At 63.8% G+C, this 54,436-nt stretch carries 59 protein-coding genes (1 of these 59 cut by a window edge); 22 read left to right on the top strand and 37 right to left on the bottom strand.

Translation table 11 applies throughout. The annotated features are described in order from the left end of the window. Positions 1–132 precede the first annotated feature (132 nt). A complete protein-coding gene (locus tag AC1D09_RS05855; protein ID WP_477660851.1) occupies positions 133–744 on the top strand; it encodes a DUF6198 family protein in 612 nt (203 codons plus the stop codon). Between the two features lie 5 nt (positions 745–749). Here AC1D09_RS05855 and arfB read toward each other — a convergent pair whose 3' ends face one another. From arfB to AC1D09_RS05785, 14 genes are all read right to left on the bottom strand, one after another. Beyond that, complete coding sequence (arfB, locus tag AC1D09_RS05850; protein WP_477660850.1) at positions 750–1,166, bottom strand: alternative ribosome rescue aminoacyl-tRNA hydrolase ArfB; 417 nt, start codon at positions 1,164–1,166, stop codon at positions 750–752. A 22-nt stretch (positions 1,167–1,188) separates the two neighbouring features. After that, a complete protein-coding gene (aroQ, locus tag AC1D09_RS05845; RefSeq protein ID WP_413329618.1) occupies positions 1,189–1,638 on the bottom strand; it encodes a type II 3-dehydroquinate dehydratase in 450 nt (149 codons plus the stop codon). A gap of 21 nt (positions 1,639–1,659) precedes the next feature. After that, positions 1,660–2,763: a Gfo/Idh/MocA family protein gene (locus tag AC1D09_RS05840; RefSeq protein ID WP_477660849.1), complete on the bottom strand. Its 1,104-nt coding sequence runs from the start codon at positions 2,761–2,763 to the stop codon at positions 1,660–1,662. Position 2,764: 1 nt separating this feature from the next. After that, a complete protein-coding gene (locus tag AC1D09_RS05835; protein ID WP_477660848.1) occupies positions 2,765–3,547 on the bottom strand; it encodes an alpha/beta fold hydrolase in 783 nt (260 codons plus the stop codon). Next, positions 3,544–3,957, bottom strand: coding sequence for a carboxymuconolactone decarboxylase family protein (locus AC1D09_RS05830; protein WP_477660847.1), 414 nt, complete (start codon positions 3,955–3,957; stop codon positions 3,544–3,546). Before AC1D09_RS05830 ends, AC1D09_RS05835 begins: the two co-directional genes overlap by 4 nt. Continuing rightward, positions 3,954–5,186, bottom strand: coding sequence for a 3-carboxy-cis,cis-muconate cycloisomerase (gene pcaB / locus AC1D09_RS05825; RefSeq protein ID WP_477660846.1), 1,233 nt, complete (start codon positions 5,184–5,186; stop codon positions 3,954–3,956). The genes AC1D09_RS05830 and pcaB overlap by 4 nt, the downstream gene beginning before the upstream one ends. A 54-nt stretch (positions 5,187–5,240) precedes the next feature. Then, complete coding sequence (locus AC1D09_RS05820; RefSeq protein WP_477660845.1) at positions 5,241–6,134, bottom strand: sugar phosphate isomerase/epimerase family protein; 894 nt, start codon at positions 6,132–6,134, stop codon at positions 5,241–5,243. Between the two features lie 16 nt (positions 6,135–6,150). Beyond that, complete coding sequence (locus AC1D09_RS05815) at positions 6,151–7,050, bottom strand: 4-hydroxyphenylpyruvate dioxygenase (protein ID WP_477660844.1); 900 nt, start codon at positions 7,048–7,050, stop codon at positions 6,151–6,153. A 31-nt stretch (positions 7,051–7,081) separates the two neighbouring features. Then, positions 7,082–7,831, bottom strand: coding sequence for an ABC transporter ATP-binding protein (locus AC1D09_RS05810; RefSeq protein ID WP_477660843.1), 750 nt, complete (start codon positions 7,829–7,831; stop codon positions 7,082–7,084). 131 nt (positions 7,832–7,962) lie between these two features. Then, positions 7,963–8,721 carry an ABC transporter ATP-binding protein gene (locus AC1D09_RS05805; protein WP_477660842.1) on the bottom strand — a complete coding sequence of 253 codons (759 nt, stop codon included), beginning with the start codon at positions 8,719–8,721 and terminating at the stop codon, positions 7,963–7,965. Continuing rightward, a complete protein-coding gene (locus tag AC1D09_RS05800) occupies positions 8,718–9,725 on the bottom strand; it encodes a branched-chain amino acid ABC transporter permease (RefSeq protein WP_007870925.1) in 1,008 nt (335 codons plus the stop codon). The genes AC1D09_RS05805 and AC1D09_RS05800 overlap by 4 nt, the downstream gene beginning before the upstream one ends. Next, the gene (locus AC1D09_RS05795) at positions 9,722–10,597 is read right to left on the bottom strand and encodes a branched-chain amino acid ABC transporter permease (RefSeq protein WP_074575524.1); all 876 of its coding nucleotides are present in this window, start codon (positions 10,595–10,597) and stop codon (positions 9,722–9,724) included. Before AC1D09_RS05795 ends, AC1D09_RS05800 begins: the two co-directional genes overlap by 4 nt. A 113-nt stretch (positions 10,598–10,710) precedes the next feature. Beyond that, positions 10,711–11,943 (bottom strand): ABC transporter substrate-binding protein, encoded by a 1,233-nt coding sequence (locus AC1D09_RS05790; RefSeq protein WP_477660840.1) that lies wholly within the window; start codon positions 11,941–11,943, stop codon positions 10,711–10,713. Positions 11,944–11,988: 45 nt separating this feature from the next. Next, a complete protein-coding gene (locus AC1D09_RS05785) occupies positions 11,989–12,951 on the bottom strand; it encodes a shikimate dehydrogenase family protein (protein ID WP_477660839.1) in 963 nt (320 codons plus the stop codon). Between the two features lie 167 nt (positions 12,952–13,118). Here AC1D09_RS05785 and AC1D09_RS05780 point away from each other — a divergent pair, with 167 nt between their 5' ends. Continuing rightward, complete coding sequence (locus AC1D09_RS05780) at positions 13,119–13,931, top strand: IclR family transcriptional regulator domain-containing protein (RefSeq protein ID WP_477660838.1); 813 nt, start codon at positions 13,119–13,121, stop codon at positions 13,929–13,931. A gap of 43 nt (positions 13,932–13,974) precedes the next feature. Here AC1D09_RS05780 and AC1D09_RS05775 read toward each other — a convergent pair whose 3' ends face one another. Then, a complete protein-coding gene (locus AC1D09_RS05775; RefSeq protein ID WP_477660837.1) occupies positions 13,975–15,195 on the bottom strand; it encodes a polyhydroxyalkanoate depolymerase in 1,221 nt (406 codons plus the stop codon). 160 nt (positions 15,196–15,355) lie between these two features. On the opposite strand from AC1D09_RS05775, the gene AC1D09_RS05770 reads away from it, so the two are divergent. Beyond that, a complete protein-coding gene (locus AC1D09_RS05770; protein ID WP_477660836.1) occupies positions 15,356–16,012 on the top strand; it encodes a glutathione S-transferase in 657 nt (218 codons plus the stop codon). A 261-nt stretch (positions 16,013–16,273) separates the two neighbouring features. Here the strand turns inward: AC1D09_RS05770 and AC1D09_RS05765 are convergent, their stop codons facing one another. Further along, complete coding sequence (locus tag AC1D09_RS05765; protein ID WP_477660835.1) at positions 16,274–16,696, bottom strand: cupin domain-containing protein; 423 nt, start codon at positions 16,694–16,696, stop codon at positions 16,274–16,276. A gap of 217 nt (positions 16,697–16,913) precedes the next feature. Here AC1D09_RS05765 and AC1D09_RS05760 point away from each other — a divergent pair, with 217 nt between their 5' ends. From AC1D09_RS05760 to aroC, 5 genes are all read left to right on the top strand, one after another. Further along, the gene (locus AC1D09_RS05760; protein ID WP_477700971.1) at positions 16,914–17,525 is read left to right on the top strand and encodes a hypothetical protein; all 612 of its coding nucleotides are present in this window, start codon (positions 16,914–16,916) and stop codon (positions 17,523–17,525) included. A gap of 72 nt (positions 17,526–17,597) precedes the next feature. After that, positions 17,598–18,710 (top strand): restriction endonuclease, encoded by a 1,113-nt coding sequence (locus tag AC1D09_RS05755; RefSeq protein ID WP_477660833.1) that lies wholly within the window; start codon positions 17,598–17,600, stop codon positions 18,708–18,710. A 90-nt stretch (positions 18,711–18,800) separates the two neighbouring features. Further along, entirely contained in the window at positions 18,801–19,232 is a 432-nt protein-coding gene (locus AC1D09_RS05750) for a DUF1810 domain-containing protein (protein WP_477660832.1), read from the top strand. After that, positions 19,229–19,711: a DUF4760 domain-containing protein gene (locus AC1D09_RS05745; protein ID WP_477660831.1), complete on the top strand. Its 483-nt coding sequence runs from the start codon at positions 19,229–19,231 to the stop codon at positions 19,709–19,711. Before AC1D09_RS05750 ends, AC1D09_RS05745 begins: the two co-directional genes overlap by 4 nt. A 169-nt stretch (positions 19,712–19,880) precedes the next feature. Continuing rightward, positions 19,881–20,981: a chorismate synthase gene (gene aroC / locus AC1D09_RS05740; RefSeq protein WP_477660830.1), complete on the top strand. Its 1,101-nt coding sequence runs from the start codon at positions 19,881–19,883 to the stop codon at positions 20,979–20,981. A 5-nt stretch (positions 20,982–20,986) separates the two neighbouring features. On the opposite strand, the gene AC1D09_RS05735 is transcribed toward aroC, so the two are convergent. The 3 genes from AC1D09_RS05735 to AC1D09_RS05725 form a co-directional block, all read right to left on the bottom strand. Then, the gene (locus AC1D09_RS05735; RefSeq protein WP_477660829.1) at positions 20,987–21,871 is read right to left on the bottom strand and encodes a DMT family transporter; all 885 of its coding nucleotides are present in this window, start codon (positions 21,869–21,871) and stop codon (positions 20,987–20,989) included. Positions 21,872–21,974: 103 nt separating this feature from the next. Further along, positions 21,975–23,162 carry an MFS transporter gene (locus tag AC1D09_RS05730; RefSeq protein ID WP_477660828.1) on the bottom strand — a complete coding sequence of 396 codons (1,188 nt, stop codon included), beginning with the start codon at positions 23,160–23,162 and terminating at the stop codon, positions 21,975–21,977. Between the two features lie 95 nt (positions 23,163–23,257). Beyond that, a complete protein-coding gene (locus tag AC1D09_RS05725; protein ID WP_477660827.1) occupies positions 23,258–23,713 on the bottom strand; it encodes a CBS domain-containing protein in 456 nt (151 codons plus the stop codon). 153 nt (positions 23,714–23,866) lie between these two features. Between AC1D09_RS05725 and AC1D09_RS05720 the strand changes: the two genes are divergently transcribed. From AC1D09_RS05720 to AC1D09_RS05705, 4 genes are read left to right on the top strand one after another with little or no spacing between them, the layout of a single operon-like run. Beyond that, a complete protein-coding gene (locus AC1D09_RS05720) occupies positions 23,867–25,180 on the top strand; it encodes an O-acetylhomoserine aminocarboxypropyltransferase (RefSeq protein ID WP_477660826.1) in 1,314 nt (437 codons plus the stop codon). A 2-nt stretch (positions 25,181–25,182) separates the two neighbouring features. After that, a complete protein-coding gene (locus tag AC1D09_RS05715) occupies positions 25,183–25,998 on the top strand; it encodes an alpha/beta fold hydrolase (RefSeq protein ID WP_477660825.1) in 816 nt (271 codons plus the stop codon). An 8-nt stretch (positions 25,999–26,006) separates the two neighbouring features. Next, entirely contained in the window at positions 26,007–28,157 is a 2,151-nt protein-coding gene (locus tag AC1D09_RS05710; RefSeq protein ID WP_477660824.1) for an acetyl-CoA hydrolase/transferase C-terminal domain-containing protein, read from the top strand. Between the two features lie 11 nt (positions 28,158–28,168). Further along, a complete protein-coding gene (locus AC1D09_RS05705; protein ID WP_477660823.1) occupies positions 28,169–29,464 on the top strand; it encodes a cytochrome P450 in 1,296 nt (431 codons plus the stop codon). Here AC1D09_RS05705 and AC1D09_RS05700 read toward each other — a convergent pair. Continuing rightward, positions 29,461–29,868, bottom strand: coding sequence for a thioredoxin family protein (locus AC1D09_RS05700; RefSeq protein ID WP_477660822.1), 408 nt, complete (start codon positions 29,866–29,868; stop codon positions 29,461–29,463). The genes AC1D09_RS05705 and AC1D09_RS05700 overlap by 4 nt on opposite strands. A 101-nt stretch (positions 29,869–29,969) precedes the next feature. Between AC1D09_RS05700 and AC1D09_RS05695 the strand changes: the two genes are divergently transcribed. Then, a complete protein-coding gene (locus AC1D09_RS05695; RefSeq protein WP_477660821.1) occupies positions 29,970–30,353 on the top strand; it encodes an Mpo1-like protein in 384 nt (127 codons plus the stop codon). 36 nt (positions 30,354–30,389) lie between these two features. Here the strand turns inward: AC1D09_RS05695 and AC1D09_RS05690 are convergent, their stop codons facing one another. The 4 genes from AC1D09_RS05690 to AC1D09_RS05675 all read right to left on the bottom strand — a co-directional run bounded on the left by AC1D09_RS05690 (position 30,390) and on the right by AC1D09_RS05675 (position 32,621). Beyond that, on the bottom strand, positions 30,390–30,632 hold the full coding sequence (locus AC1D09_RS05690) for a hypothetical protein (protein ID WP_477660820.1): 243 nt from the start codon (positions 30,630–30,632) through the stop codon (positions 30,390–30,392). Continuing rightward, a complete protein-coding gene (locus AC1D09_RS05685; RefSeq protein ID WP_477660819.1) occupies positions 30,629–30,817 on the bottom strand; it encodes a DUF3606 domain-containing protein in 189 nt (62 codons plus the stop codon). The genes AC1D09_RS05690 and AC1D09_RS05685 overlap by 4 nt, the downstream gene beginning before the upstream one ends. A 246-nt stretch (positions 30,818–31,063) precedes the next feature. Then, positions 31,064–31,300: a hypothetical protein gene (locus AC1D09_RS05680; protein ID WP_477660818.1), complete on the bottom strand. Its 237-nt coding sequence runs from the start codon at positions 31,298–31,300 to the stop codon at positions 31,064–31,066. Between the two features lie 106 nt (positions 31,301–31,406). Further along, complete coding sequence (locus AC1D09_RS05675; RefSeq protein ID WP_477660817.1) at positions 31,407–32,621, bottom strand: YihY family inner membrane protein; 1,215 nt, start codon at positions 32,619–32,621, stop codon at positions 31,407–31,409. 33 nt (positions 32,622–32,654) lie between these two features. Here AC1D09_RS05675 and AC1D09_RS05670 point away from each other — a divergent pair, with 33 nt between their 5' ends. The 7 genes from AC1D09_RS05670 to xth all read left to right on the top strand — a co-directional run bounded on the left by AC1D09_RS05670 (position 32,655) and on the right by xth (position 40,448). Then, positions 32,655–33,029 carry a DUF2069 domain-containing protein gene (locus AC1D09_RS05670; RefSeq protein WP_477660816.1) on the top strand — a complete coding sequence of 125 codons (375 nt, stop codon included), beginning with the start codon at positions 32,655–32,657 and terminating at the stop codon, positions 33,027–33,029. 15 nt (positions 33,030–33,044) lie between these two features. Then, positions 33,045–34,469, top strand: a complete 1,425-nt coding sequence (locus AC1D09_RS05665) for an FAD-binding oxidoreductase (protein ID WP_477660815.1) — start codon at positions 33,045–33,047, stop codon at positions 34,467–34,469. Positions 34,470–34,609: 140 nt separating this feature from the next. Next, positions 34,610–37,618, top strand: a complete 3,009-nt coding sequence (locus tag AC1D09_RS05660) for a hypothetical protein (protein WP_477660814.1) — start codon at positions 34,610–34,612, stop codon at positions 37,616–37,618. 42 nt (positions 37,619–37,660) lie between these two features. Then, entirely contained in the window at positions 37,661–38,497 is an 837-nt protein-coding gene (locus AC1D09_RS05655; protein WP_477660813.1) for a thymidylate synthase, read from the top strand. Between the two features lie 14 nt (positions 38,498–38,511). Then, the gene (locus AC1D09_RS05650; protein WP_477660812.1) at positions 38,512–38,997 is read left to right on the top strand and encodes a dihydrofolate reductase; all 486 of its coding nucleotides are present in this window, start codon (positions 38,512–38,514) and stop codon (positions 38,995–38,997) included. A gap of 38 nt (positions 38,998–39,035) precedes the next feature. Continuing rightward, positions 39,036–39,629 carry a DUF4337 domain-containing protein gene (locus AC1D09_RS05645; RefSeq protein WP_477660811.1) on the top strand — a complete coding sequence of 198 codons (594 nt, stop codon included), beginning with the start codon at positions 39,036–39,038 and terminating at the stop codon, positions 39,627–39,629. A 42-nt stretch (positions 39,630–39,671) separates the two neighbouring features. Continuing rightward, on the top strand, positions 39,672–40,448 hold the full coding sequence (gene xth / locus AC1D09_RS05640) for an exodeoxyribonuclease III (protein ID WP_477660810.1): 777 nt from the start codon (positions 39,672–39,674) through the stop codon (positions 40,446–40,448). Between the two features lie 206 nt (positions 40,449–40,654). Here the strand turns inward: xth and ntrC are convergent, their stop codons facing one another. From ntrC to AC1D09_RS05595, 9 genes are all read right to left on the bottom strand, one after another. After that, positions 40,655–42,166, bottom strand: coding sequence for a nitrogen regulation protein NR(I) (ntrC, locus tag AC1D09_RS05635; protein ID WP_477660809.1), 1,512 nt, complete (start codon positions 42,164–42,166; stop codon positions 40,655–40,657). 95 nt (positions 42,167–42,261) lie between these two features. Then, entirely contained in the window at positions 42,262–43,368 is a 1,107-nt protein-coding gene (gene glnL / locus AC1D09_RS05630) for a nitrogen regulation protein NR(II) (RefSeq protein ID WP_074575549.1), read from the bottom strand. Between the two features lie 27 nt (positions 43,369–43,395). Beyond that, the gene (locus tag AC1D09_RS05625) at positions 43,396–43,923 is read right to left on the bottom strand and encodes a hypothetical protein (protein ID WP_477660808.1); all 528 of its coding nucleotides are present in this window, start codon (positions 43,921–43,923) and stop codon (positions 43,396–43,398) included. Between the two features lie 169 nt (positions 43,924–44,092). Then, entirely contained in the window at positions 44,093–45,508 is a 1,416-nt protein-coding gene (gene glnA / locus AC1D09_RS05620) for a type I glutamate--ammonia ligase (protein WP_007869429.1), read from the bottom strand. Positions 45,509–45,735: 227 nt separating this feature from the next. Further along, positions 45,736–46,560, bottom strand: coding sequence for a competence/damage-inducible protein A (locus tag AC1D09_RS05615; protein WP_477700970.1), 825 nt, complete (start codon positions 46,558–46,560; stop codon positions 45,736–45,738). 12 nt (positions 46,561–46,572) lie between these two features. Next, positions 46,573–47,502, bottom strand: coding sequence for an EI24 domain-containing protein (locus AC1D09_RS05610; RefSeq protein ID WP_477660806.1), 930 nt, complete (start codon positions 47,500–47,502; stop codon positions 46,573–46,575). Between the two features lie 43 nt (positions 47,503–47,545). Further along, complete coding sequence (locus AC1D09_RS05605) at positions 47,546–48,508, bottom strand: sterol desaturase family protein (RefSeq protein WP_477660805.1); 963 nt, start codon at positions 48,506–48,508, stop codon at positions 47,546–47,548. A gap of 5 nt (positions 48,509–48,513) precedes the next feature. After that, positions 48,514–49,290, bottom strand: coding sequence for a polysaccharide deacetylase family protein (locus AC1D09_RS05600; RefSeq protein ID WP_477660804.1), 777 nt, complete (start codon positions 49,288–49,290; stop codon positions 48,514–48,516). A 49-nt stretch (positions 49,291–49,339) separates the two neighbouring features. Further along, entirely contained in the window at positions 49,340–50,353 is a 1,014-nt protein-coding gene (locus AC1D09_RS05595; RefSeq protein ID WP_477660803.1) for a YVTN family beta-propeller repeat protein, read from the bottom strand. Positions 50,354–50,483: 130 nt separating this feature from the next. Between AC1D09_RS05595 and AC1D09_RS05590 the strand changes: the two genes are divergently transcribed. Further along, a complete protein-coding gene (locus AC1D09_RS05590; protein ID WP_477660802.1) occupies positions 50,484–51,272 on the top strand; it encodes an alpha/beta fold hydrolase in 789 nt (262 codons plus the stop codon). A 3-nt stretch (positions 51,273–51,275) separates the two neighbouring features. On the opposite strand, the gene AC1D09_RS05585 is transcribed toward AC1D09_RS05590, so the two are convergent. Beyond that, entirely contained in the window at positions 51,276–51,866 is a 591-nt protein-coding gene (locus AC1D09_RS05585) for a putative pterin-binding protein (RefSeq protein ID WP_477660801.1), read from the bottom strand. Positions 51,867–52,171: 305 nt separating this feature from the next. On the opposite strand from AC1D09_RS05585, the gene AC1D09_RS05580 reads away from it, so the two are divergent. Continuing rightward, entirely contained in the window at positions 52,172–52,708 is a 537-nt protein-coding gene (locus AC1D09_RS05580; RefSeq protein ID WP_477660800.1) for a hypothetical protein, read from the top strand. Positions 52,709–52,736: 28 nt separating this feature from the next. Here AC1D09_RS05580 and AC1D09_RS05575 read toward each other — a convergent pair whose 3' ends face one another. From AC1D09_RS05575 to AC1D09_RS05565, 3 genes are all read right to left on the bottom strand, one after another. Beyond that, positions 52,737–53,477 carry a pseudouridine synthase gene (locus AC1D09_RS05575; protein WP_477660799.1) on the bottom strand — a complete coding sequence of 247 codons (741 nt, stop codon included), beginning with the start codon at positions 53,475–53,477 and terminating at the stop codon, positions 52,737–52,739. Positions 53,478–53,785: 308 nt separating this feature from the next. After that, positions 53,786–54,163, bottom strand: a complete 378-nt coding sequence (locus AC1D09_RS05570) for a hypothetical protein (protein ID WP_477660798.1) — start codon at positions 54,161–54,163, stop codon at positions 53,786–53,788. After that, positions 54,142–54,436, bottom strand: partial view of a LysM peptidoglycan-binding domain-containing protein gene (locus tag AC1D09_RS05565; RefSeq protein ID WP_477700969.1) — the 3' end only. Its footprint extends 12,932 nt past the window's final position; 295 of the gene's 13,227 nt are visible here — the last part of the coding sequence; the start codon falls outside the window, past its right edge — the gene reads right to left on this strand; its stop codon occupies positions 54,142–54,144. The genes AC1D09_RS05570 and AC1D09_RS05565 overlap by 22 nt, the downstream gene beginning before the upstream one ends.

Raw genomic sequence — 54,436 nt, 5'->3', positions numbered from 1 at the left:
TCATTGGGCTAGACCCCTGTAACGCCCTTGGCTACGATCCGGCGGCCGGACAGGCCTGGCGGGTGGGCGCCATTTGGCATGGATCATGCTGAGCCTGAAGTGCCGTCCGCCGGCGCTCTTCCAGTTTCCGATATGGCCCAATCCTCAGTCCCTGAACGCCACACCCTCTTTGACGATGCGCAGGGCATCTTCACGGGGACCTTGTTTGTGTCGCTGGCAATGGTGATCTTCAACCAGGCAGGGCTGTTGACGGGCGGCACGGCCGGCATGGCCTTTGTGCTGCACTACGCCACCGGCATCAGTTTCGGCAAGCTGTTCTTTCTGGTCAACCTGCCCTTTTACTGGTTCTCATGGACCCGCATGGGGCGCGAGTTCACCCTCAAGACATTCCTGTCGATTGCCTTGCTGTCGCTGCTGGCGGACTGGTCGCCCAGGGTGCTTGATATCGCGGACATCCATCCGCTGTATGCCGCGCTGGTGGGCGGCCTGCTGCTGGGAAGCGGCTGCCTCTTCCTGGCCCGGCACCGGGCCAGTCTGGGCGGCGCCACCATCGTGACGCTTTACCTGCAGGAAAAGCACGGCTGGCGCGCAGGCAAGGTGCAGATGGCCATTGACGCCATCGTGGTGCTGCTGGCCTTGCTGGTGGTGCCGCCCGAACGCGTCAGCTATTCCGTGATGGCCGCCGTGCTGATGAGCCTGTTCCTGTGGGTCAATCACAAGCCTGGCCGCTATACGGTGACTTGAGCGGCTCAATCGCCTCCGCCCACCTTGCCTCGTGACGACTTGATGTCCGAGCGCCGGCTTTTGCCCGCCAGCCGCCGCTGCTTGGACCCATAAGTCGGTTTGGTCGCCCGCCGCGCCTTGGGCGGTGTGGAAACCCCATCGACCACCTCCTGCAGCCGCGCCAGCGCGTCGGCGCGGTTCATTTCCTGCGTTCGGTGCTGCTGCGCCTTGAGCACCAGCACCCCCTCCTGCGTGATGCGGCTGTCGCTGCTGGCAAGCAGGCGTTCCTTGACGGCATCGGGCAAGGATGATGCAGCGATGTCAAAGCGCAAATGAATGGCGCTGGAAACCTTGTTGACGTTCTGCCCGCCCGCGCCTTGGGCGCGTATGGCGCTGAACTCGACCTCGCGTTCGTCAACCGGAAATTTAGGCGGCGCGGCCATGCCAGTCGGCGCCCGGGCCGCTTCAGCCGGCCAGTTCGGCCAGGCCTGCGATGGCCAGGGCGTAGCCCTTGACGCCGAAGCCGGCCATGACGGCCTTGGCGGCCGGCGAGATGTAGGAGTGGTGGCGGAAGGCCTCGCGCGCATGCACATTGCTGATGTGCAGCTCGATCAGCGTCACGCCCGCGCCCTTGATGGCGTCGTGCAGGGCCACGCTGGTATGGGTGTAAGCGCCCGCATTGAGCACCACGCCGGCCAGGGTGCCGGCGGCCTGCGCGCGGCCCGCCTCATGGATTGCGTCTATCAGCGCGCCTTCGTGGTTGCTTTGCCGGAAGTCCAGCTTGAAGCCGTGGGCCTTGCAGGCCTGGACGCACAGCGCCTCGACGTCGGCCAAAGTCTGCGAGCCGTACACGGCCGGTTCGCGCGTGCCCAGCAGGTTGAGGTTGGGGCCGTTGAGGACCAGGGCTGTTTTCATGAAGCAAGTCTTTCCAGGGGTTCAGGGTTGACGAGGGTTGGCTGCCAGGTCCCGCAGCGCGACGGTTTCGCCGGTGGCGATCGAGCGCCGCACGGCCTCCACGGCCAGCAGGCTTTGCAAGGCATCCGCGACCGTGATTATCGGCTCTGCCTTGCCGTCCATCAAATCGCAGAAATGGTCCAGCTGCGCCTGCAGCGGGTCCACTGCCTCCAGGGCCAGGGTCTGTTCGGTGAAAGGCGTCATCCAGCCGGGCTCGCCGCGGCTGTCGGGGCCATGGGTCCAGGCCTGCAGGGTGGGCACGGCCAGCGAGCCCTGTGTGCCGGCGATGAAATAGCAGTCCTGCGAGGCATAGCGTGCATACGCCGTGTTCTCGCCCGAGGTCTGCTCCCAGCTGCGCGGTGAGGCCACGGTGTCCGAGAGCGTAAACGTGCCCAGCACGCCGCTGGCGAATTTCAGTGTCATCACGGCCGTGTCTTCCACCGCGAACTGCCGCACCGCGTTGGATGCGAGGGCGTGGACGGATTCCAGCTCGCCGCACAGGTAGCGCAGGTTGTCCATCTCGTGGATCAGGTTGATCAGGATGGGGCCGCCGCCAGCCTGCGCGCGCCAGGCGCCCTGCGCAAAATAGCTAGCCGGCTTGTAGAACTGCGCGCTGCCCGCCACCGTGACCACACGGCCCAGCAGGCCAGACCGGATGGCGTGCCGCGCCGCCTGCAACGTGCCGCTGTGCCGCCTGTGGTGGCCCACCAGCATGGGTGTGGATTGCTTGGCCAGCGCCTCGGCCAATTGCAGGCCGGCCTCCAGGGAATCGGCCACGGGTTTTTCAATCAGCGCCGGCACGCCCTGGCGCGCGCAGGCCAGCGCACCGGGCACATGCAAATGGTTGGGCGTGGCCAGGATCACCCCCTGGGGGCGGGCTGCGGCCGGCCCTGCGAACAAGGCCTCCAGGCTTTCAAAATGCGGCACGCCCAGGCCCGCGGCAAAGTCCCGCGAGGCCGGCTGCGGATCCACCACAGCGCACAAGCGGGTGCGCGGGCTGGCCTGTATGAGCTCGATATGCCGCCGGCCTATGACGCCGGCGCCCGCGACCGCAATGCCCCGCACCACAGCGGCTGGCTGCGCCATCTCAGCCCTGGCTTTCGAAAAAGCGCTCCAGCAATGCGGCAAAGGCAGCCGGCTGCTCGACCGCGCTCAGGTGCGCGGCCGGCAAGGTTTCAAGCTGGGCGCCCGGAATGCTCTTGCAGATCGCCTCGGACATGGCCACGGGCGTGGCCTCATCGCGCGTGCCGGCAATCACCAGGGCCGGGCACTGGATGCCGCCATTGCTGGCGCGAAAGTCTATGCCGGACACCGCCTTGCAGCTCGCGGCATAGGCCGTCGCGTCGGTGCCCACCAGCCGTTCGCGCAAGGCGGCCACACGCTGCTTGCCGCCGCCTGTTTCATCGGCGCGGAACTCCGCCGTGAACCAGCGCTGCAGCGCGCCGTCGGCAATCGCTTCCATGCCCTGGGCCAGTACCGTCTGCACACGCGCCGCCCACATGGCGCGCGCCGCTTCGTCGTAATACATCGCGGCATTGGCGACCGTGATGCTTTTGACCAGCTGGGGATATTCCGCGGCCAGCGCCTGCGCCGTCATGCCGCCCATGCTCAGGCCCACAAAATGCACGGGGCCACCGCCCTGCGCCGCGATAAAGCCCGCCGCGTCATCGGCCAGCATCGCCATGCTGTAGGAGCCGGGCACGGCTTCCGAGCGGCCGTGGCCGCGGTGGTCGTAGCGCAGCACGGTGTAGCGCGACTTGAGCGCAGCCGCCACGCCGTCCCACATGCCGAGTTCGCAGCCCAGCGCATGGCTGAGCACCACCACCGGGCCGCTGCCCTCCCGGGCCCAGTGCAGATAAGGTTTTTTCATGCTTGGCTTTCCGGCAGCAGGCCTTTTTCGCGCAGGATCTCGCCGGCCAGCGCGAAAGCGTGGTTGGCCGCGGGCACACCGCAATAAATCGCGGCCTGCAAGATGACTTCCTTGATTTCGTCGGGCGTGAGCCGCGATTCGGGCGGGCCGTCGAGCGCGGCGCGCACATGCATCACGAACTCCTCATAGGCCTTGAGCGCGATCATGGTCGACAGCACCATGAGGCGGCGCGTCTTGTCGCCCAGCGCCGGCCGGCCCCAGATTTCGTTCCAGGCATAACGCGTGATCAGGTCCTGGAACTCGCTGTTGAAGGCATTGCTTTTGGCGATGGACTTGTCCACCCAGGCGTCGCCGAGGACGCGCCGGCGGTTGACCATGCCTTTTTCGTTGTCACTTTTCGCGTTGCTCATGAACTCACCTTGCTGCGTTTGTTGTCGTCGGGGTGCGAAACCAAGGCCTGCAGCGCATCGGCCTGGGCGTGGGCCTGGGCCGCGGCCTGCTTGGCCAGTTCGGGGTTAAACCACTCCTCGGCCGCATCGGGCGGCAGCTCAGCGCGCAATGCATCGAGGTTGGCGCGCATGCGCTGGGTGTCCACCTGCAGGCCGGGCAGCGCATGGGCCATGGCGCGCACCGAGCCGTGCGCCGACATCAGCAGACCCGGCCATTCGGCCAGCTCGGCCTGCCAGTTGCCCAGCGCGCGCTCGTGTTCCTGCGGCATGGCAGCCAGCAAGGCGGCCACGCGCTGCGGCGCGCGCACGCTGGCGGCCAGCGCCACCATGCAGGCCACCGGGTTGCGCTTGTGTGGCATGGCCGAGGAGCCGCCGCGCCCGGGCTCGGTGGGCTCGGCCAGCTCGCCGATCTCGTACTGGCCCATCAGCGAAATGTCCTTGGCGATCTTGCCCAGGCTGCCCACCAGCAGGCCCAGCTCGCAGCCCAGCGCCACCCATTCGTCGCGCTGGGTGTGCCAGGGAAAGGCGCTGGCCTTGAGCTTCAAGTCGGCGGCCATGTGGGCGATGATTTGCGGGCCCTTGCCCTGCATTTGCGCCAGCGTGCCCACCGCGCCGCCCAGCTGCACGGCCAGCGCGTTGTCGCCGGCGGCCCGCAGGCGCAGCAGGCTGCGCGCCAGCGGCGCGGCCCAGCCCGCGCATTTAAAACCAAAACTCGTGACCGACGCCGGCTGCATCAGGGTGCGGGCCATTACCGGGTCGGCCGCGTGGCGGCGCGCCAGCACCAGCAGGGCCGCCACCGCCTTGCGGATGTCGGCCTCGACCAGGTTCAGCGCATTGCGCGTCACCAGCGCCAGCGCGGTGTCTATGACGTCCTGCGAGGTGGAGCCGAAATGCACATAAGCGGCGGCCTCCTTGTTGAACAGCGCCACGGTCTCCTTGAGGCTTTTGACCAGCGGGATCGCGATGCTGCCGGCGCGCCCGCTTTCGCGCACGATCTTGGCAACGTCGAAGAGTTCGACCTTGCAGGTGCCGACGATGGACTGCGCGGCCGCCTCGGGAATCAGGCCGGCGCCGGCCTGGGCGCGCGCCAGCGAGGCCTCAAAGCGCAGCATCGCATCAATGAAGTTGCGCTCGCTGAATGCATCCAGGACTTCGGGCGTGGAGAGGAAACCTTCAAAAATACTGCTCATTCCATGGGACTCTCAAAATAATCAAATCCGGCATAGGGCCTCACCGCTTGTCGTTTACCGCTTTAAACGCATCTGGTTGGGCAAGGGGACTGAACGGCGCAGCACGTCTTCACCCAGCCACAGGGCCGAGCGCCAGGCGCGCTCCGCCACCGAGGGCAAAGGCATTTGCTGGTAGTCGTCGTTGAACACCTCAAAGCTGTAGTCGCCGCGGTAGCCCAGGCCGTGCAGCCGGGTCACCAGCGTGGCCAGCGCCTCGCTGTGCACGCCCTCGCCCGGGAACACGCGGAAATGCCGGGCGGTGGCGATGCGCTCCTCGATCGACTTGATCTCGGTCCACATGAAATCGGCCAGCTGCACCAGGAAAATCTTGTCCGGGTCCAGGATGTCGAGCTCCTCCAGCGAGGTGTTCGTGGCGAACATATGGTAGGAGTCAAAGCCCAGGCCCAGGTTGGGCATGTCGGCCTGGCAGATGATCTCCCAGGCCTGCGGAAACTCGTTGACCACGCGGCCCCATGACAGGGCCTCGTAGGCGATCTTGATGTTCATCGGGATCGCCAGCATGGCCAGCTTGCGCAGGTCCTTGACCAGCGCGTCGGTCTCGCCCGTGGCATGCACCGAGGTCGAGGAGCAGACCAGCAGCAGCCGGCAGTCCAGCGCATGGCACATGTCCAGCATGGACTTGGCGATGTCCATCTTGTAGTCGTGCAGGTGGCCCGACAGGCCCTCGAAGTCGCGCAGCACCTGAAAACCCGTGACGCGCAGGCCGCTGGCGCGCACCGCCGCGACGGCGGCCTGCATGCCCTCGGGATGGCCGACGATGTCCCTGGCCGCCAGCATGATCTGCGTGAAGCCGGCTTCGCGTACGGCCTTGAGCTTGGCCTCCAGCGGCCCCGCGAGCGAGATGGTGTCCATCCCGAAGTCGTCAATGTTTCCGCTGTAGTGGCTCATGGTGTGTGCCGCCCGTTCAGCGCTCGTTGTGGACCAGCTCGAAGCTCACGCTGCCCATCCAGGTGCGGGTCAGCGCGCCGCGGTCCTCGGTGTGCACGCCGCGCGATTCGACAAACTCCACGCCGCGCTTGGTGAGTTCGGCCACCGAAGCCAGCACGTCGGGGCTGCCCAGGCCCACGCGCTGCAGGGCTTCGTCGCCCTCCACGTCCAGCACGCTGGCTTCGGGTTCTATCAGTTGCAGGTAAAAACGCGAGGCCGCCGGGCAGGGGCTGCGCAGGATGCGGCCCTTGGGCAGTATGCCGAATCGCTGGTCGTCGGGCAGGTCGGTGAAGCCAAAAAGCTCGCGGTAGAACTCGGCCCAGTCCTCGGTGCGGTCGTTGCCGATGTACTGCACGACGCCGAAAAAATGCAGGCCGGCCACGGCCGGCGGGCGCGGGTCCACGGTCGGGATGGGCACGAAGTCCACGTCGTAGATCGAGAAAGTCTCGTAGCGATCGACAAAATAAATGCGGCTCTTGCCCACGCCGTGGATGGCCGGGATGTTGAGCTCCATCACCTCGACACGCGAAGGCACGGCCCAGGCGCCGCGCGCCAGGGCGCGGCGGTAGGCCTCGGCCGCGTCGCGCACGCGCAGCGCGACGGCGGCGATCACCGGCTTGTCGGTGGGGGCCGCGCCGTCGGGCATGGCGGGAATGTGGGCGTTGACGATGACGTTCATGCCGCCCTGCCGGTACAGCATGACCTCGCGCGAGCGGTGCCGCGCCACCGGCCTGAAGCCCATCATCTCCAGCACCTGGCCCAGGGCCTGCGGCTTGGAGGTGGTGTATTCGATGAACTCGATGCCGTCCATGCCCAGCGGGTTGGCGACTTCGGGGATGGCTTCGCGGTCGGTGGGGGCTTGTGTGGCGGTGCTCATGGTGTTCTCCCGGTCAGGTGTTCCAGACAGATCAGGCGGCCTTCACGGTCGCGCCCGGCACATGGCCGCCGCCCAGGAACAGGCGCTCGATGTTCGGGTCAGCCAGCAGTTCGGACGCTTTTTTGTGCAACACCAGTTGGCCCGACTCCAGCGCGATGGCGTCGTCCGATATTTTGAGCGCGCTCTTGACGTTCTGCTCGACCATCAGCACCGTCGTGCCCTGGGCCGCCAGCTTTTGCAGCAACTTGAACACGTCCTGCACCACCATGGGCGACAGGCCTATGGAGGGCTCGTCGATCAGCAGCACCTTGGGGCGCAGCAGCAGCGCGCGGCCGATCTCGAGCTGCTTTTGCTCGCCGCCCGACAGCGCCGAGGCCTGGGAATGCAAACGCTCCTTCACGCGCGGGAAAAATTCCAATACTTCGGGAATGCGCTCATGCGTGGTCTTGGTGCCCAGGGTGATGCCGCCCAGTTCCAGGTTCTGGAACACGGTCAGCTGCCCGAACAGGTTGCGGCCCTGCGGCACAAAGGCAATGCCCTTGGCCAGCAGCTCTTTCTGGCTGGCGCCCGAGATCTCCTCGCCGTCCAGCAGGATGTGGCCCTGGCGCGGCTTGAGCAGGCCGAACAGGGTTTTGAGCACGGTGGACTTGCCCGCGCCGTTGGGCCCCAGCAGCAGGGTGATGGAGCCGCGCCTGACCTTGAAGGACAGGTTGTTCAGGATCATGAAATCCTTGTAACCCGCCACCACGTCGTCGAATTCAATGCAAATATCGCTTGTCATATCAATCCAATCTCTACGAAGCACCTGTCTATCGCTTTTCCCAGTAACGGCGCGGAACCGGCTTTGCCGGGCCGCAGCGGTTGTCCCCCTGAGGGGGATTCCGGCTACACGAAGTGAGCCGAGACAGGGGGCTAGTTCCCAAGATACGCGTCCAGCACTTCTTTGTTCGACCGGATTTCCGCCGGTGTGCCGATGGCCATGACCTTGCCCTCCACCATCACCATGATGCGGTGGCACAGGTCCATCACAAAATCCATGTTGTGCTCGATCACGACAAAAGAGCTCTTGCGGCCGAACTTGGGGTTCTGGTTGAGCTCCTTGAGCAGCGAGGAGATGCCGCCCACCAGGCTGGGGTTCACGCCGGCGCAGGGCTCGTCGAGCAGCACCAGGTCGGGCTCGGCCATAAAGGCCATGGCGATGTCCACCAGCTTCTGCTGGCCGTAGCTCAGGGTGCCGGCCAGCTTGTCGGCCACGTGGCGTATGCGGAACTGGTCGATCAGCGCGTCGGCCTTGTCGCCCAGGCCTGAATCGCCGGGCGCGAACATGCGGCTGAACATGCTGCCCTTGTGCTCCTGCGCGGCCACGATGAGGTTGTCGCGCACCGTCATCTTGCCGAAGACCTGCAGGGTCTGGAAGGTGCGGCCCACGCCGCGCCGGCTCAGTTCCAGCGGCGACAGGCCGGTGATGTTCTGGCCGTTGAGTTCGATAGCTCCCTCATTGGGTGTGATCTGGCCCAGCACGCTGTTGAACATGGTGGTCTTGCCCGAACCATTGGGGCCGATGACGCCGAAGATCTCGCCCGGCATGACTTCGAAGGACACACCGCCCACGGCCTGGATGGCGCCGTAAGCCTTTTTGAGTCCGGTGACTTTTAACAATGCATTGCTCATGACGTCGCTCCGATCCGGCCGGCGGCCGCAGCGCGTGCCTGGGATGCCTCGCGCGCCGCGCGCTTGCTGCGTATGCGGTCGGGAATGCTGAGCAATCCGTCGGGCAGCCAGACCATCAAAATCACCACCGCGGCGCCAAACATCGGCAAATACCAGTTGGACACCAGGGGCACGTCGCGCAGCCATTCCGGCAGCACCACACCCACGGCGGCGCCGACGACAGGCCCGAGGAAGTAACCGGCGCCGCCGACCACCACCATCAGGTACAGCATGATGGACGCGGCCACGGCGAAAGGCCCGGGCTCGATGAATTGCACCAGCGAGGCGAACAGCGCGCCGGCAATGCCCGCATAGACCGCGCCTATGGCAAAGCTCAGCAGCGTGTAGTTGCGGATGTTCACGCCCAGGCTTTCGGCGCGTATCGGGTTGTCGCGCAGCGCCGTGAAGGCCTTGCCCCAGGGCGAGCGCAGCAGGCCCCACAGCAGGCCCGCCAGCAGCAAGGTGACCGCCAGCACGAAGTAGTAGTAGGCCAGGTTGCCTTCGAGCGAGTAGCCGAACAGCGAGGGCCGCGCGATGTTGTTGATGCCGAAGGTGCCCCCCGTGAGCCACTCCTCGTTGCGCATCACCAGCCAGATCGCGGTGTTAAAGCCCAGCGTGGCGAAGGCCAGGTAAATCGCCTGCACGCGCAGCGCCGGAAAGCCCAGGACCAGGCCGACGGCAAAGCAGATCAGCGCGGCGGCCGGCAGGCCCAGCCAGAAACTGACCCCCGCCTTCATCAGGATGGCCACGGTGTACGCGCCTATGCCGAAGAAGGCCGCATGGCCCAGCGACTTCTGGCCCGCATAGCCGACCGTGAGATTCAAGCCCATGGTGGCGACGATGAAGACCAGCCAGTAGGTCAGCAGGTAGATGCCGTAGTTCTTGAGGAACTGCGGCACCACCAGCACCAGCAGGGCCGCCAGGACCGTCAGCACCAGGGCGAATTTGTTGTTGGCGAGCTTCATACCTTGCGCTCCTCTTTTTTACCCAGCAGTCCTTGTGGCTTGAAGAGAATCACCACCATAAAAATCACCAGCGCCACCGCGTCCTTGTAGGCGGGCGAGATGTAGGCCGAGGCGAGGTTTTCGGCCACCCCCACGATCAGGCCGCCCAGCAGCGCGCCGCGCGAGTTGTTGAACCCGCCGATGATGGCGGCAAAAAATGCCTTGGTGCCCAGGCCCTCGCCCATGTCGAACTTGGCAAGGTAGGTGGGCGTCACCAGCAAGGCGGCCACCACCGCCAGCACGGCGTTGATGGCGAAGGTGTAAAAAATCATGCGCGGCACATTGATGCCCAGCACCGAGGCGCTCTCGGTGTTTTGCGCGACGGCCTGCATGGCGCGGCCCGTCACGGTTTTGGCCAGGAAGGCCTGCGTCGCCATCACCACCACCAGCGCCAGCGCGAAGGTGCCCACGTCCTGCAGGGTGATCGTGACCCCGGCGATGTTGAACAGCTTGTCGGCGAAGAGGCTGGGGAAAGGATGGGCTTCAGCGCTGTAGCCGGCGCGCACGCCGTTGCGCAGCGCAATCGAAAGGCCTATGGTCGCCACGACGATGGGCATCATGCCGTATTTGAAGAGCGGGTCCACCACGCCGCGCTTGAAGACCCAGCCCAGCAGCAGCACGGCCAGCAGCGTCGCCATCACAAAGCTCACCAGCATGGGTGCGCCCAGCGAGATGAAGGCCAGCATCATGAAGGCCGGCAACATGACAAATTCGCCCTGGGCGAAGTTGATCGTTCCCGAGGCCTGCCACAGCAGGGTGAAGCCCAGTGCCGCCAGCGCATATATGCTGCCGGTGGCCAGGCCCGAAAAAAAGAGTTGGAGAAAGTCCGTCATGGAGAAGTCCGATGGTGGAGAAAGCCGGTTGTCGTCAGCGGAGGTTCCGGTGGGACGGGGCTTGCGCCCTGCCCCGCCGGCGGCCGGCCCCGCGCGGCCGGCCGGGGTTTACGTCACTTCTTGGCGGCCGGCTTGGAGGCGGCCGGTTTGGGTGCGGGTGCGGCGGAAGCCAGGGGAAGGACCTTGCTCACGTCGCGGGTGGCCAGTCCCAGGGGCGGCACCATGTCGATGACTTCCTGCTTGCCGTTTTTGACTTCCACCATGAAGCTCATGCGGTCCAGGTCGCCCTTGTTGTCGAACTCGGTGTACATCAGCGCGCCGGGGTATTTGTCGGTGTTGACCTTCAAGCCCTTCATGGCTTCGGCCACGGCCTTGCGGTCCAGCTTGCCGGCTCTTTCAATCGCGGCCTTGAGCACATAGACACCAGAGTAGCCCTTCATGCCGTTGTGGTCGGAGATGTATTTGTATTCTTTCTCGAACTTGGCCTTGAAGGCACGGATGGCGGGCACCGGGGCGTCCACCGTCAGGCCCACGTGGGCGATCGCGCCGTTGGCGGCCTCGCCGGCCAGCTCGATGACCTTCTGGCCGGTCAGCGTGGTCTCGCCGATGATGGGCTTGGTCCAGCCCTGCTTGCGCAGCTCGCGCAACAGGCGCGCCGACTCTTCCTCATTGGAATAGGCGAACACGCCGTCGGCATTGCTTTGTTTGGCGCGCAGCACAGCGGCCGAGAAGTCGACCTGGCCGGGTTCGGTGGAAATTTCAGCGAGGATCTTGGTCGGCGAGTTGGCCAGGGCTTTGCGGATAGCGTCCATGCCGCCCTTGCCGAAGTCGTTGTTCACGTAGATGACGGCAATGCTCTTGAGCTTGGCCTGGTCGCTGATGTAGCGCCCCACCTTGGGCATGGCGGTGGACTGCGTGAAGCTGGTGCGGAACACGTAGGGGTTGCCCTGCTCGGTGATGCTGGCCGCCTCCCCGCCGGTGAAGTTGGGCACTTCGGCGCGCCGCGACTCGGCCATGCTGACCATGATGGAGCCGGAGAACACCGGGCCGAAGATGGCGAACACATTGTCGTCAATGGCTTTTTGCGTCAGGCCCTTGGCCACGCCGGGATTGCTTTGGGTGTCGGCGGTGCTGGTCTGGATTTTTTTGCCCAGGATGCCGCCGCCGGCATTGATTTCCTTGACGGCGAGCTCCACGCCGTTCTTGAAGTTGGTACCCGCCGTGGCGCCGCCGCCGGACAGTTCCACGATGTTGGCGATCTTGATCACATCTTGCGCGAAGCCGGCCGTGCTGCCCATGGCCAGCGCGCAAGCCGCGATCAATTGAAGGGCGAATCGTTTTTGCATGCTTGTCTCCTCTGGTTAAAAATCAATGCAGTCCAAAAAAAGCCATCACTGGGCGGCCTGCGGCGCACTGGCGTGCGCCCCGGAAACCGTCGCCCGGCCGCCCGCCGGGATACGCCGGATTTCACCCGCCAGCGCGGCCGGGTACAAATGCTCGCGGATAAAAGTCGCGTCGCGTCGCACCGCCTCGGCGGCCTCGGCATAGCCGAAAAACTCCAGGTAGTCCGGCGCCTGCTGGATCAGCATCTCAAAGCCGGGCTGGGCCACCAGCCCGCGGCCGCGCACCGCGCGCACCATCGGTGTGGGCTGGTTTTTCATGAGGATGTCGACCACGGCCGCATGCGGCGCCAGGCGCGACACATCGCAGGGCAGCGGGTCGGCGGCCTGCAGGCCCAGCGGCGAAGCATTGACGACCAGGTCGTAGCCCGAAGGATCGCTGCCGGCGGCAGCCAGCATCAGCGTGCCCGCGGCCTGTGGCGCCGAGGCGATGCGCGACGCGATCGCCAGGGCCTTGCCCGGCACCGGGTCGTAGAGCGCGATCTCGGCCGGAGCGCGGCTGCCGGCAATCGCCAGCGAGGCGGCAATCGCCGAAGCGCCGCCGCCGGCGCCCAGCACCAGCACGCGCTTGCCGGTGTAGGCCACGCCGAAGTAGTCGAGCGAAGAGACAAAACCCTTGCCGTCGAACAGCCCGCCTTCGAGTTTGCCGTCCGGGTTGCGGCGTATGCCGTTGACGGCGCCGGCCACGCGGCCGTAGTCATTGCAGTGCGACAGCAGGCCCATGACCAGCGACTTGTGGGGAATGGCCAGGAACATGCCCTTGATGTTCTTTGCCAGAAAGGCCGAGCGCACAAAAGTCTCGATGTCGCCGGCCGCCACATGCACGGGCACCAGCACGGCATTGATGCCCAGGGTTCTGAAGATCAGGTTGAAGACATCCGGTGCCCGGACCTGCTCCACCGGATCGCCGGGAATCAGGTAGACATCGGTATTGCCCTGGACGGTTGGAAGCATGTCGAAGTTCGCCTTGTTAATTCGCCGATTGTTCGATGATCGATTAATCAGCGCTTGATGGCCTGAACTTTATAGACCGATAGGGCTACTTCAAAGGAATATCCTTGATATTTGAGCGATCATCGATCAATAATGATCGACAATCGACCGAAACAAGGGTTTGACCTATGAGCACGCCTAGCGCCCCCACACAGCCAGACGCCCTGCAGGCGCCCAGCCCGCCCGCGCTCGACAAACGCGACTGGATCGCCGGCCTGGAAAAAGGCCTGGGCATTATTGAATGTTTTGACGACGCCAACCCGCGCCTGACGGCCAGCCAGGCCGGCGCGCGCTGCGGCATGACACGCACCGCGGCGCGCCGCTACCTGCTGACGCTGGAACACCTGGGTTATGTGGCCGGCGACGGCAAGCTGTTCTGGCTCACGCCGCGCGTGCTCAGGCTGGGCCAGTCCTACCTCGAATCAGCCCGGCTGCCGCGCATCGTCCAGCCCTTTTTGCAGCGCGTGACCGCCGGCACCCAGGAAAGCGCGTATGTCAGCGTGATGGACGGCGACGACATCGTCTACATCGCGCGCAACGGCTCCAGCCGCGCGATGAACACCGGCTATGTGCTGGGCTCGCGCGTGCAGGCCCAGGTCACGGCGGCGGGTTTGCTGATGCTGTCCATGCGCGAGCCCGCCTGGCTGGAAAAATGGCTGGACAGCCACGAACTCAAGGCCTACACCTCCTACACCATCGCCAGCAAGGACCGCCTGCGCATAGAACTGGCCCGCGTGCGCGCCCAGGGCTGGGCGATTTCCGAGCAGCAGCTGGAGTTGAATTACCGCGGCATCGCGGTGCCGCTGCGCGACCGGCATGGCGACGTGGCGGGCGCGCTCAGCGTGACCATGCCCATGGGGCATGAGTCGAGTGAAGAGGCGGCAGGGAGGGTTTTGTCTGTTTTGCGCGAGACGGCGCAGGCCATGAGGAATCTGATTTAGCTTTCCGGTCGCTGGTCGGGATGGGATTGTCTTCGGCCGGGTCCTATCCCAGACTCGAATGAATCATCTCCCTGACCCTGGGATAAATCTGCTGGTTCCATTTGCGGCCGCTGAACACGCCGTAATGCCCCACGCCCGTCTGCACATGGTGCGTCTTCATATAAGGCCGTATGCCGGTGCAAAGGTCCTGCGCCGCCACCGTCTGCCCGACTGAGCAGATGTTGTCGCGCTCGCCTTCGACCGTCATCAGCGCGGTGCGCCGGATCGCGGCGGGTTTGACGAGGCGGCCGCGGTAGCTGAGCTTGCCCAGCGGCAGGTCGTAGGTCTGGAAGACTTTTTCGACGGTCTCCAGGTAGAACTCGGCGGGCAGGTCGTTGACGGCCAGGTATTCGTCGTAGAACACGCGGATGATGTTGGCTTTTTCCACGTCGCCGTCCAGCAGGTGCTGGTACATGTCCTGGAAAGATTTTTTGTGGCGGTCCAGGTTCATGCTCAGGAAGGCGCTGAGCTGCACAAAGCCCGGGTAGACGCGCCGCATATAGCCGGCGTGCGGCAGCGGCACGTGGCTGATCAGATTTTTCTCGAACCACTCAATCGGCTTGCTGGTGGCGAGCGTGTTGACGCCGGTCGGGTTCACGCGGCAATCCACCGGCCCGGCCATCAGGGTCAGGCTGCGCGGCTGGGCCGGGTCGTCGTCTTCGGCCATGATGGCCGCGGCCGCCAGCGCCGCCACGCAGGGCTGGCACACCGCCACCACGTGGGTGCCGGGGCCTATGGCCTGGGTGAAGCGGATCATGTGGTCGATGTAGTCGTCCAGCGCGAAGGGCCCGTGGCGTAGGGCGACGTCGCGCGCGTTGTGCCAGTCGGTGATGTAGACGTCGTGGTCCTGCAGCAGCGTGCGCACGGTCTCGCGCAGCAGCGTCGCGAAGTGGCCCGACAGCGGGGCCACCAGCAGCACCGGCGGCTGGTAAGGCAAATCGGCCGGCGCCTCTTTTTTAAAGCGCAGCAGGGTGCCGAAAGGCATGCTGAGCACGGCCTCCTCGGTGACGGCAAGTTCGCGCTCACCCACCTTCACCGAGCTGATGCCGTAAGCCGGGCGTGAATGCGTCAGGCGCAGCCGCGAAAACACCTCCATGGACGCCGACAGCTTGCGCAGCAGGCTGCCTTCGGTTTTGCCCAGCCAGAGGGCCGCGCTGCCACCCTGCGCCAGCAGGCGAAGCGGGGACAGCAGGTCGGACTGGAGCTGGTAGGCCTGGTAAAGCATGGGTTTCCTGGCGGGGTTCGGGCTTGTGGCCCAGGTAGCCGGCATGCAGGCAAGTTACGGGCCAGTCGCCGCCGCAGGCCCCGCGCGCTGGCACAGGGCTTGCGGAGTGTTGCCGGCCCCGGGCAGTGGGGGCCAACTTTGCGGTTCAAGGAGCAATCTCATGGCCAAGGCCGTCCTGACGATCAGCAGCAAAAACTACGGCGCCTGGGCGCTGCGCGGCTGGCTGCTGGCGAAATTTGCCGGGCTGGAATTTACCGAAAAAGTGATCCCGCCTGACGACCCGGCCATGAAGGCCGAGATGCTGCTGCTCTCGTCCAGCATGCTGGTGCCCTCGCTGCAGCACAACGGCGTCAAGGTCTGGGACACGCTGGCGATTGCCGAATACCTCAATGAAATCAAGCCCAAGGCGCAGCTGCTGCCGGCGGACATCAAGCTGCGCGCGCACTGCCGGGCGGTCTGCGGCGAAATGCATTCGGGCTTTGCCTCGCTGCGCGCCGCGCTGCCCATGAACCTCAAGGCCCATTTCCCGAACTTCAAGGTCTGGTCCCGCGCACAGGCCGACATAGACCGCGTGCTGGAGATCTGGAAGGAATGCCTGGGCTCCTATGGCGGCCCCTACCTGTTCGGCAAGCAACTGTCGGTGGCTGACGCCATGTACGCGCCGGTGGTCACGCGGTTTTTGACTTATGACGTGGCGCTGGACAAGGCCTGCACGGCATATTGCAAGCGCATCATGGAGTTGCCGGCGATGAAGGAGTGGGTGGCCGAGGCGAAGAAGGAGCCTGACGATATCGATGAACTCGACGCGGAGTTTTGAACACCCCCGTCCAGGCTCACTGCTTAGTTAAGCTCCCCCCGTCCAAGCTCACTGCGTGTAGCTTGTTCCCCCTCAAGGGGGCGGCGCCTGCGGTCTGGCAAAGCCAGTCCCGCGGCCCCTGCTCGTGAAATATCTCCCTCGGATTCTGCGAACTGAACTCTTAAACCCAGCATGAGCCGTGGAACCGGCTTTGCCGGGCCACAGGCGGGCGGCCCCCTCGGGGGGCAGGGAGCTACACGCAGTGAGCGACCGTGGGGGCCTTTATTTCCATGGAGTGGGGGGCGGGATTTCGCAAACTGGGTCGACATCTATGGATTTGAAATCCGCCGGCCCGACGATTTCCAGGTATTCCATGTCGGGTGAATAGTCGAACAGGAAGTGTTTGATGCCCGGGCGCTGGTGCACCACGTCACCGGCCTCGACCAGGGTTTCCTTGTCTTCGTACATAAAGCGCGCCCAGCCCTTGACCATGATGACGATCTGGAAATCCGCCTCATGTCGGTGCCATCCCGTGCCCGTTTCCGGTGCCATGTTTGCCTTGACAAGGTGCGCGATTACCTTGCCGTTGGTCGCGTCGGCAATGCCGAGGTCACGGTACAGAAAGAAATCGCGCAAACCACCGGAGACAAACTGCGTGTCGCCGGGTTTGACGTGGGAAAACTTGGTCGCGCTGCGGTCCAGCATGGGGTGCTCCTGTTCCACCAAGACATCCAATTCGGGATTGGTGCGGTGCAGCAAGCATGAAGCGTTCCAGACTACGTGCTGTAGCGCCCTTAACTCTGATCAAAGGGGCGCGACGTCAGGGATGACAGCATGGTGTAAAGCTATAGTCCGGAGATGATTAAGACCATCATTTGTCCGAGTTAAAACGCCTACGCCACTCCAAAACCGATTGCGACACATGAAGCCCTCGTACAGTCTTTTCACGTTCGAGCATCGGCACAAAGCACGGCTTGAAGACCTACAAATGATTCGCGGCGATCTTAAACATGCGATTGAGTTCACACAAATTCTATTGGGGCCACCTCCGCTTCATAAGCATGCGCCCCTTTTTGCCACCGCCCTACAGTTTCAAGCGTTGGTTTCATATGTCCGCTGCTTTTCGACAGGTCGTCGATCAGCGTTGAGCAAGGCCATTTTCGCGAATGATCCGCAACTGGAGAGTGCGCATGAAGAGTTCAAGAAAATTCGAGATCAACACGTAGCGCATCCGGCCGGGAAACATGAACACAATGAACTACTGATTGCGGCGAAGTCTCAAGACTCAGTTGCACGTGGGATCGGCTCCTACAATTTCTTTTTTGCGGGCTTTGCAGAGAAAGACTTACGCCGGTTTCTCAGGCTACTGCGCTTTGTTGCCAAGAAAGTCGAGGTCGAGGAGAAGCAGCTTGGCAACGAAATGGCCCGAGACATCATTGGCCCTAAGGCCACCTTCGCGAAAGCTCAAAGGGCGTTTGCTTCGGTCATACATGACGAGCAGATGTACCCAACGAGGCGAAAACATGCGGCCTAACTCGGACCACCTATCTACGGCGGTTCGCTTAAGCGAACGCTAGACGTCATAGGAAAACTTTTTCACCACATCATGGATTGGACTAAATATTCGCTCGATCAAGGCTTCTCAGGCAGACGACAGGAGCTCGACATTCTTTCTCGAGAACTGCTCTTGCCAGAAGCGAAGGTTGTCGCAATAACCGGCGCTGCAGGATCTGGCAAGACGGCCCTGGCAATGATGTTCGCTTACCTGCACGCAAAGTCCTTTCCGGCAGGGTCATATCACGTTCATGCAACTCCCTTTGAAACCCTGCAAGAAACGGTAGCGGCACATGTATCGAATCCTTCCGCACCGTATCTCTTGGTTCTCGACGAACTGGAGTCACGTCAGCCACAACAACAGTATCTCGAATTCTCCGAACTTCGCCGATCTCGACCTTCCGCCAGAATCATTTGCATCTCCAGGTCCCAGGGATGGTATGGCCAAGCGGATCTAACGCTACAGTTAGCGAATCTCAATCGCACTGACTTTCACGAATTTCTGCAGAAGCTCCGTTTCTTGAGTGATGGTCCAGAGTCAGAGGCTGAGATCTACGATGCGCTAGGTGGCAATCCATTCGCAGCACGCCTTGCTGCAGAATACCGGCGATCATCTTCGCAAACACCGCGACAAATTATTGAACATCTGAGATCGTTCCGTCACTCAGGAATTGTCGGGATAGACGGTCAGCCGCTCGTCCGCGGGACGGCGGTAGAGCAAAAAATCATCGTGGATGTTCGATCGGTTACCGACGATCTGCTCACAAAGGTATACGCAGATCCCAAATTGTTGTATGAAATCACGCCACGTCGCTTTGAAGAGTTTGTGGCTGAACTGTTGGACCGACTAGGCTACGTTGTCACACTTACGCCGGCGTCGAAGGATGGTGGAAAAGACATCTACGCAGCAAAGCGAGATGACCTTGGGTCTTTCCTTTACGTGGTTGAGTGTAAAAAATACTCACCGGATCATCGAGTTGGAGTTGGCCTAATACGCGAACTGAATGGAGTTGTTCAGGCTGAGCGTGCAACGGCCGGCATACTTGCGACAACTTCCTTCTTCACGAAAGGCGCTAGGGAGTTTCAGGCGCGGCTATCTAATCAAATCAGCTTAAAAGATTACCTTGGAATTCAAGAATGGCTTTCCAAGGTGTTCCGCAAGTGATACCCAACCTCTACTTTCGGCGGACTCGTCTACTACGGTTTACTTAGGTCAGGCGTTAGCCTTCACGAGAACCTCTCATTGGGAACACGCATGCATCATTCGCTTCATCGATTCGAGCGGGCTCAGAGTACCGAATACGAGTCAGCACTCCGTGAGTTGCGAGCTGGAGCGAAGCAAGGTCATTGGATGTGGTTCATCTTTCCGCAGATCAAGGGACTTGGCCAAAGCGAGATGGCTAAGCTTTACGGCATCACCGATTTGGTTGAGGCACGATGCTATCTCCAGCATCCGGTACTTGGACGTAGATTAATTGATTGCACGCGCGCGATCCTCGATCAAAATAATCCAGTTGTGTCACAAATATTCCCGTCTCCAGATGACTTGAAATTTGCATCCTGCATGACCTTGTTTTCTCTTGTGCCCGGCGCACCATTGGAATTCGAGGAAGCAATAAGCCGGCTCCTCGACGGTATGCGTGACACCAAGACAATCAAACTTCTCGAAGAAGGAAAAGGCAAATGACAGACTACGAAAAGCTTACTCTCGCGTTGCAAGCCATCGTCGCCATCACTGCGTTTGCTACGTTGGCGTTTTTGTATAAGCAGATTCGCGTGATGGTTGACCAAATTGTCGCTACTCAAGAGGCGGCGCGGGCACAAAGTTTACTTGCTTTGGTTGACTTCCTACAGTCCACGGAGGTGCGTGAGGCTCGTGAGTGTGTTCGTTCTGCTTTGTCTCAAAAGCATCATTCGGAATGGACAAATGAAGAGAAGCGTTCGGCCGCCATGGTGTGCGCAAACTACGATGTTGCTGCATGCCTGCTTCGCGCCAAGCTAGCCCCTGTAGACCTTATCGTGATTAACTGGGGGCCAAGCATTACCCACTGCCATCAAGTGCTCTCTCCGTATATTTCTGAGTTGAGGTCAAAACCCGGTGGGCACCCCGAGTATTGGTCGAATTTTGACTGGTTGCGCAACCAGATTGCCTCCACCAAACAGTGAGGCCTAATTCTTCAAGTGAGGGATGCGTCCCGGCAACCCTGATCGCACCGCTCGGGTAAAGCATTAGCTAACCCAGCGCTCTCCATCCCGGATTTGGCTAGTTTTTTGCTCCACCAAGAGCCGGGATCCGGCTTTTGGCGACTCCAGCCCCCTCTGGGATAATCCCCCCATGAGCGGAAATACCCTAGGAACCCTATTCGCGGTCACCAATTTCGGTGAATCCCACGGCCCGGCCATTGGCTGCGTGATTGACGGCTGCCCGCCGGGCATGGAATTGAGCGAGGCCGACATCCAGGCCGACCTGGACCGCCGCCGTCCCGGCACCAGCCGCCATGTGACGCAGCGCAACGAGCCTGATGCCGTCGAGATCCTCTCCGGCGTCTACCAGGGCAAGACCACCGGCACGCCGATCTGCCTGCTGATACGCAACACCGACCAGCGCAGCAAGGACTACAGCAACATCCTGGAAACCTTCCGTCCCGGCCATGCCGACTACAGCTACCTGCACAAATACGGCTTGCGCGACCCGCGCGGCGGCGGCCGCTCTTCGGCGCGGCTGACGGCGCCCACGGTGGCGGCCGGTGCCGTCGCCAAAAAATGGCTGGCCGAAAAATACGGCACCGTGTTTCGCGGCTGCATGACGCAGGTCGGTGATGAAGTCATTCCCTTCGAGTCCTGGGAGCATGTGCCCAACAACCCTTTCTTTGCGCCGGTGGCCGACGTCTCAAAGTTGGAAAACTATATGGACGCCTTGCGCAAGGCCGGCGATTCCTGCGGCGCGCGCATACGCGTGACGGCCTCGGGTGTGCCGGTGGGCTTGGGCGAGCCGCTGTATGACAAGCTGGACGCCGACATCGCCTTTGCCATGATGGGCATCAATGCGGTCAAGGGTGTGGAAATCGGCGCCGGTTTTGCCAGCGTCACGCAGCGCGGCACCACGCACGGCGACTCACTGACGCCAGAGGGATTTCTGTCCAACAACGCCGGCGGCGTACTGGGCGGCATCAGCACCGGCCAGGACCTGGAAGTGTCGATCGCGATCAAACCGACCAGCTCCATCATCACGCCACGCCAGTCAATCGACACGGCCGGCAACCCGGCCGAGGTGGTGACCAAGGGCCGCCACGACCCCTGCGTGGGCATACGCGCCACGCCGATTGCCGAAGCGCTGCTGGCGCTGGTGGTGATGGAGCATGCGCTGCGCCAGCGGGCCCAGAACGCCGATGTTGTTGTCACGACGCCCAACATCAGCCGGGCAAAACCGAGCTAGCCTTTTTAAGGCTCAGGCGGCGCCGAGCGGAACGGGTTAAAGCCCGTGATCAGCGCGGTGGCCGACAGCACAAGGATGCAGCCGGGCAGCATGCTGGCCGTGACCGGCTCCCCGAGGAACAGCCCGCCCCAGGTCACGCCGAACAGCGGGATCATGAAGGCCGCCGAGGTGGTGGCGCTGGCCGGGATCTCGCGCATCAGCCGCATGCTGATCCAGTACATAAAGCCCGAGGTCAGCGTACCCAGCACCGTGACCGCCGCCACCGCGCCGGGCGTCAGGACGGCCGCAGGCGCGGCAATGCCGCCCGGCACGATCAGGATCAGCGCCCCGGTGACATGTACCACCGCCGACGAAGGCAGCGGCGAATAGGCCATGGTCGCGCGTTTCATCTGGATGGCGCCAAAACCATAGCTGGCCGAAGCCACTACACAAGCCAGTGCCGCCAGAATCACCGTGGGTGTCACCGCCACAGGCCCCAGCTGCACCAGCAGCGCCACGCCCGCAAAACCGACAGCGCAACCCAGGAGGCGCACCCGCGTGAGCTTCTCTTCCCCAGCCAGCGCAGCCGCCATCACGCCGAAAAGCGGCGCCGTGGCATTGAGCACCGCCGAGTAACCCGAAGGAATGATCAGCGCCGCCCAGTTGAACAGCACAAACGGAATCACCACCGACAACAGGCCCACCAGCGTCAGCTGCGGCCAGGCACTGCGCGGCGGCCAGCGGTCGCGCAGCGTGCTCATCAGCAGGCTGAGCACAATGGCCGCCAAAGTGCAGCGGGTGGCCGCCACCACCCAGGGGCCCAGGGCCGGGCTCGCAATACGAAGAAGGGGAAATGATGCGCCCCAGAGGGCGGACATCGCGATGAGCTGGAGAAAGTGTCGGGTTTGCATGAAACGCCGCACGGGCGGCAATGGAGGCGGCGTTGTGGAGGGGTTTGGTTAATTGTGCAAGATTCGGGTGGAAATTGCAGATGGGGCCGGATGTTGCTCCGGCTTACCGTCCCTTCCTGCTCCACGCCACCAATCCCCCAATCACCCCCATCACCAACACCAAGCCCAAAATCACCCCCCGCCCCTCCATCACCCCGGCAAACACCCCCACCAGCATGCCGGCCAGCGGCTGCGACAGGTTGTTGAACATCACGATCACGCCGGTGGTCTTGCCCAGGTCCTTGGGCGGGATGAGCTTTTGCCGCAGGCTGCGGATGTAGACGTTGAACATCTTGTCAAAGCCGATCACCAGCAAAAACCCGGCGGTGTAAACCCAGAAGTTGCCGGCCAGCCCCGTCAGCAGCCCGCCGGCCAGCATCACGGTGTAGGACACCAGGCCCAGAGTGCGCAGCGGCAGCACGGTGCGGGCAATCACCAGCAGGATGATCACGGTGGCCACGGCGCCTGCCGTTTGCAGCACGGCGTAGTCGCCGGCCGAGCGCTGCAGCAGGCCGGTCACCATGGCGGCCGAGGTGGCCAGGGTGACCCCTATGACAAGGTTGACGCCCGCCGCCAGGGCAATCACCTGCTTCAAGCCCGGCAGGTGCAGCACCTGCGACAGGGCGATGCGTATGGGCGCGGTCCAGTGGCCGGGGGCCGGCTCGGGCGCGGCCAGGGTGACGGCGCTTTGGCGATGCCACCAGGTCACGGCGCCGTCGGCGACCAGGAAAAACACCGCGGTCGCACCGACGACCATGGGCCAGGGCATCCAGCGCAGCAGCAGCGAGGCCAGCAAAGGACCCAGCACCATGCCGAGCTGGTCGGCGAGCTGCGCATGGGCCAGCACTTTTTCAAAACGCTGCTGGCGGAAGATTTGCGGCAGCATGACTTCGCGGGCCATCAGGCCCTGGGTGGTCAGCACGCCGCAGACCGCTGACAGCGCGATCAGCCAGCCGACGCCGCCGGCCCACTGGAAAGCGATGACGCCGGCAATGCAGACCAGCGCGCGATACAGCTGGCTGATGCGCAGCAGCTTGAGCGGCGAGACGCGGTCGCACAACGCGCCGCAGACCGGGAAGGCCAGAAAGCGCGGAAGGGTCTCAAGGGTGAAAGCGATGCCCGACCAGGCGACACTGCCGGTGGTCTCGAACACCACCAGGGGCACGAGGAACAGCAGGATCTGGTCGGCCAGCCGGGAGAAAAACAGCGAGGCATAAAACAGCAGCCCGCCGGCGTCACGCTTGTCGCTCACCCCTGCCCTCGCTTGCGCCCTGCGTGCCTTGCGCACCGGGCCGTTGTTGTTGTTTCAGGAATTGGCGGCCCGGCACGCTGCCGGGCGCCGGCTTTTTAATTGTGGTCGGCGGCGTCCTCGGCCGGCCAGTCGCGGATATAGGCCTTGAGCATCTTGTTTTCAAAATTCTGGCTGTCGACCACGGCCTTGGCCACGTCGTAAAGGCTGATCACGCCCATCAGCACTTTCTGGTTCATCACGGGCATGTAGCGCGCGTGGCGCTCCAGCATCATGCGGCGGACTTCGTCGAGTTCGGTTTCAGAGGTGCAGGTGAGCGGATGGTCGTCCATGGCGGTGCGCACCAGCGTGGCACCGATCTCGCCGCCGTTCTTGACGATGTAGACGATGACCTCGCGAAAGGTCAGCATGCCGACCAGGTCGCCGTGCTCCATGACCACCAGCGAGCCTATGTCTTTGTCGGCCATGACCTGCGCCGCCTTGGCCAGGGGTTCGTCGGGCTGGACGGTGTAAAGCGTGTTGCCTTTGACACGCAGTATGTCTAGAACCTTCATGGCGATCTCCTCGGTTGTGCTGCCAACATGCCCTCATTGTCCCACCGCAGCGCGGCGGGAGGAGGAATTCAGTTTAAATATAGCCCACAATCAAACGGCCGGTTGCAACAATTTCCCCGCGCACCGCCACTTTTTTCTGACTGGAGACAAACCATGCCCGGTTATTCCGATCCCGGCTTCGACACCCTCGCGCTGCATGCGGGCGCCGCGCCCGACCCGACCACCGGCGCGCGCGCCGTGCCGATTCACCTGACCACCTCTTTCGTCTTCGAATCCAGCGACCACGCGGCCAGCCTGTTTAACCTGGAGCGCGCGGGCCACGTCTATTCGCGCATCAGCAACCCGACCAACGCTGTGCTGGAGCAGCGCGTGTCGGCGCTGGAAGGCGGCATAGGCGCGATCGCCACCGCCAGCGGCCAGGCCGCGCTGCACCTGTCCATCGCCACGCTGATGGGGGCCGGCTCCCACATCGTGGCCTCGACGGCGCTCTACGGCGGCAGCCAGAACCTGCTGCACTACACCATGCGCCGCTTCGGGATCGACACCACCTTCGTCAAGCCCGGCGACATCGACGGCTGGCGCGCGGCCGTGCGGCCCAACACCAAGCTGTTTTTCGGCGAAACCGTGGGTAACCCGGGGCTGGACGTGCTGGACATCCCGGCAGTGTCGGCCCTGGCCCATGAGGCAGGCGTGCCGCTGCTGGTGGATTCCACCCTGACCTCGCCCTGGCTGGTCAAGCCTTTTGAGCACGGCGCCGACCTGGTCTACCACTCGGCCACCAAGTTCCTGAGCGGCCACGGCACCGTCATAGGCGGCATCGTGGTGGACGGCGGCAGCTTCGACTGGGAAAAGTCCGGCAAATTCGCCGAACTGACCGAAGCCTATGACGGCTTTCACAACATGGTGTTCAGCGAGGAAAGCACGGTGGGCGCCTTTTTGCTGCGCGCGCGGCGCGAGGGCCTGCGCGACTTCGGCGCCTGCATGAGCCCGCACACGGCCTGGCTGATCCTGCAGGGCATAGAAACCCTGCCGCTGCGCATGGCACGGCACATGGGCAACACCGAAAAAGTTGTGCAGTTCCTGGCCAGCCACCCGCTGGTGTCGCGCGTGGGCCATCCCCTGCTTGACACCCATCCCAGCCACGCGCTGGCCAAAAAACTGCTGCCGCGCGGCGCGGGCTCGGTGTTCAGCTTCGACATCAAGGGCAACCGCGCCCAGGGCAAGGCTTTTATCGAGGCGCTCAAGGTCTTCAGCCACCTGGCCAATGTCGGCGACTGCCGCAGCCTGGTCATCCACCCGGCCAGCACCACCCACTTCCGCATGACCGACGAGGCGCTGGCGGCCGGCGGCATCACGCAGGGCACGATACGCCTGTCCATAGGCCTGGAAGACCCGGACGACCTGATCGACGACCTCAAGCGCGCCCTCAAGGCCGCCGAAAAAGCGGCAGCGAAAGCGGAGGCCTGAGCATGTACCTCGACGTCAAGGGCCATAAAACCTATTGCTACACCGGCGGCAAGCCTTTTGAGGCCGCCAAGCCGACCGTGGTGTTTATCCACGGCGTGCTCAATGACCACAGCATCTGGATTCTGCAAACGCGCTATTTCGCGCACCATGGGTTCAACGTGCTGGCACCGGACCTGCCCGGCCACTGCAAAAGCGAAGGCGAACCGCCCCGGTCGGTGGAGGAAGCGGCTGCCTTCATCATCGCCCTGCTCGACGCGGCCGGCGTGAAAACCGCCACGCTGGCAGGCCACAGCTTTGGCTCGCTCACGGCCCTGCATGCGGCATCCATCGCGCCTCAGCGGGTGGCGCGCCTGGCCTTGCTGGGCACCGCCGCCCCGATGAAGGTTTCACCCGCGTTGCTGGACAGCGCGCTGAACCAGCCGATGAAGGCCATCGATATGGTGAACACCTTCTCGCATTCCATGCTGGCGCCGCCGCCCTCGGCGCTGGGCCCGGGCACCTGGCTGTACGGAGGCTCCAAAGCCCTGATGCGGCGGGTGCTGGCCAGCAACACCCAGGTCAACCTGTTTCACCGCGGCTTCAAAGCCTGCGACGACTACACGGCCGGTGAAGCCGCCATGGACAAGGTGCAGTGCCCGGTGCTGTTCATCCTCGGCAAAGGCGATTCCATGACCTTGCCCAAAATGGCGGCACCGCTGCAGGCCAAGGCGAAAAATGGCAAAACCGTGCTGCTGCAAGCCGGCCACCAGATGATGACCGAGGCACCCGAAGAGGTGCTGTTCGCGATCCGCGATTTCCTCCAGGCCCCTTCGGCCTGACGCAACGGATGGCAAGCCCCCTCCTCATCCCCACACTCGCGCAGGCGGTGGAGCATGTGCTCGCCACGGTGGAGGGTGACATCGTGCTCGGGCTGCCGCTGGGCATAGGCAAGCCCAATCCCTTTGTGAACCTGCTCTACCGCCGCATCAAGGCCATGGGCGGCGAGCCGAATCCCCGGCGCCTGAAGATCATTACCGCGCTGTCGCTGGAAAAACCCGAAGGCAAAAGCGAGCTGGAGCAGAACTTTCTCGCGCCGCTGGTCGAGCGCGTGTTCAAGGACTATCCCGATCTTGATTATGTGAAAGACCTGCGCGCGGGCTTGCTGCCGCCGCACATCGAAGTCTGCGAGTTCTTCTTCAAGACCGGCGACTACCTCGGCAACGGCCGCGCGCAGCAGGCCTACATCGCCACCAACTACACCTTTGTCGCCCGCGACATGGGGGTGCTGGGCGTGAACGTGATCGCGCAGGCTGTCGCCGCACATGAAAACAACGGCGAAAGCAACGGTGAACCCGCGCTGTCCCTGGGCAGCAACCCCGACGTGACTTTTGAGCTCGCCGAGCGCCAGGCCGCGCAAGGCAAGCCGCTGCTCAAGGTCGGTGTGGTCAACCGCCAGATGCCCTTTATGCCCAAGCATGCGGTGGCGCCGCCCGGCTTTTTTGACGTGCTGGTGACGGATGCGGAGGCCACGCACACCCTGTTTGCGCCGCCCAACAACAAGGTCGGCACGGCCGACTACGCCATCGGCCTGCATGCCGCCAGCCTGGTGGCCGATGGCGGCACGCTGCAGATCGGCATAGGCGCGCTGGGCGACGCCATCGCCCAGGCGCTGATCGTTCGGGACCGCCACAACGACGGCTACCGCCGCATCATGGCGGCCTTGTGCCCGGACGGCCTGCAGGGCCGCGAGCTGGGCGGGTTTGAGCAAGGCCTGTATGCCTGCTCGGAGATGTTCGTCAACGGGCTGCTCAGGCTGATTGAAGCCGGCATTGTGCGGCGCGAGGTGTTTGACGACGTGGCCTTGCAGAACCTGGTCAACCAAGGCCGGGCGCCGGGCCTGGCGGTCAGCACCGACCTGCTGGCCGCCTTGGTCGATGCCGGGCGGATCGGTTCCGCGCTGAGCGCCGACGACCTGGCATTCCTGCAGCGCTTTGGCGTCCTCAACGGGCAGGTTCGCTTTGCCCAGGACGGCGCGCTCGACGTGGCCGGCACGCGCATAGACAACCGGCTCGGGGACCCCGCCGTGCGCATCGCCTTGCAAGACGCCGGCGGGCTGGGCACGCGCCTGGCGGGCGGTGTGGTCCTGCATGGCGGCTTCTTCCTCGGCCCCACCGATTTTTACGAGCACTTGCGCGCCATGCCCACCGAGGCGCTGGCCAAGATCGACATGACGCGCATCGCTTTCATCAACCAGCTCCAGGGCCAAAGCCGCCTCAAGCAGGCCCAGCGCACCCAGGGCCGCTTCATGAACACCACCATGATGGTCACGCTGCTGGGCGCGGCGGTGTCCGATGGACTGGAGTCGGGCCAGGTTGTCTCGGGCGTGGGCGGGCAATACAACTTTGTGGCCATGGCGCACGCGCTGCCCGATGCGCGCTCCATCCTGATGCTGCGCGCCACCTACGAGCACAAAGACGGCGTGCGCAGCACCCTGGTGTGGAACTATGCGTACGAAACCATCCCGCGCCACCTGCGCGACGTGGTCATCACCGAATACGGCGTGGCCGACTTGCGCGCCCAGCCCGACGGCGAAGTCATCAAACGGCTGATCGCGATTGCCGACTCGCGCTTTCAGGAGGGTCTTGTCGCGCAGGCCAAGGCCGCCGGCAAGCTGGACGCCGATTACGAAGTGCCGGCGCAGCATCGCCAGAACCTGCCCGAGGTGCTGCGCGAGCGGCTGCAGCCGTGGAGCGGGTCGGCGCTGCTGCCCGACTTCCCCTTCGGCACCGACCTGACGGCCGACGAGTTGCGCATCATCGGCGCGCTCAGGCAAATGCAGCATGCCAGCCAGCACCCGGCCGAACTGCTGGCCATGCTGGCCAAAAGCCTGTGGGCGGACCGCGAAGCGCCGCCCGCCTACCTGCAGCGGCTGGGCCTGGACGAGGCCACGAGCCTGCGCAAGATCCTCATGCGCAAACTGTTTGCCGGGAACCTTTAACGGGTTTCACCATGACTGACGCTGCGCCCTTTGCCATCACCCCGGCCATGCCAGCCGACCGCGCGATGGAGATCGCGGCCGGCTTGGACCTGCGCGCCCTGCCCGCGGACTTTTACGCCAACCCTTATCCGGTGTACGCAGCGCTGAGAGAACACGAGCCCCTGCGCCGCATGCCCGACGGCTCCTTCTTCCTGACCCGCCATGCCGACCTGGTGGCCGTCTACCGCGATGCGCAGATTTTCAGCTCCGACAAAAAAGTGGAGTTCGAGCCCAAGTACGGCGCGGCTTCGGCGCTGTTTGAGCACCACACCACCAGCCTGGTATTCAACGACCCGCCGCTGCACACCCGCGTGCGCAAGCTCATCATGGGCGCGCTGACGCGGCGCGCGATTGCCGACATGGAGCCCGGCCTGGTGACGCTGGTCGACGGCCTGCTCGATGGCATCGCGGCCAAGGGCGGCGGCGACCTGGTGGAAGACTTCGCCTCGGCCATTCCGGTGGAGATCATCGGCAACCTGCTGGGCGTGCCGCATGCCGACCGCGCGCCGCTGCGCGGCTGGTCGCTCGCGATACTGGGCGCGCTGGAGCCCAGGCTCACGCCGGAGCAGGAAGCCCTGGGCAACCACAGCGTGCGCGAGTTCACGGCCTACCTGCGGGACCTGGTGGCCGACAGGCGCCGCCGACCGGGCGACCCCGAGCACGACGTACTGACGCGGCTGATAGGCGGCGAGACGGCCACGGACAAACTCAGCGAAACCGAGCTGCTGCAGAACTGCGTGTTCATCCTCAACGCCGGCCACGAGACCACCACCAACCTGATAGGCAATGCGCTGGTGGCGCTGCAGGAGCGGCCGGCGGCCCTGGCCGGCCTGCTGCCCCGCATGCAGGCACTGGCGCATGACGCTCAGGGTCTTGAGGCCTTGCTGGCGCCGGCCGTCGATGAGTTCCTGCGTTTTGAGTCGTCCAACCAGCTCAGCAACCGGCGCGCGCTGGCCGATGCGACCATTGGCGGCGTTGAGCTACCTGCCGGCAGCCTGCTGACGCTGTGCATAGGCGCGGCGAACCGCGACCCGGCCCAGTTTGCGCGGCCCGACGAGCTGGACCTGGCACGCCGGGACAACCGCCACCTGGCCTTCGGCTTCGGCATTCACCAGTGCGCCGGGCTCAGCCTGGCGCGGCTCGAGGGCCGCATCGCGATCGGCCGTTTTCTCCAGCGTTTTCCGGATTACCGGTTAAGCGCCAGCCCCACGCGCGGCGGCCGTGCGCGCTTCAGGGGCTTCCTCAAGGCGCCGTTTTCCGTCGCCTAGCCGGCCCTGACCCAGTGCTGGGGCGCCGCCGCCAGGCCCCGCAGCAAGGCCTGGGTAGAAAGCGAATGGGGCGTGGCGGGCTGGCCCGGCTGCGCCAGTGAATCGAGCAGGCGCGCGAGGGTTTGCGCTTGCGGCATCAGCGGCCCCAGAAAACGCGTGCCGCCCGCATCGGCGACCAGCAGTGTGGGAAAGGTCTCCACGTCGATGTCGCCGACCAGTTCGGCCTCGTCCTCGATGTCCAGCCAGGCAAAGCGGCTGCCCGGATACCGCGCCGCCACCTGCGCGAAAACTTCAGCGTAGTCGCGGCACAGGCCGCACCAGTCAGCGCACAGGCAGACCACCCAGTTCACGGGAAGCTCCGGCGAGCTGGAGGGTGCCGCTGGCGGCGTTGTAGGGAGGGTCATGCGGGGGAGAAAGCAAGGATTGACTATTATGGCCAGGCCCGCAAAATGGTGAGCGGCACGGGGCTATCACGACGGTGGCCCGGTGCAGGAGACACACCACCATGAATGCCACGCCCAGCGACGCCGTGCAAGGCGGCCAGTCCACGACATCCCTCAGCCCGCCCGTCGACCCGCGCAGCTTCGACTCCTTCGCGAGCTTTTACCCGTTCTACCTGGGCGAGCACCGCAACCCGATTTGCCGGCGCCTGCATTTTGTGGGCTCCAGCCTCACGCTGCTGTGCCTGGCGGCCTTGGTGGCCACGCGCAACCCGTGGTGGCTATTGGCCGGGCTGCTGTGCGGTTACGGCTTCGCCTGGATAGGCCACTTCGGCTTTGAAAAGAACAAACCCGCGTCCTTCAAGCGGCCGCTTTACAGTTTTATGGGCGACTGGGTCATGTACCGCGATATGTGGGTACAGGCCTTCAAGCGCCTGAAGAACACGTAAAAAGGCACTTAAAGGCGGCGTGGGTGAAGGCGGCGGCTAATGCGGGCCCTGGGGCTGGAAGATGCTGGCCTTGAGCGCCTTCAGGCAGGCCGCGCCGGCGTGCAGCGCGGCTTCATGGGTGGGATAGGGATGGTCTGAGCCTTCGATACGGACATCGGCGCCGCGCTCATCGGTGGACAGCTGGGTGACCACCCAATAAAACAGGCCGGCCGAGGGTTCCTTGACACGGACCGCGAGCGGCCCGGGCTGCAGGGGAAGCATGGGGGGCATGGCGCTCATAAAGTCCTCCCCAGCTCATTGCTCACGTCCTTGGCGGCGGGGCCGACCTCGGCCACGGCCACGCGCAATTCCAGTTCACTGCAGGCCAGCGCAGCGACCCAGTAGTTCAGGGAGGCTTCCTGGTTGATGTCGATAGGCTCGTTTTTCAGGGACGCATCGGCGATCAGATAAGCAGGTGGTGTCACGGTTTTCTCCGGCTGGGGTTGAGGGATGCGGAGAATCTTGGCCCGTGCCGCGCCTGCGCCTTGTAAGAATCCGACCCGCCCGCTTGAAGTCACGGCCGAACAAAAGCAACGAAACGTGGCGGAGGTGACCAAGGCTTAACAACCTTGACAAAAGCTTGACGCCTTTAAAACCTGAGCTTATGAGCTTCTACCCGAACCAGGGCGCGCAGGCCCGAGCCTGTTTCTGCGGCGGCCTGTGTGCAAGGCTCAGGCGCCAGGCTCGCCTTCCACACGTATGCCAAGCTGCTTGATCTTGACGCGCTGCTCCACGGCCTGGCTCCACTGCTCGAAGTCTTCGTTGGTGGGCGCGGGGCCGCTGCCGGTCTGGTAGGCCCACATCTTGGCGGTCAGCTCTTCATAAATCTGCTTGGCATCGCGCTGCGCCTGCCGCTCCTGGGCGATGGCGCCGTCAAGCTTTTCCCGGGCATTGGTTTTTGCTGGCATCTTTCTGTGCATTGAAAAACAAGGGGGTTTGATTTTGTTACGGCGCCTTGTCGCGAACAAGAATTCCCCTGGCGGTTTATCGGTTTTTCCGGGGTGAAGCAGCGCCTTACAGCGCGTCGCGCAGCCGCAGCTCGGGCCAGCGGGCTTTTCGCCACAGGCCCTGCACCGCCTCGGCCTTGTCGAGCAGCAGCTCCTGCATCAGCGGCTCCAGGGGCGTGGCATCGGCGTCGGCCAGCAGCAGGAAGCGGGCCTCGTCCTCGCCTTCCGATTCGTTGAGCTGGCCCACCCAGTCCAGCGCCACCAGGGTTTCCAGCACCGGCTCGAGTTGCAGCCCGTCCACCTGGAGCCGCTCGGCCAGCTGCGAGGCGCTCAGGCCTTTTCGCGGCGTCGACAGCGCCTGGTGCAGTTGCTGCAGCACTTCGATGGCGAGCTGGAAGTACCAGCCGTGCGCGCTGCCGCGGCGCGCGACGCCGGCCAGCAGGCTGGGCAGGTAGGCGGCGATCACCGCGCCCATCAGCACGATGACCCAGGAGACGTAAATCCACACCAGCAGGATAGGCAGGGTCGCGAAGGCGCCATAGACCAGCGAATAAGTGGGCACCGCGCCCAGGTAAAGGCTGAGCGCGCGCTTGGCCACCTCGATGCCGGCGGCGACGAACAGCCCCCCCGCCCAGGCGTGCGACCATTTCACAAAGGTGTTGGGCACATAGCGGTACATCGCCGCCATGCCGCCGGCCACCAGGAAAAACTGCAGGACGCTGAGCAGGAAACGCAGGCTGACCGGCAAGGCGCCCACCAGGCCGCCCGAGGCCGACAGCACATAGGAGGTGACCGCCAGGCTGGCCGCCAGCAAAAGCGGCCCCAAGGTGATGGCGGCCCAATAGATCAGCACGCGCTGGGCCAGCGAGCGCGCCTTCTTGACGCGCCAGATGCCGTTCAGGGTGCGGTCAATGGTGAGGATGAGCGCGATGGCCGTGACCAGCAGCACGGCCAGGCCGGCAATGCCCAGCTTGTTGGCCTGGCGGCTGAACTGCGTGAGGTAGCCCAGCACCTGGCGCGCGATGTTGTCGGGGATCAGGCTCTGCACCAGCCAGGCCTGCAGCGCGCCCTGCAGCTTCGAAAACATCGGGAAGGCCGTAAAAATCGCCAGCGCCACGGTGAAAAAAGGCACGAGCGCGATCGAGGTGGTAAAGGTCAGACTGCTGGCCGTCAGGCCCATGTGGTCTTCGCGGAAACGGTCGCGCAGGGTCAGTGCCGTGCCGCGCCACGGGAAGTGCGACAGGTCGGCCAGGAGGTCCTGCAGGTATTGCTGGAATTTCATCCCCGGTATCATGCCATTGAGATTTGGACGAAGATGAACAAAACAGAGCAAATAGACCTTACCCGCCGCCTGGCGCTGGCCAGCCTGCTGGGCCTCATCGTGCTGGGCCTGGCCTGGGAAATGTGGCTGGCGCCCCTGCGGCCGGGCGGCTCGCTGCTGGCGCTCAAGGTGCTGCCGCTGTGCATACCCTTGGCCGGCATCCTGAAAAACCGCATGTACACCTACCGCTGGCTCAGCCTGCTGGTGTGGCTGTATTTCACCGAGGGCGTGGTGCGGGCCTGGAGCGACCGCGCGCCGGGCAACTACCTGGGCCTCATTGAAGTCCTGCTGTGCCTGACGCTGTTTGCCGCCTGCGCGCTGCATGTGCGCGTGCGCCTGAAAAATACCCCGGTCCCCTCAACCCCCTAACCTGAAACCAACACCGTGAGCACGCACAACCCCCTGATTGAATCCCTGCGCCAGATCGTAGGCGTGGCCAATGTCCTGACCGACGGCGACCTGACGCCCTGGGTGCAGGACTGGCGCAAGCGCGAAACCGGCAAAGCCCTGGCCGTGGTGCGTCCTGGCTCCACGCAGGAAGTCGCGGCCGTGGTGAAAGCCTGCGCCGCGGCCCGCGTGAGCATCGTGCCGCAAGGCGGCAATACCGGCATGGTGGTGGGGTCCACACCGGACGCCAGCGGCACGCAGGTCGTGCTGAGCCTGACGCGCATGAACAAGGTGCGCACGCTGGACGCCGGCAACCTGACCATCACGGTCGATGCCGGCTGCGTGCTGCAAAACCTGCAGGAAGCCTGTGAAAAAGCCGGTTTCCTGTTTCCCCTGAGCCTGGCCTCGGAGGGCAGTTGCACCATAGGCGGCAATCTGGGTACCAACGCCGGCGGCACCCAGGTCGTGCGCTACGGCAACACGCGTGACCTCTGCCTGGGGCTGGAAGTCGTGAATGCGCAGGGTGAGATCTGGGACGGCCTCACGGGCCTGCGCAAAGACAACACCGGCTACGACCTGCGCCACCTGTTCATAGGCAGCGAAGGCACGCTGGGCGTGATCACCGGCGCGACCATGAAGCTGTACCCCATGCCCAAGTCCCAGCTCACCGCCTTTGCCGCCGTGCCTTCGCTGGAGGCCGCCGTGCAGTTGCTGGGCCTGGCGCATGAACACCTGGGCTCGGGCCTGACCGGTTTTGAGGTCATGGGCCAGTTCGCGCTCGGCCTGGTGGCCAAACATTTCCCGCAGCAGCGCGTGCCCTTCTGGCAGGAGCACGCCTGGTGCGTGGTGCTGGAGAACTCGGACAACGAATCGGAAACCCATGCGCGTGAATGTTTCGAGCGCCTGCTCGAGGCCGCCATGGAGGCCGGCTGCGTGGCCGACGCCGTGGTCGCCGAAAGCATGGCGCAGGCCCACGCGCTGTGGCACATCCGTGAAAGCATCCCGATGGCGCAGGCCGAAGAGGGCCTGAACATCAAGCACGACATCTCGATCAATGTGTCGCGCATCCCGGAGTTCGTGGCTGAAACCAATGCGCTGCTGCTGGAGCGTTTTCCGGGTGCGCGCATGGTCGTCTACGGCCACCTGGGCGACGGCAACCTGCACTACAACGTGCAGGCGCCGGAGAATGAAGACCAGGCGCGCTTCCTCAACGAAAAAGAGAGCCCCATGAATGCCCTGGTCTACGAAGCCGTGGACCGCTACCGGGGCTCGATCTCGGCCGAACACGGTGTCGGCAGCCTCAAGGTGGACACCCTGCCCAAGCACAAATCAGCCGTGGCGCTGGACATGATGCGCGCCATCAAACAGGGCCTGGATCCCCATAACCTGATGAACCCCGGACGGGTGCTGCAGACAGAATAAGGCACGCGCCGATGCATAGATCGCTCCTTGCCCTGCTCGCACTCGGCAGCTTGGCCGGGATGGCGGGCGCCACGTCGCCGGCGCCACCACAGCCCCCGCCCCCAGGCCCACGTGAATGCATCGATACACCGGCGCCTGACGTGAAACACCTTGCTGCCGACACGCTGCCCGTGCACCGCGCGCTGGCGGCTCACCTGCTGCAGAGCCGCGAACCGTCGTTCTCGTGTGAATCGGCCAGCTTCCGCTACGAAGGCGTAGCGGTGTCAAAGGACGAGATTCGCGTGCAGTCCCGCCACCGGAAGACAGGGAAACTGCACGCGGAGGTGACCTATGGAAAACACTACAACATAGGGAGCCTGCGCAAGCACGGCGAGGTGCAGGCTTTCGGGCCGCGTGGCCAGAAGCTGTTCACCGAGTACCACTGCTTCGGTTTCGCCGTGGGCTTCCACAGCTACTACGACGCCACGGGAAAGCTGGCAGGCGTAGCCGACCACACGAACAGCGACTACCGCCACGAAACTCAACCCTCTGGAGGTCACCGCGTGACGCGAGACCGGCAGACGGAGCAGTGGCAGCAGTTTGTACAGTTCCGTGAGGTCTTCACCGTGGCCACGACCGGCAGGCAACGCGTGGAGTTCGGGGGCAACACCATCTTCGGCCAGCATTGGAGATTGCTTGATCCCGCCACTGCCGTTCGTACGTGGACTGCGCCGGGGCCGCAGGGCACTGTCCGGGATCCCAATCGCCCCCAAACGACTGCGGAACTCGTCAACGTACCGTTCGAATACCAGCCATTCTGGGAACTCTATGTGCGCAAGGCGAACGGAGTACCCGCGCCTGAACCAGTACCCGCGTACACGCGTGAAGTGTTGCAATGTCCCTGGATCTCTCAGGCGATGTCGCTTGCCTCCACCGACTCTCGCTTCGCCTTTCCGTCAGTGCCGTCTAGTCCTGGCCCCGATCGCGTCGCAAGTCGGCGCACGACGTACCTGCGCTGCCTGGAATCGCCCAGTGCCGAATGCTTGCTCGACTTCGCGATGGAACGGGCGCGCGAAGCAGACTCGAATCGCGGCACCTTCTTGGTGGGACTAGCGGTCGCATCGCTCGCGATGAAGCAACCCCATTGGGCATCGGAAGCCCTCGCAGACCTGCGTTCGACTGCCGGAAACTATTCGGAACCCAACCCCTACCTGGCGCCGTGGGCCGCCTTGAACGCTGCCGCGGCACGCCAGTCGGGTCGCGAAGCCGATGCGCTCCAATCTGCGGAGCAAGCCGTATGGCAGGCCGGGGGAACGCCAGCCGGGTATCGAAGCGAGAATCTGTTGCGCGGCACGGTATCGGCCGCCCAGGTTCTGGCAGAAAACGGCTTTGTGGAACACGCCAACCGCATCCGTCTGCAATTGCTTGCACGTAACGCGCGCCACGCCGAGGCGCTACTGCTGCCGGTCGCCCTGGCGTATGCGCGTGCTGGCGCCTCTGCGCCAGCGCGCGCCTTGGCGGGCGAGCAGCGTCGACACGCCCAGGTCGCACCCGCAACGGCTACCACGCCCCTCACGCAGCAGCCTGATGAAATGGAATTTGAGTTTGCAGCACGCAAACGGAGTTACGACGACGCCATAGTGCGCATTGGCGCTGGCCCCAACGCAAAGCCTGCTGCTGCAGCGTGCGCGGCGGCTCGTGAAAGCGCACAACGGTTGCGAGAGGGCGACGCCACGGTTTTGACCTTCTCCACGGCGGCGGATGCCGGTGTCCGTCTTGCGCAGTGTGACGACACGGCGGGAGCGATCACCCTCGTGCGCGAGGCCCTGCGCCTCGCGGACGCCGAGCCCGTCTGCCGCGGTGACATGTGCTGGGGCTTCCCGGGCAAAGCCCGGCAGGAGGTAGTGCTGAAGGTGATCGAAGCCCGTCAGCTTCAGTTGCTTGAGGACGGAAGCGTTGCAGGACTGTCCACATCGGCGAAAATTGCCTACGCTGGCGGGCTAGCGCGCCAAGGAAAGCCGGAACAAGCACAGGCAAGCCTGGATGCCATACGCGGCATCGACGGAGCTCCTGCAGCTGCTCTGGCCACGGCCCTACTCGAAATCGCCGTCGCGCGCGGCCGCACCGAGGCCATTGCCACAGCGAGTCGTGATGCGTTGAGAACGGCAACCGGTCTGGATCGAAGCACCTCGAGAGCCGAGGCATTGATGGCCTTGGGCCGTGTGCATGCCAATCGCAACGCGTGTACGGACGCACTTTTCGTTTTCGGACTGGGACGATCCACACTCGTACAAGCTCTCGCCGGCAAGTTGGCTCCGATAGAACGCAACGCCCACTATCACCTGCTGGGCGAGTTGGCGGTGAGCTACGCGCAGTGCGGCAGCCCCGAGGAAGCTCAGGCAACGTTATCCATCCTCAGCGCGCCGTTCGCGGTCTCATGGCCAGCACAATCGGCGAACGACATAGATGCGATTGAACTGGAGATCGCGCTTCACGACGCTCGGGCGGGCAACGCGACAGAAGCGCTGCAGAAGATCAAAACGCTGCGACCATCCCCGGCTCGTTTCGCGGCGCTGGCGGAACTGGATCGCGCTATCGGCGATATCGCCGCAGAAAAGTCGGCTGTGACACAGCTTGCCGCTGCCGACTTTCTGCTGCTGGAGCAATACTTCCTGACGGCAGCCACAAGTGCCGAGCGGCGCGCCCTGCTGGGGCACGCTGCACATCTGGTGCGGTCCCATCGTGCCGCACCTTGGGCCCCCGATGCGCTGGCGCAATTGACGACGCTGGCGAGGTCCCTGGAAGCTTCTGCCTGGCGCGCACGCGCCTTGTGCGATGCAGGCAGTGCCGCTACCGCTTTAAGTGACGCCGGAAGCACCGCATTGTTCGACGAAGCATCGCGAGCTATGCGCGCTCCGCGGCCGGTGACATTTCCGCTTGATCCCCAACCGTACGGCGCATGCGCGTATTGGCTGCGTGAGGCAGGGCAAGTGGAACAAGCGCGCGCCGCAGAGAACTTGCTGATGGTCGATCTGCGGCGACGCGCGACAGAAACCGCCGGCATTTTAGACCGCGGCGACACCGGCACGCTGATAAACTTGGCGATCGCTTTCCATGAAGCCTTGAAGGGCGAACTGCTAGTGGACTGGCCTCTGCGCGGCCGACCCTGAGCGCAGCGAATAAAATCGCCGTAACGCCTCACCGGACTCCCCATGATCGTCTCCCGCCCCATACGCTCCCAATACGAAGATTTCATGCGCCATGTGGACACGCACGGCGTCTTCAAGGCCGACCGCACCGGCACCGGCACCAAAAGCGTGTTCGGCCACCAGATGCGCTTTGACCTGAACGAGGGCTTTCCGCTGGTGACCACCAAGAAGGTGCACCTGAAATCCATCGTCCACGAGCTGCTGTGGTTTTTGCAGGGCTCCAGCGACAACAACTGGCTCAAGGAACGCGGCGTCACCATCTGGGACGAATGGGCGCGGCCTGACGGCGACCTGGGCCCGGTCTACGGCGTGCAGTGGCGCAGCTGGCCCACACCCGACGGCGGCCACATCGACCAGATCAGCGAAGTCATCAAGACGCTCAAGACCAACCCCGATTCGCGCCGCATCATCGTGAGCGCCTGGAATGTGGCCGACCTGTCCAAGATGGCGCTGATGCCCTGCCACGCGTTTTTCCAGTTCTACGTGGCGCCCTCCGAGGTGCAGGGCCAGCCCGGCAAGCTGAGCTGCCAGCTCTACCAGCGCAGCGCCGACATCTTCCTGGGCGTGCCCTTCAACATCGCCAGCTACGCCCTGCTGACCCACATGGTGGCGCAGCAGTGCGACCTGGGCGTGGGCGACTTCATCTGGACCGGCGGCGACTGCCACATCTACAGCAACCACCATGAGCAGGTCGCGCTGCAGCTGAGCCGCCAGCCCTTCCCCTACCCGACGCTGCAGATCAAGCGCAAGCCCGAATCGATCTTCGACTACCAGTTTGAAGACTTCGAGTTCCTGGACTATCAGCACCACGAGGCGATCAAAGCGCCGGTGGCTGTTTAGCTCGGGATCCAGGCATGACACGCATCCACATGATCTTCGCCCGCGCCGCCAACGGCGTGATAGGCCGCGACAACACCATCCCCTGGCGCCTGCCGGAAGACATGGCGCGCCTCAAGCGCCTGACCACCGGCTGGCCGGTCATCATGGGCCGCAAGACCTGGGATTCGCTGCCGCCCAAATTCCGCCCCCTGCCGGGCCGGGCCAACATCGTCATCACGCGCCAGGCCGGCTGGAAGGACGCCGGCGCCGAGACCGCGGCAAGCCTGCCCGATGCGCTGGCGCTGTGCGCGGCTTCCGAAGAGGTGTGGATCCTGGGCGGCGCGCAAATTTACGCGCAGGCGATGCCGCTGGCACACCGCATCGAAGTCACGGAGATTGCGGAGAATATCGAGGGCGACGCCTTCGCGCCGACGCTGGGCCCCGAATGGCGCCAGACGGCGCGCGAGGACCATGTATCGGCCACGGGGATGAAGTTCAGCTTTATCACCTACGAAAAATAAACCACCCACAACCCACAACAACACGAGAGGGAATTGATATGTCAGGAGGCGGATTTCACGTGCACGGACCCCACGACCATGAGCTTGAGCACGCGGCCCAGGGCGGCCACGGCGGCCATGAAAACGGCGGCGGCATGATCGCGCAGATCGCGGTGATCACCGCCATCATCGCGACCATAGGCGCCATCTTTGCCTACATGGGCGGCGCCACGCAGGCCAATGCGGGCCTCTACAAAAACAACGCGGCCATCAAGAAGACCGAGGCCTCCAACCAGTGGAATTACTTCCAGGCCAAGAGCACCAAGCAGTCGCTGGCCGAGCTGGCCCGCGACCTGGCGCCCGAAGACAAAAAAGCCGGCTACCAGGGCAAGGTGGACCGCTACGAAAAGGAAAAAAACGAGATCAAGGTGATCGCCGAGAAGCTCGAAGCCGAATCCGCCGTCTGGGACAAGTCCTCGGACGAGCAGATCCACCAGCACCACCGCTGGGCCCAGGCCACCACGGTGCTGCAGGTGGCGATTGCCCTGGCGGCCATCGCGCTGCTGACACGCAAAAAATGGCTGGAATACGGCATGTTCGCCGTGGCCGGCGTGGGCCTGGTGGTGGGTGTGCTGGCCGTACTGCATATCTGACCGCGGACATTCCCCACTTTTCCGGGGCTGGAGCATGAAACCATGAAGATCTCAACCTGGAACGTCAACTCACTCACCGCTCGCCTGCAGCACGTGCTGGACTGGCTGGCCGCCAATCCCGTCGACGTACTGTGCCTGCAGGAACTCAAGATGACGGACGACAAGTTCCCGCTGGAGGCGCTCAAGGCCGCGGGTTACGAAGCTGCCGCCTTCGGTCAGAAGACCTATAACGGCGTGGCCATCCTGTCGCGCACGCCGCTGCGCGAGGTGGTGAAAAACATCGTCGGTTTTGAAGACGAACATTCGCGGGTCATCGCCGCCACGGTGGACGGCCCGGCGGGGCCCATCCGCGTGCTGAACGGCTACTTCGTCAACGGCCAGGAGCCCGGCAGCGAAAAGTTCGCCTACAAGATGCGCTGGCTGGACGGCCTGCAAGCCTATGTGCGCGCCGAGATGGCGGCCCACCCGCAATTGGTGCTGCTGGGCGACTTCAACATCGCGCCGGAAGACCAGGACTCCTACGACCCGGAAGGACTCAGGGACACCATCCACCACACCAGGGAAGAGCGCGAGCACTTCCGCCAGCTGCTGGCGCTGGGCCTGACCGACAGCTTTCGCATGTTCGAGCAGGCGCCCAAAAGCTATTCATGGTGGGACTACCGCATGCTGGGCTACCAGAAGAACCGGGGCCTGCGCATAGACCACATCCTGGTCAGCGAGGCGCTCAAGCCTCAAGTGAAAGGCTGCAGCATAGACCGCGTGCCGCGCAAATGGGAAAAGCCGAGCGACCATGCGCCGGTGACCGTAGAGCTGAAGTAACCCCCTTTCAGGCTCACTTCGTGTAGCCTGTTCCCCCCTTCCAGGGGGCGGCGCTCCGCGGCACCCACTGGTGAAATACCCCCTCTGCATACGCCCTGAATCTTCAAGCCAGCATGAGCCGTGGAACCGGCTTTGCCGGGCCACAGGCGGGCGGCCCCCTCGGGGGGCAGGGAGCTACACGCAGTGAGCGACCGTGGGGGCCACATTCACTCCAGGTGGAGCTCCTGAATCTTCCGCGTGATGGTATTGCGGCCTATGCCCAGTTTCTGGGCGGCCTCGATGCGGCGCCCGCGGGTATTGGCCAGCGCGGTCTGGATCAGCTTGGATTCGAAGCGGCGCGTGAGCACGTCCCACACGTCGCTGCGCCCGGTGGCCAGCAGGGCCAGGGCTTCAGCCTCGAGGCCGCTTTCCCAGTTCTGCCCCACGCCGGCCACAGCCGGTAAAACCGCTTCGGGCGCGGGCCCCGGCAAAGCCTTGTCGCTGCTTGCCGCCCATTCGGTGCGGACAGGATCCAATTTTTCAGCCGGGGCGGGGGATTTTCCCGGCTCGGGAATCATGCCCAGCACTTCGGGCGGCAGGTCCTTGGGCTCTATCACCTGGGCCGGCGCCATGACGGTCAGCCAGTGGCAGATGTTCTCAAGCTGGCGCACGTTGCCGGGAAAACCAAAATTGCTCAGCAGCTGCAGGGCGGTGTCGGAAATCCGCTTGGGCTCGACGCCCAGCTGCTTGGCGCTTTGCTGCAGGAAGTGGCGCGTCAGCATGAAGACGTCTTCGCGCCGCTCGCGCAGCGCGGGCAGGCGCAAACGGATCACGTTGAGGCGGTGGAACAAGTCCTCGCGGAAACCGCCTTCCTTGACGCGCTGCTCCAGGTCCTGGTGGGTGGCGGCGATGACGCGCACATTGGCCTTGACGGCGTTGTGCCCGCCGACGCGGTAGAAATGGCCGTCGCTGAGCACGCGCAGCAGGCGCGTCTGCAGGTCAAAAGGCATGTCGCCGATTTCATCGAGGAACAGCGTGCCGCCCTCGGCCTGCTCGAAGCGGCCGCGCCGCATGGTCTGCGCGCCGGTGAAGGCGCCGCGCTCATGGCCGAAAAGTTCGCTCTCGAGCAGATCCTTGGGGATCGCCGCGGTGTTGATCGCGACAAAAGGCCCGCTGGCGCGCGGCGAATGTTTGTGCAGCGCGCGCGCCACCAGCTCTTTGCCCGAGCCCGACTCGCCGGTGATCATCACCGTCACCATGCTCTGGCTCAGGCGCCCGATGGCGCGGAACACGTCCTGCATGGCCGGCGCCTGGCCCAGCATTTCGGGCGCGGAGGCCATGCGTTCCTCGGCCACCTCCTCGCGCTGGCTTTCTTCCACCGCGCGGCGAATCAGCTCGACCGCCTTGGGCAGGTCAAACGGCTTGGGCAGGTATTCAAAGGCCCCGCCCTGGAAGGCGGAGACCGCGCTGTCCAGGTCGGAGAACGCCGTCATGATGATGACCGGCAGGCCGGGCAGCTTTTCCTTGACCTTTTCCAGCAAGTCCAGGCCCGAGCCGCCCGGCATGCGGATGTCGCTCACCAGGATTTGCGGGCCGTCTTCTTCGGTTGCGTTTTCCAGCGCGGCAAGCACTTCGCGGGGGCTGGTGAAACTGCGCGTGGGAAGGTCCTCGCGAAGCAGGGCCTTTTCCAGAACAAACCGGATGGACTGGTCATCATCAACGATCCAGATCGGTTTCATGTATGCAGTCCCTTTTGTCGTGCTTTCAGCGCGTGGCCCTTCTGGGGAGCCTCCGCGCCGATCGCGTTATGTATCAATCATGCGGCGGACGGATTTCAAGGAAGCGGTATGAGCAGCTTGAAATCCGTACGGCCCGGCACACTGTCGCACTCGATCAAACCGTGGTGTTGCTGCACAAAGGTTTGCGCCAATGTCAGCCCCAGCCCCGAACCGCCCTCGCGCCCCGAGACCAGGGGATAGAAGATGCGGTCTTTGATGGAGTCCGGCACGCCCGGTCCATTGTCGATAACATGCAATTCCAGTGCCAAGCGATAGCGCTGCTTGCCAAAAGTTACCTGCCTGGCGATTCTGGTCCTGAAAGTGATCTGCGCCTTGCCCGCCGCGATGAGTTCGGCGAGCGCCTGCGCGGCGTTGTGGGCGATGTTCAGCACCGCCTGGATCAGCTGCTCGCGGTCGCCGCGGAAGTCGGGGATGGAGATGTCGTAATCCCGCGTGACCTTCAGGCCTTTGGGAAACTCCGCCAGGATCAGCGAGCGCACGCGCTCACACACCTCGTGGATATTCACGTCGCCCACCAGGTGCGGGCGGCGGTGCGGCGCCAGCAGGCGGTCGACCAGGGTCTGCAGCCGGTCCGCCTCATGGATGATGACCTGGGTGTATTCGGTCAGGTCCTTGCCGATCTCCATCTGCAGCAGCTGGGCCGCGCCGCGAATCCCGCCCAGCGGGTTCTTGATTTCATGGGCCAGGTTGCGTATCAGCTCCTTGTTGGCCTGCGCCTGGTCGATCAGGCGCTCTTCCCGCTCCTGCTTGGCCTGCTGCTCCAGCGGCAGCAGCTCCACGATGGCCTCGCCCGGGGTGTCGGTCTGCGCCACCACCACGTGGACCGGCAGCGGTTCATGGTTCAGGCGCCTTAGCCAGGCGTCGTAGCGCAGGGCGGCGAATTCGTTGCTGCCGGCGCCTTCAAGCGCGTTTTGCAGGATCAGCGGCTCGGTGAAACAGTCGGGCAGCTGCGAGCCCTCGATGGTTCGCCGGGAGGTGCCCAGCGCGTCTTCGAGCGCGGCATTGGCGAACACCACGGTGCCGTCGGTGCGTACGACGGCCACCAGCGTGGCCAGCAGGTCGAAGGCCTGGAAACGGGGCAGCCCCGAAACCGGGGCCGAGGAGGATGGGGTGCGGATGGATGGCTTGTTCAAGCCATCCATTTTCACCCAGAAGCCGGCCTTGCGCGCTTAATTAAGGGCGGGAGCGGCGGTCGAAGGGAGCCGGGATATCTCGCGCTTGAGGCCGGCAATGTCGCTCTGGTTACGGGCGATGCTGTCCTTGAGTTCGGCCACGCGGTCCAGGTAGCGCTGGTAGTTGCGGCCCTCAATGCCCTGCTTCTCGGGCTCGCCGTTGTTGTACTCTTTTTGCTGCTCGGCCAGTTTGGCTTCGGCTTTCTTGAGCTCGGCTTCCAGGATGGCCCGCGAATCGCTGTCGCGGGCACGCTGCTCGGGACTGCCATCGGTGCGAGGTCCGCCCGCAGCCGCCACGCGGACCGCGGGCTTGGGCGTGGTGCTCACCGGCGTGCTTGCCACGACCGTGACATTGCCGCCCGAGACCAGCTTGCAGCTGCGCGTCTGCGCCTCTTTGGCGTTGTTGATGTATTCAGGTGTGGAGCCCCCGACACCGGCGCAGCGGTAAACCTGCTGCGCCCATGCGAGGTTCCCCGCGCCGGCCAGCAGCAGGGACAAGGCAGAAAGCAAAAAGGTGTTTTTCATGGAGAACTCCCAATGCCGGTAGGGCAAGGACGGTCTATCAGTATGCGGCAAAGGGGGGAAAACACAAAGCCAGCACACCCACAAGTGCCGGGGGCAATAAAAAAGGACGGCATATGCCGTCCTTTTTTGGCCACAGACTGTAAATAAAAACAGTAGGCGGCTTGGCTGCTTACAGCGAGTAGTACATGTCGTACTCGACCGGGTGCGGTGCCATGCGGAAACGCGTGACTTCGCCCATCTTCAGCTCGATGTAGGCGTCGAGCATGGAGTCGGTGAACACACCGCCCTTGGTCAGGAAACCGCGGTCCTTGTCCAGGTAGTCCAGCGCCTGGTCCAGGCTGTGGCAGACGGTTGGGACTTTTGCGTCCTCTTCCGGCGGCAGGTGGTACAGGTCCTTGGTGGCGGCTTCGCCCGGATGGATCTTGTTTTCCACGCCGTCCAGGCCGGCCATCATCAGGGCCGAGAAGGCCAGGTAAGGGTTGGCCGATGGATCGGGGAAACGCGCCTCGATGCGGCGGCCCTTGGGGTTCGCCACGAACGGAATGCGGATCGAGGCCGAGCGGTTGCGCGAGCTGTAAGCCAGCTTCACCGGGGCTTCGAAGCCGGGCACCAGGCGCTTGTAGCTGTTGGTGCCGGGGTTGGTGATGGCGTTCAGGGCGCGGGCGTGCTTGATGATGCCGCCGATGTAGTGCAGCGCGAAGTCGGAGAGGCCCGCGTAGCCGTCGCCGGCGAACAGGTTCTTGCCGTCTTTCCAGATCGACTGGTGCACGTGCATGCCCGAGCCGTTGTCGCCGGCGTAAGGCTTGGGCATGAAGGTGGCGGTCTTGCCGTAGGCGTTGGCCACGTTCCAGACCACGTACTTCAGGACCTGCGTCCAGTCGGCGCGCTGGACCAGCGTGCTGAACTTGGTGCCGATTTCGTTCTGGCCGGCGCCCGCCACTTCGTGGTGGAACACCTCGACAGGGATGCCCAGCGATTCGAGGATCAGGGCCATCTCGGCGCGCATGTCCTGCGTGCTGTCGACCGGGGGCACGGGGAAGTAGCCGCCCTTGACGGTGGGACGGTGGCCGCGGTTGCCGCCTTCGAGCTGCTTGCCGCTGTTCCAGGGTGCTTCGTACTCGTCGATGGCGAACATGACGTTGCCGGGCTCGTTGCTCCAGCGCACGCCGTCGAAGATGAAGAATTCGGGTTCGGGACCGAAGTAGGCGGTGTCGCCCAGGCCGGAGGCCTTGAGGTAGGCTTCGGCGCGCTGCGCGATGGAGCGCGGGTCGCGGTCATAGGCCTTGCCGTCGCTGGGCTCGACCACGACGCACTGCAGGAACAGCGTGGTTTCTTCGAAGAAGGGGTCGATGTTGGCGGTGTTCGGGTCGGGCATGAGCTGCATGTCCGAAGCCTCGATGCCCTTCCAACCGGCGATGGACGATCCGTCGAAAGCATGGCCCGACGTGAATTTGTCTTCGTCAAAATGGGACACGGGCACGGTCACGTGCTGCTCTTTGCCCCGGGTGTCGGTGAAACGGAAGTCAACGAACTTGACTTCGTTTTCCTTGACCATTTTCATGACGTCTGCGACGGTCTTTGCCATCAAAATCTCCTGTGCTGGATGGGTGGTTGAAAAATTGTCTTCGGGCTATTGAATGCACTTTTTGTGCCAAAGCCATTGGCCGTTCGCTTTCCTGCCAAGCCTCGGATTGTGCCGTCATCTGGCCTCGGTTCCAGCCCCGCAGAAGCCGAAAAGAGAAAAAACACTGCCTGGTAACACGAGCACCATTTAAGTGCATCGCCATAAATGCACTGATTTAGTGCAAAAACTCAACGCACCAATTCAGGGCCGAATTTAAGGTCGAATTTGTGCAGCCCGGCCAGCATGGCCGGGTAGGCCAGGTTGACGGCTTCGGGCGCGCCTTTGACGCCCAGCTCGATATGGCGGCCGTATTCGGGGTGGTCCACGCTGGGCAGGCTGAAGACCTTGACGCCGGCATGCGCCGCCTCAATGGCGAGCATCAGCGGCGTGAGCATGGCTTCCATGGACCCAAAAATGATCACCGATTTTTCGGTGTAAGGCGACTTTTGGTGCAGGTGGGCATACAGCGTGTCGAGCGCCCATTCGATCATCGGCCAGGCCATGACCGGAAACCCGGGCACGAAGTGGACCGCCCCCTGCCCCGCGCGGCAGGTAAAGCCGGGGATCTTGTTGTAGGGGTTGGGAATGATCTCCGCGCCCACCGGGAACACCCCCATGTTCAGGCGATGGATGTTGTCGTCGCGGTCGGGTTCATAGGGCGTGCCCTGCTCTTTGGCCACGTCGGCCATGCGTTCGAGGATCAGGGTTTTGGCCGTGGGATGCAGGGCCAGCTCGGCGCCCAGCGCCTTCGCCGCGCACTGCCGGGTGTGGTCGTCGGGCGTGGCGCCTATGCCGCCGCAGGAAAACACCACGTCGCCGCTTTCGCGGGCCGCCGCGAAAGCGCGCGCCAGCGTGGCGGTGATGCGCGCCGGGTCGTCACCCACATAGTCGGCATAGGCCAATTGCAGGCCTCGCGCGCCCAGCAGCTCTATGGTTTTGGGCAGGTGTTTGTCGGCGCGTTTGCCCGAGAGGATTTCATCGCCGACGATGATCAGGCCGAAGTGAGGGGTCATGTTGTAAAGGGTTCAAGGCAGGGGTAAATCGGGCTTTCCGCCCAGCGAGCCGAAGCGAGGCGCCGGCCCGGGCAGGGCCTCAGGCGCCAGCTCAGCTGCCGTTGTTGCGACCTCGGCCTGCACCAGCGGGTCGGGAGCCAGCGCATTGTTTCGTTTGCGAAGCTGCTCCAGCGCGGCCAAGGTGTAGTGGGCAAACCAGAGCGAGGAAAAGGCGAACACCAGGGTGTAGATCCAGATGGCCACCGGCACCAGGATGGGCGCCATGGCGACGAACATGGCGCCGGAAGCCCAGATCAGGCTGGGCGCGGCGCCCAGGTAGCCGCTGAGCACACCTATGGCCAGCAGCGGCATGCGGTGTTCCTTGAAAATCTGCCGCCGCTCCTCGCTGCTCGCATGGTCGACCATGGCGTCGTAGGACATCACGCGGTAGGTCAGCCAGCCCCAGATCAGCGGCGGCAGCACCAGGATCAAGGGCGGGATCAGCCACAGCGGAATCGACACGACCAGCGCAACCACCGCCAGCAGTGTCGAGCCCAGCGACCAGAACAGGCTGGCCAGCATGGAGCCGCCCAGTTTGCGCTCGAGCTGCGGAAAGCGCCGCGCGGCCACCAGCGACACCATGGCCGGCGTCATCAGCATGGCCACAAACAGCAGCGAGACAATGATGATGACGGGAATAATCAACAACAGCAGCAGCACCTTTGGCAGCACGGTCTGCATTTGGCTCAAGCCCAAGCCCTCCAGCCAGCGAGTCATGGTGCCCACCAGCTCGAAACTTCCGAGTTGCACGCGGATGGCTTCAGCCGCACTGTCCCAGAAGAAGTGGGCCAAGGCCAGGGAAAGTACGCCCATGATCACCAGCGGCAGGATCGACAGCGCAATGACCCGCGGATGCAGGCAGTACATCGCGGCACGCCAGAAAGCATCAAGAAGTTTGCTCATAAAAGCAAGGATACCCCGACCAGGCGTCGGGCAGATTGCAGGCTCAGGCTTTACCGAAAAGGCGCTTCAGGCCCATCCACTGCTGCGACCAGAAACCCTTGCCGTAATCGCGGTTGGCCTCGACCTGGTCGCGAACACCCGTGGGGTCGTAACGCTGCTCAAAATTGGCGGTGCCGAACAGCACGTCCCACCACGGCAGCAGCACGCCGAAGTTATGCCCGCCCAGGACGGTGCGCTGGGCCTTCACGGTCTCATGCCCTATCCCAATACTGTGGTGCAGCCGGTGAAAGCGCGGGCTCACCCACAGGCGCTCGCCGATGCGGCCGAACCAGATGCGCACATTGGCGTGCTGGAAGCTTTCGCTGAGCTGGGTAAAGGCCACGATGGCGATGAACTGGCCGGGCGGCACGCCTATGAGCTGGGCCACCACCACCACGATGGAGTCGACCAGGATGTCGTCGAGCAGGTGGTTGCGGTTGTCGCTCCACATGGTCATTTGCCGCTGCGCATGGTGCAGCGAATGCAGGCGCCACCACCACTCGACCTGGTGCTGGCCGCGGTGCGTCCAGTAAGCAACGAAGTCGAACACCACCAGGTAAATCAGCAGGCTGACCACCGCGTGGTCGGTCACGCCGGGCCAGAGCTGGTCGAGGTGGAAGGTGCCGTAGCCGGCCGTGCGCAATGCGCCGAAGGCTTCGTCGAACCACGGGTCCAGCGTGAAGAACAGCGCGATGCGGAACAGGCCCAGCCGGTGGATCAGCGTGTACAGCACGTCGGTGCGTATGGTGGCGCGGTCGGTGACCGGCTCCACCGGCCGCCAGCGCTGCAGCGGGCCGACAAGGGCCAGCAGGATCAGCACCTGGATCACGCCCACCATGAACCAGGCGGTGGCGTCGTAGCCGTCTTCCAGCAGGTTGCCCATGCCCAGCGCGAACATGGCCGGCTGCACGGCGGCCTCGAACAGCCACTGCTGCGCCGCCGAAAAAAGATCGCTGAACCCGTCCATGCCGTTTATTTTGCAGGCTTGGCCGGGGCCGGGCCGGACTGCGCCTCAATCCAGTCCTTGTACTGGGGATGCTCGCGCAGGGTCTTGAAACAAAAGCCGCGCGACTGCAGGCCGGTGATCAAGGGCTCCAGCACCTTGGGCGCCCACGGGTCCTTGCGCGACCAGATGCCCAGGTGCGCCAGCAGGATGTCGCCGGAGCGCACGTCGCGCAGCGCCTTCTTCAGCAAAAAGTCATTGGGATATTTTTCGCTGGCCAGTTCGTCGCCCAGAAAACCCGCGGGCGACCAGCCCACATGCTCATAGCCGCAGGACTTGGCGGCAGCCAGCAGCGCGGGCGAAGTCTTGCCGCCCGGCGCCCTGAAAAGCGGCAGCGTTTTTTTGCCGGTGATGGCTTCCAGGCGTTTGGCCGACTTGCCGATTTCCTCGCAGTACTGCGCGGCCGTCCAGTTCAGGTCCTTGCCTTCCGACGGGCCCGCCGAGGGCCGCATCTTGAAGCGGGGCGGCTCAGCCCCCGCCACCGGCAGGTCGCCGCGCCAGTACACATGGTCCCAGGTATGGGAGGCGAACTCATGGCCCTCGGCGGCCCGCGCCTTCCACCACGGAGCCCACTCCGCGCCCAGGCTGCCGTCGCCGGTCTGCGTGCGCTCGTTGGCGGCAAAAAACGTGACCTTGACCTGGTGTTTGTTCAGCACCTCGGCCATCATCGGCGCGACGGCCATGTGGCCGGTGTCCAGCGTCAGGTAGACGGGTTTGCAGGGGGCTGCTGCCTGGGCGGGGGGCATGCCGGCCGCCGCCAGGGCAGCGGCAAGCAGCGCAGCCGCCAGGGCCGGCCTACCTTGGCGAGTGATCAAGCGTCCAGACGCCATGCGGGCTCTTTCCAACATTGACCTGGCGCACCACCTTGCGGGTCGCCACATCGATCACGGTGAGCTTGCGCGCCCAGCGCGAGCTCACCAGGATCTGCTTGCCGTCGCGGCTCACCTCGATGCAATCGGGGCCGCCCGGCGCGGGGTAGTTGTCGACCACCTCCAGGGTTTGCAGGTCGATACGGCTGATGGTGTTGGCCACGCGGTTGCTGACCAATATGTGGCGCTTGTCGCCGAAGGCCCGAAAGGCATGGGCGCCGGCGCCGGTCTTGATGGACTTGGTGCGCTGCGGCTGGGCGCCGCTCACGTCATAGACCTCGACGGCGTCGCCGCCCGTCAAACCGACCAGCATGAATTTGTCGTCGGCCGTGCCGTAGACGTCGGCCGGGATGGAGCCGGTCTTGGTGCGCCATTTGACGGCCTGCGTCGCCAGGTCGATGGCGATCAGCTCGTCGCTGTCCTGCATGGTCGAATAAATCGTGGTGCTTTTGCTGTCTATCCACAAATGGCTGGGCGTCTTGCCGGTGGGCACGCGCTTGACCAGCGTGATGTCCTTGCCGTCCCATTTGTAAATGTCGATGTGGTTCAGGCGGTTGGCCGCCGTGACGAACCATTTCATGTCGGGCGAAAAGCGCAGCTGGTAGGGGTCCAGGATGCCGCGCACCGTGCGCTGCACTTCGGCGGTTTTCGGGTCGATAAAGGTCAACGAATCCGACAGCGCATTGGCCACGATCACCGATTTTTCGTCGGGCGTGAGGTAAAGATGGTGCGGCTCCTTGCCGGTGGCGATGCGCCGGGTCTCGGTCCAGGTGGCCGGGTTGATCACGCTGACGCTGTCGTCCAGCGAGTTGAGCACAAAGACGGGTGTGGTGATCCCGGAAGCCGCCGGCGGCGCCGCGGTCTGGGCGGCGGCAGGGAAACTCGTCAGGGCGGCAAGGGCGCACAGCCAGGCGGCTGCAAAACGGGCGGGAACATTCACAAAAACGGTCTTTCTAGGTGCAACCGGTTAGTGTACCGGGCGCCGGCGAGGTTCCCATCCTAAAAGGCCCGCCCCGGTGGGGCCAAATACCCGGAATCCCCGAATCGCCGCCATCCCTTACGATGCGGCGATGGATATGACGCAGATGCTGGAGATCAATGGTGTGCACCTGGAATTGAGGCGCATCACCGGTCAGCCCGGCCTGGCCCCGATTGTTTTCCTGCACGAAGGCCTGGGCTCGGTCGCCTTGTGGACGCAGCGCGGGCTGGACTGGCCGCAGGCCGTCTGCGCGGCAACAGGCCGGGCCGGCATTGTGTATTCGCGGCGCGGCTACGGCAATTCCGCGCCCGTGCCCGAGGTGCGGGGCAGCGGCCGCTTGTTGCCCGACTACATGCACGCTGAAGCCTGGGAGGTGCTGCCCGCCCTGCTGCGGGCCCTGGACATCAGCAGGCCTGTGCTGCTGGGCCACTCCGACGGCGCCACCATCGCCCTGCTCCACGCCAGCCGCCATCCGGTCTCGGCCTGCATCGCCATGGCGCCGCATGTGCTGGTCGAAGACATTGCCGTGCAGGCCATCACCGAAGCCCGTACGGCGTTTGAGTCAGGGGGATTGCGCGATCGCCTGGCGCGCTACCACGCCGACGTCGATGTGGCCTTCTGGCAATGGAACGACATCTGGCTGTCCGATGCCTTTCGCCGCTTCGACATCCGCGAAGAATGCAGCCGCATCACGGCGCCGCTGTTGCTGATCCAGGGCCTGGACGACGAGTACGGCACGATGCGCCAGCTCGATGAAATCGCACAGGTGGCGCCGCATGCCCGGCAGCTGCGGCTGGCGGCCTGCGGGCATTCGCCCCAGCGCGACCAGCCCGGCCAGACCGTGGAAGCGATCACCGACTTCCTGAAGGCCGCGCGCTGAAACTCAGGCCTCTTTGACCTCGATGTGATAGGTCGCCCAGGGGCACCAGGCAAAACGCGCGGAGATCGGCTTGGCCGCCATCTCGGGGAAGCGGTCCGCGTCATACACGGCCCACAGCGGCCCCAGCCCGCCCAGCGACAAAGGCTGGCCGTCCATGTGGGTGGCGACGATAAAGCGGTATTTGGTGAGTTCAGCGGCCGTCACCTGGGCCGCATAGCCGTCCACCGCGCGCACAAACACCGTGGTCTTGTCATTGAGCTTCACGCCGCTGGCCTTGAGCACATCGGCCAGCAGCGGGCCTTTGAGCGTGTGCGGCTTGTTGTCGTATTCGAGTGTGGGCTTGATGGTGACGGCCGGCAGCGCGGCCAGGGTGGCGAAATCAAAGGCCTGCGCCTTGTCGAATTTGATCTTCTGCTTGGCCATCATCTGGTCCAGCGCCGGATCGAGCGCGCCGCGGTTGCCCGCGCCTATCAGCCCGCTGACGGTCAGCACCGTCGGGCCTTTTTGCGCCTTGGGCGCCAGCTGGGCCTGCGCCATTCCAGGCAAGGCGGCAGCGCCCACGGCCGCCACACCCATAAATCTGCGTTTGTCCATGGATTTCTCTCCCCTTTTTGCAAGTTCTACGTACGCTCGCGACGGAGTTTCCGTCTAAAAATTCACACTTAGTCACTAATCAAGCGAAAAGCCGTGTTAAACCTCAAGACAAAGTAGGCAAATAGTCGCATATTGTAAGTACCAGTAACAACCAGGAGTTCGTCATGTACAGAAACTCGGAATGGTCACCGGCGGAGCAGCCCCGTATGGAGCACCTCGCCGAATGGTACAGCCTGTGGTCACGCTGGGTAAACCGGGGGAAACGCCGCATTCCTCAACACTGGCCCCTGCATGCGCGGGTTCTGATGAACAGCGAAGAGTTGCGGGTCTGGCACTGGATGATCAACACCTTTGACGACCACCATGTGCTGGTCAAGATGCCCGTGACCCGCTTCACCCGGCCCAACGCCAATGAAAACAGCCTGTACTGGTATGAAATGCTCCAGAACACCACCTGCACGTTTTCGGTCTGCGCCAGCGACGGCCATGTGGTCGGCTGCGTCGACGTGCCCAAATCCTTCGGCCTGTCCCGCAAAGCCAGAAACCTCAAAAGCAACTTGCTGGCCCAGTGCGGCATTTGTTATGTGGTGCTCAACCCTTCCATGCTGCCGGACCCGGACGCACTCCGCAATGAATTCCTCGGTGAAGAAGCCACCAAAAACCGGCACCTCAAACGTGAAGAGGCGGCCCTCGAAACCGCACGGCTCAGCCTGAAACACACGCTGGCGCAACAGCGCCAGATACGCACGCTCATGGACCAGGAGCACACCAGCAGCATGCCCGGCCACTGGCACGACTCCTTCCTCATACAGTCCAACACCCGACCGGCCGAATTGCGATAAGCGGGACCGGCGATGCGCCGGCCAATGCTCAGCCCGCGATGCGCGCCAGGTCCTGGGCCGTCAGCCAGCGCCATTCGCCTGCCTTGAGGTCGGCCGGCAAATCCAGCGAGCCTATGCGCGAGCGGTGCAGGCCGCCCACCTCCTCCACGCGGTTGCCCACGGCGGCAATCATGCGCTTGACCTGGTGGTATTTGCCTTCGGTCAATGTCAGGCTCAGCTGGTGCTCGCCGGTTTTTTCGCAGGCCGCGGCCCGCACCGGCTTGGGGTCGTCGTCCAGCACCACGCCGGCCAGCAGTTTGGCAACCTGCTTGTCGTCCACCGGGTGCTTGGCGCGCACCTCGTAGACCTTGGGCACATGGTGCTTGGGCGAACTCATGCGGTGGATGAACTTGCCGTCGTCCGACAGCAGCAGCAGGCCCGTCGTGTCCTGGTCCAGCCGCCCCACCGCCTGCACACCGGCCGCCGCACCGCCGCCGCGCTGGCGTATCGGCGCCGGCAGCAGCGTGTAAATGCTCGGATAGGCGCTGGGCTTTTGCGAACACTCATAGCCCGCCGGCTTGTGCAGCATCAAATAGGCTTTTTCATGGTATTCCCAGTCCGTGCCCTGCACCGTGAAGCGCAGGCCTTCGCTGGGCTCGAATTCAGCGGTCGGGTCGTCGCAAGGCGCGCCCGCCACCGCCACATAGCCTTGTTGAACCAGCCCCGCGCACACGCGCCGTGTGCCAAAGCCTTGGGAGAAAAGGATTTCCTGGAGTTGTGTGCTTGCCATGGGGGGTATTGTCGCCGGGCGGCAAGCCGGCACGCGCATGGCGTACATGCCCGGCGAAAAAGCAGCAATACAACAAATGCAAGCCGCACGAATACGCTGCAATCCTTGCCCGGCTCAAGACCTTACTGCCTAGCTCTGGACCACGCGGTGCTTGTCCAGTTGGCCGGCCCACAGCCAAGTCTACCGGCGCTTTGACGATGAGGAATACCTAAAGGAACGACGCCGCTACCACTTGGTGCTCAGCTGCGGCCATACTTACAAGAGCTTTACCTGAAATGTTGAGATGGCCTCCGTTCCAGCAACAAAGGCTATGAGGTTTTGTCAAATTGATAAAAAATTTTATTTGGCCAATCGTCACGATATGCAGCCAGAATATTTTCATGCGGCGCACCTGTTGCGATCGCGGCGGGATTTCTAGCCAATTCCGCTTTCAAGAAATCCTGTACAGAACGCCATCTAAGCACGTGCATTAAATACGCCATAGGTTCATCACTAATTTTTTTTGTGACGTATAGATCAATCAGCATTTTCTCAACTTCGGTATTGTGCGCCGATAGCTCTTGTATCAGCAGCAAGCAACGACGATAGTAAGGTTCTGCCAGATCAAATGAATACTGCGTATCAAGCACATATTCCGCCGCGAGCAACTCACGTTGAAGGGAATCTAATTTTTCACTTGTACCCACGCACCACCTCGCGGAAGAACTGGATTGGGAACCCATACCTTCGGAATAAAAGTACCGGTCGCCTTTAATCCTGCATTATTAAACGCTGCCTCAGCAACGGGAGCAATACTTGCTAGCGGCTGATAGTGCCCCGAGGCATTGTCAATCCACTTGACCGTGCCATTGTAAAGTTGGACTTCGCCGGCGGCTTGAACTGGCGCTCCGCCCGTTAGGCTAGTATGACCACTTCTGCCGACTATCAGGCTACCTTCTTCATTAACCACATAGTTAAAT

This window comes from Polaromonas sp. P1_A2 (assembly GCF_056406895.1).
Note: the sequence above shows the minus strand (reverse complement) of the source record. Positions and strands in the feature narration are given on the sequence as shown.

Excerpts from the sequence above, each read along its gene's own strand:
- AC1D09_RS05805 (WP_477660842.1), bottom strand. The coding sequence starts at position 8,721 with ATGAGCAATGCATTGTTAAAAGTCACCGGACTCAAAAAGGCTTACGGC.
- AC1D09_RS05705 (WP_477660823.1), top strand. The coding sequence starts at position 28,169 with ATGACTGACGCTGCGCCCTTTGCCATCACCCCGGCCATGCCAGCCGAC.
- AC1D09_RS05820 (WP_477660845.1), bottom strand. The coding sequence starts at position 6,134 with ATGAGCCACTACAGCGGAAACATTGACGACTTCGGGATGGACACCATC.
- AC1D09_RS05745 (WP_477660831.1), top strand. The coding sequence starts at position 19,229 with ATGACAGACTACGAAAAGCTTACTCTCGCGTTGCAAGCCATCGTCGCC.
- aroQ (WP_413329618.1), bottom strand. The coding sequence starts at position 1,638 with ATGAAAACAGCCCTGGTCCTCAACGGCCCCAACCTCAACCTGCTGGGC.
- AC1D09_RS05650 (WP_477660812.1), top strand. The coding sequence starts at position 38,512 with ATGACACGCATCCACATGATCTTCGCCCGCGCCGCCAACGGCGTGATA.
- glnL (WP_074575549.1), bottom strand. The coding sequence starts at position 43,368 with ATGGATGGCTTGAACAAGCCATCCATCCGCACCCCATCCTCCTCGGCC.
- AC1D09_RS05615 (WP_477700970.1), bottom strand. The coding sequence starts at position 46,560 with ATGACCCCTCACTTCGGCCTGATCATCGTCGGCGATGAAATCCTCTCG.
- AC1D09_RS05775 (WP_477660837.1), bottom strand. The coding sequence starts at position 15,195 with ATGCTTTACCAGGCCTACCAGCTCCAGTCCGACCTGCTGTCCCCGCTT.
- AC1D09_RS05690 (WP_477660820.1), bottom strand. The coding sequence starts at position 30,632 with ATGAGCGCCATGCCCCCCATGCTTCCCCTGCAGCCCGGGCCGCTCGCG.
- AC1D09_RS05800 (WP_007870925.1), bottom strand. The coding sequence starts at position 9,725 with ATGAAGCTCGCCAACAACAAATTCGCCCTGGTGCTGACGGTCCTGGCG.
- AC1D09_RS05855 (WP_477660851.1), top strand. The coding sequence starts at position 133 with ATGGCCCAATCCTCAGTCCCTGAACGCCACACCCTCTTTGACGATGCG.
- AC1D09_RS05590 (WP_477660802.1), top strand. The coding sequence starts at position 50,484 with ATGGATATGACGCAGATGCTGGAGATCAATGGTGTGCACCTGGAATTG.
- AC1D09_RS05610 (WP_477660806.1), bottom strand. The coding sequence starts at position 47,502 with ATGAGCAAACTTCTTGATGCTTTCTGGCGTGCCGCGATGTACTGCCTG.
- AC1D09_RS05755 (WP_477660833.1), top strand. The coding sequence starts at position 17,598 with ATGGATTGGACTAAATATTCGCTCGATCAAGGCTTCTCAGGCAGACGA.
- AC1D09_RS05645 (WP_477660811.1), top strand. The coding sequence starts at position 39,036 with ATGTCAGGAGGCGGATTTCACGTGCACGGACCCCACGACCATGAGCTT.
- AC1D09_RS05700 (WP_477660822.1), bottom strand. The coding sequence starts at position 29,868 with ATGACCCTCCCTACAACGCCGCCAGCGGCACCCTCCAGCTCGCCGGAG.
- AC1D09_RS05810 (WP_477660843.1), bottom strand. The coding sequence starts at position 7,831 with ATGACAAGCGATATTTGCATTGAATTCGACGACGTGGTGGCGGGTTAC.
- AC1D09_RS05770 (WP_477660836.1), top strand. The coding sequence starts at position 15,356 with ATGGCCAAGGCCGTCCTGACGATCAGCAGCAAAAACTACGGCGCCTGG.
- AC1D09_RS05790 (WP_477660840.1), bottom strand. The coding sequence starts at position 11,943 with ATGCAAAAACGATTCGCCCTTCAATTGATCGCGGCTTGCGCGCTGGCC.
- xth (WP_477660810.1), top strand. The coding sequence starts at position 39,672 with ATGAAGATCTCAACCTGGAACGTCAACTCACTCACCGCTCGCCTGCAG.
- AC1D09_RS05695 (WP_477660821.1), top strand. The coding sequence starts at position 29,970 with ATGAATGCCACGCCCAGCGACGCCGTGCAAGGCGGCCAGTCCACGACA.
- AC1D09_RS05605 (WP_477660805.1), bottom strand. The coding sequence starts at position 48,508 with ATGGACGGGTTCAGCGATCTTTTTTCGGCGGCGCAGCAGTGGCTGTTC.
- AC1D09_RS05760 (WP_477700971.1), top strand. The coding sequence starts at position 16,914 with ATGAAGCCCTCGTACAGTCTTTTCACGTTCGAGCATCGGCACAAAGCA.
- AC1D09_RS05655 (WP_477660813.1), top strand. The coding sequence starts at position 37,661 with ATGATCGTCTCCCGCCCCATACGCTCCCAATACGAAGATTTCATGCGC.
- AC1D09_RS05765 (WP_477660835.1), bottom strand. The coding sequence starts at position 16,696 with ATGCTGGACCGCAGCGCGACCAAGTTTTCCCACGTCAAACCCGGCGAC.
- AC1D09_RS05780 (WP_477660838.1), top strand. The coding sequence starts at position 13,119 with ATGAGCACGCCTAGCGCCCCCACACAGCCAGACGCCCTGCAGGCGCCC.
- AC1D09_RS05815 (WP_477660844.1), bottom strand. The coding sequence starts at position 7,050 with ATGAGCACCGCCACACAAGCCCCCACCGACCGCGAAGCCATCCCCGAA.
- AC1D09_RS05830 (WP_477660847.1), bottom strand. The coding sequence starts at position 3,957 with ATGAGCAACGCGAAAAGTGACAACGAAAAAGGCATGGTCAACCGCCGG.
- AC1D09_RS05585 (WP_477660801.1), bottom strand. The coding sequence starts at position 51,866 with ATGGACAAACGCAGATTTATGGGTGTGGCGGCCGTGGGCGCTGCCGCC.
- AC1D09_RS05720 (WP_477660826.1), top strand. The coding sequence starts at position 23,867 with ATGCCCGGTTATTCCGATCCCGGCTTCGACACCCTCGCGCTGCATGCG.
- AC1D09_RS05680 (WP_477660818.1), bottom strand. The coding sequence starts at position 31,300 with ATGCCAGCAAAAACCAATGCCCGGGAAAAGCTTGACGGCGCCATCGCC.
- AC1D09_RS05715 (WP_477660825.1), top strand. The coding sequence starts at position 25,183 with ATGTACCTCGACGTCAAGGGCCATAAAACCTATTGCTACACCGGCGGC.
- pcaB (WP_477660846.1), bottom strand. The coding sequence starts at position 5,186 with ATGAGCAGTATTTTTGAAGGTTTCCTCTCCACGCCCGAAGTCCTGGAT.
- ntrC (WP_477660809.1), bottom strand. The coding sequence starts at position 42,166 with ATGAAACCGATCTGGATCGTTGATGATGACCAGTCCATCCGGTTTGTT.
- AC1D09_RS05575 (WP_477660799.1), bottom strand. The coding sequence starts at position 53,477 with ATGGCAAGCACACAACTCCAGGAAATCCTTTTCTCCCAAGGCTTTGGC.
- AC1D09_RS05580 (WP_477660800.1), top strand. The coding sequence starts at position 52,172 with ATGAACAGCGAAGAGTTGCGGGTCTGGCACTGGATGATCAACACCTTT.
- AC1D09_RS05625 (WP_477660808.1), bottom strand. The coding sequence starts at position 43,923 with ATGAAAAACACCTTTTTGCTTTCTGCCTTGTCCCTGCTGCTGGCCGGC.
- AC1D09_RS05795 (WP_074575524.1), bottom strand. The coding sequence starts at position 10,597 with ATGACGGACTTTCTCCAACTCTTTTTTTCGGGCCTGGCCACCGGCAGC.
- glnA (WP_007869429.1), bottom strand. The coding sequence starts at position 45,508 with ATGGCAAAGACCGTCGCAGACGTCATGAAAATGGTCAAGGAAAACGAA.
- AC1D09_RS05675 (WP_477660817.1), bottom strand. The coding sequence starts at position 32,621 with ATGAAATTCCAGCAATACCTGCAGGACCTCCTGGCCGACCTGTCGCAC.
- AC1D09_RS05710 (WP_477660824.1), top strand. The coding sequence starts at position 26,007 with ATGGCAAGCCCCCTCCTCATCCCCACACTCGCGCAGGCGGTGGAGCAT.
- AC1D09_RS05600 (WP_477660804.1), bottom strand. The coding sequence starts at position 49,290 with ATGCCCCCCGCCCAGGCAGCAGCCCCCTGCAAACCCGTCTACCTGACG.
- AC1D09_RS05670 (WP_477660816.1), top strand. The coding sequence starts at position 32,655 with ATGAACAAAACAGAGCAAATAGACCTTACCCGCCGCCTGGCGCTGGCC.
- arfB (WP_477660850.1), bottom strand. The coding sequence starts at position 1,166 with ATGGCCGCGCCGCCTAAATTTCCGGTTGACGAACGCGAGGTCGAGTTC.
- AC1D09_RS05725 (WP_477660827.1), bottom strand. The coding sequence starts at position 23,713 with ATGAAGGTTCTAGACATACTGCGTGTCAAAGGCAACACGCTTTACACC.
- aroC (WP_477660830.1), top strand. The coding sequence starts at position 19,881 with ATGAGCGGAAATACCCTAGGAACCCTATTCGCGGTCACCAATTTCGGT.
- AC1D09_RS05835 (WP_477660848.1), bottom strand. The coding sequence starts at position 3,547 with ATGAAAAAACCTTATCTGCACTGGGCCCGGGAGGGCAGCGGCCCGGTG.
- AC1D09_RS05735 (WP_477660829.1), bottom strand. The coding sequence starts at position 21,871 with ATGCAAACCCGACACTTTCTCCAGCTCATCGCGATGTCCGCCCTCTGG.
- AC1D09_RS05840 (WP_477660849.1), bottom strand. The coding sequence starts at position 2,763 with ATGGCGCAGCCAGCCGCTGTGGTGCGGGGCATTGCGGTCGCGGGCGCC.
- AC1D09_RS05785 (WP_477660839.1), bottom strand. The coding sequence starts at position 12,951 with ATGCTTCCAACCGTCCAGGGCAATACCGATGTCTACCTGATTCCCGGC.
- AC1D09_RS05750 (WP_477660832.1), top strand. The coding sequence starts at position 18,801 with ATGCATCATTCGCTTCATCGATTCGAGCGGGCTCAGAGTACCGAATAC.